This window comes from Entomohabitans teleogrylli, assembly GCF_001484765.1.
In the GTDB taxonomy this organism is placed as follows: Bacteria; Pseudomonadota; Gammaproteobacteria; order Enterobacterales; family Enterobacteriaceae; genus Entomohabitans; species Entomohabitans teleogrylli.
On sequence record NZ_KQ947381.1, the window covers coordinates 47,541 to 105,211 of the forward strand.

General features: G+C 55.9%; 51 protein-coding genes and 7 tRNA genes. 44 read left to right on the forward strand and 14 right to left on the reverse strand.

Going from position 1 to position 57,671, the window contains the following annotated elements; genetic code table 11:
- Nucleotides 1-768: 768 nt before the first annotated feature.
- The 8 genes from asnB to AQ981_RS10430 all read left to right on the forward strand — a co-directional run bounded on the left by asnB (nucleotide 769) and on the right by AQ981_RS10430 (nucleotide 3,503).
- Nucleotides 769-2,436, forward strand: a complete 1,668-nt coding sequence (gene asnB / locus AQ981_RS10395) for an asparagine synthase B (RefSeq protein ID WP_058911690.1) — start codon at nucleotides 769-771, stop codon at nucleotides 2,434-2,436.
- A gap of 239 nt (nucleotides 2,437-2,675) precedes the next feature.
- Nucleotides 2,676-2,752, forward strand: a tRNA-Met gene (locus AQ981_RS10400).
- A 6-nt stretch (nucleotides 2,753-2,758) separates the two neighbouring features.
- Nucleotides 2,759-2,843, forward strand: a tRNA-Leu gene (locus tag AQ981_RS10405).
- Nucleotides 2,844-2,895: 52 nt separating this feature from the next.
- Nucleotides 2,896-2,970: transfer RNA gene (locus AQ981_RS10410), tRNA-Gln, on the forward strand.
- 76 nt (nucleotides 2,971-3,046) lie between these two features.
- Nucleotides 3,047-3,121, forward strand: a tRNA-Gln gene (locus AQ981_RS10415).
- Between the two features lie 29 nt (nucleotides 3,122-3,150).
- Nucleotides 3,151-3,227: transfer RNA gene (locus tag AQ981_RS10420), tRNA-Met, on the forward strand.
- 48 nt (nucleotides 3,228-3,275) lie between these two features.
- Nucleotides 3,276-3,350: transfer RNA gene (locus tag AQ981_RS10425), tRNA-Gln, on the forward strand.
- Between the two features lie 78 nt (nucleotides 3,351-3,428).
- Nucleotides 3,429-3,503 (forward strand) — tRNA-Gln (locus AQ981_RS10430).
- A 99-nt stretch (nucleotides 3,504-3,602) separates the two neighbouring features.
- Here AQ981_RS10430 and ubiF read toward each other — a convergent pair.
- Nucleotides 3,603-4,778: a 3-demethoxyubiquinol 3-hydroxylase gene (gene ubiF / locus AQ981_RS10435; protein ID WP_058911691.1), complete on the reverse strand. Its 1,176-nt coding sequence runs from the start codon at nucleotides 4,776-4,778 to the stop codon at nucleotides 3,603-3,605.
- Nucleotides 4,779-4,924: 146 nt separating this feature from the next.
- Between ubiF and miaB the strand changes: the two genes are divergently transcribed.
- The 5 genes from miaB to lnt all read left to right on the forward strand — a co-directional run bounded on the left by miaB (nucleotide 4,925) and on the right by lnt (nucleotide 10,598).
- Nucleotides 4,925-6,349 carry a tRNA (N6-isopentenyl adenosine(37)-C2)-methylthiotransferase MiaB gene (gene miaB, locus AQ981_RS10440; RefSeq protein WP_058911692.1) on the forward strand — a complete coding sequence of 475 codons (1,425 nt, stop codon included), beginning with the start codon at nucleotides 4,925-4,927 and terminating at the stop codon, nucleotides 6,347-6,349.
- Between the two features lie 193 nt (nucleotides 6,350-6,542).
- Complete coding sequence (locus AQ981_RS10445; protein ID WP_058911693.1) at nucleotides 6,543-7,604, forward strand: PhoH family protein; 1,062 nt, start codon at nucleotides 6,543-6,545, stop codon at nucleotides 7,602-7,604.
- Nucleotides 7,601-8,068, forward strand: coding sequence for an rRNA maturation RNase YbeY (gene ybeY, locus AQ981_RS10450; RefSeq protein WP_058911694.1), 468 nt, complete (start codon nucleotides 7,601-7,603; stop codon nucleotides 8,066-8,068). Before AQ981_RS10445 ends, ybeY begins: the two co-directional genes overlap by 4 nt.
- A 103-nt stretch (nucleotides 8,069-8,171) precedes the next feature.
- A complete protein-coding gene (gene corC, locus AQ981_RS10455) occupies nucleotides 8,172-9,050 on the forward strand; it encodes a CNNM family magnesium/cobalt transport protein CorC (RefSeq protein WP_058911695.1) in 879 nt (292 codons plus the stop codon).
- A 6-nt stretch (nucleotides 9,051-9,056) separates the two neighbouring features.
- Entirely contained in the window at nucleotides 9,057-10,598 is a 1,542-nt protein-coding gene (gene lnt, locus AQ981_RS10460) for an apolipoprotein N-acyltransferase (protein WP_058911696.1), read from the forward strand.
- A gap of 150 nt (nucleotides 10,599-10,748) precedes the next feature.
- Here the strand turns inward: lnt and AQ981_RS10465 are convergent, their stop codons facing one another.
- Together AQ981_RS10465 and AQ981_RS10470 are read right to left on the reverse strand one after the other, a co-directional pair.
- Entirely contained in the window at nucleotides 10,749-11,225 is a 477-nt protein-coding gene (locus tag AQ981_RS10465) for a hypothetical protein (protein WP_058911697.1), read from the reverse strand.
- Nucleotides 11,225-11,944 (reverse strand): winged helix-turn-helix domain-containing protein, encoded by a 720-nt coding sequence (locus AQ981_RS10470; protein WP_058911698.1) that lies wholly within the window; start codon nucleotides 11,942-11,944, stop codon nucleotides 11,225-11,227. Before AQ981_RS10470 ends, AQ981_RS10465 begins: the two co-directional genes overlap by 1 nt.
- A gap of 419 nt (nucleotides 11,945-12,363) precedes the next feature.
- Here AQ981_RS10470 and AQ981_RS10475 point away from each other — a divergent pair, with 419 nt between their 5' ends.
- The 11 genes from AQ981_RS10475 to rihA all read left to right on the forward strand — a co-directional run bounded on the left by AQ981_RS10475 (nucleotide 12,364) and on the right by rihA (nucleotide 25,117).
- Nucleotides 12,364-12,897 (forward strand): helix-turn-helix transcriptional regulator, encoded by a 534-nt coding sequence (locus tag AQ981_RS10475; protein ID WP_058911699.1) that lies wholly within the window; start codon nucleotides 12,364-12,366, stop codon nucleotides 12,895-12,897.
- A 190-nt stretch (nucleotides 12,898-13,087) separates the two neighbouring features.
- Nucleotides 13,088-13,615 carry a fimbrial protein gene (locus AQ981_RS10480; protein ID WP_058911700.1) on the forward strand — a complete coding sequence of 176 codons (528 nt, stop codon included), beginning with the start codon at nucleotides 13,088-13,090 and terminating at the stop codon, nucleotides 13,613-13,615.
- 98 nt (nucleotides 13,616-13,713) lie between these two features.
- Nucleotides 13,714-14,409, forward strand: a complete 696-nt coding sequence (locus AQ981_RS10485) for a fimbrial biogenesis chaperone (RefSeq protein ID WP_058911701.1) — start codon at nucleotides 13,714-13,716, stop codon at nucleotides 14,407-14,409.
- 51 nt (nucleotides 14,410-14,460) lie between these two features.
- Nucleotides 14,461-17,013 (forward strand): fimbria/pilus outer membrane usher protein, encoded by a 2,553-nt coding sequence (locus AQ981_RS10490; RefSeq protein ID WP_058911702.1) that lies wholly within the window; start codon nucleotides 14,461-14,463, stop codon nucleotides 17,011-17,013.
- Entirely contained in the window at nucleotides 17,013-18,386 is a 1,374-nt protein-coding gene (locus tag AQ981_RS10495) for a fimbrial protein (protein ID WP_071608869.1), read from the forward strand. Before AQ981_RS10490 ends, AQ981_RS10495 begins: the two co-directional genes overlap by 1 nt.
- An 11-nt stretch (nucleotides 18,387-18,397) precedes the next feature.
- The gene (locus AQ981_RS10500) at nucleotides 18,398-19,126 is read left to right on the forward strand and encodes a fimbrial biogenesis chaperone (protein WP_082683181.1); all 729 of its coding nucleotides are present in this window, start codon (nucleotides 18,398-18,400) and stop codon (nucleotides 19,124-19,126) included.
- Nucleotides 19,127-20,835: 1,709 nt separating this feature from the next.
- Nucleotides 20,836-21,738 (forward strand): amino acid ABC transporter substrate-binding protein, encoded by a 903-nt coding sequence (locus tag AQ981_RS10505; RefSeq protein WP_058911704.1) that lies wholly within the window; start codon nucleotides 20,836-20,838, stop codon nucleotides 21,736-21,738.
- Between the two features lie 167 nt (nucleotides 21,739-21,905).
- Nucleotides 21,906-22,646: an amino acid ABC transporter permease gene (locus AQ981_RS10510; protein ID WP_058911705.1), complete on the forward strand. Its 741-nt coding sequence runs from the start codon at nucleotides 21,906-21,908 to the stop codon at nucleotides 22,644-22,646.
- Nucleotides 22,647-23,321, forward strand: a complete 675-nt coding sequence (gene gltK / locus AQ981_RS10515; protein WP_058911706.1) for a glutamate/aspartate ABC transporter permease GltK — start codon at nucleotides 22,647-22,649, stop codon at nucleotides 23,319-23,321. It begins immediately after the preceding gene.
- Nucleotides 23,321-24,046, forward strand: coding sequence for an amino acid ABC transporter ATP-binding protein (locus tag AQ981_RS10520; protein WP_058911707.1), 726 nt, complete (start codon nucleotides 23,321-23,323; stop codon nucleotides 24,044-24,046). Before gltK ends, AQ981_RS10520 begins: the two co-directional genes overlap by 1 nt.
- A 129-nt stretch (nucleotides 24,047-24,175) precedes the next feature.
- A complete protein-coding gene (rihA, locus tag AQ981_RS10525) occupies nucleotides 24,176-25,117 on the forward strand; it encodes a pyrimidine-specific ribonucleoside hydrolase RihA (RefSeq protein WP_058911708.1) in 942 nt (313 codons plus the stop codon).
- 39 nt (nucleotides 25,118-25,156) lie between these two features.
- Here rihA and AQ981_RS10530 read toward each other — a convergent pair whose 3' ends face one another.
- Nucleotides 25,157-25,639: a zinc ribbon-containing protein gene (locus tag AQ981_RS10530; protein WP_058911709.1), complete on the reverse strand. Its 483-nt coding sequence runs from the start codon at nucleotides 25,637-25,639 to the stop codon at nucleotides 25,157-25,159.
- 247 nt (nucleotides 25,640-25,886) lie between these two features.
- Here AQ981_RS10530 and leuS point away from each other — a divergent pair, with 247 nt between their 5' ends.
- From leuS to nadD, 4 genes are read left to right on the forward strand one after another with little or no spacing between them, the layout of a single operon-like run.
- Complete coding sequence (gene leuS / locus AQ981_RS10535; RefSeq protein ID WP_058911710.1) at nucleotides 25,887-28,469, forward strand: leucine--tRNA ligase; 2,583 nt, start codon at nucleotides 25,887-25,889, stop codon at nucleotides 28,467-28,469.
- 14 nt (nucleotides 28,470-28,483) lie between these two features.
- A complete protein-coding gene (gene lptE, locus AQ981_RS10540) occupies nucleotides 28,484-29,086 on the forward strand; it encodes an LPS assembly lipoprotein LptE (protein WP_058911711.1) in 603 nt (200 codons plus the stop codon).
- Nucleotides 29,083-30,114: a DNA polymerase III subunit delta gene (gene holA, locus AQ981_RS10545; protein ID WP_058911712.1), complete on the forward strand. Its 1,032-nt coding sequence runs from the start codon at nucleotides 29,083-29,085 to the stop codon at nucleotides 30,112-30,114. Before lptE ends, holA begins: the two co-directional genes overlap by 4 nt.
- Nucleotides 30,107-30,760, forward strand: coding sequence for a nicotinate-nucleotide adenylyltransferase (nadD, locus tag AQ981_RS10550; RefSeq protein ID WP_058911713.1), 654 nt, complete (start codon nucleotides 30,107-30,109; stop codon nucleotides 30,758-30,760). The genes holA and nadD overlap by 8 nt, the downstream gene beginning before the upstream one ends.
- Here nadD and cobD read toward each other — a convergent pair.
- Nucleotides 30,738-31,826 carry a threonine-phosphate decarboxylase CobD gene (gene cobD / locus AQ981_RS10555; RefSeq protein ID WP_058911714.1) on the reverse strand — a complete coding sequence of 363 codons (1,089 nt, stop codon included), beginning with the start codon at nucleotides 31,824-31,826 and terminating at the stop codon, nucleotides 30,738-30,740. The genes nadD and cobD overlap by 23 nt on opposite strands.
- A gap of 93 nt (nucleotides 31,827-31,919) precedes the next feature.
- Here cobD and AQ981_RS10560 point away from each other — a divergent pair, with 93 nt between their 5' ends.
- The 11 genes from AQ981_RS10560 to lipA all read left to right on the forward strand — a co-directional run bounded on the left by AQ981_RS10560 (nucleotide 31,920) and on the right by lipA (nucleotide 42,780).
- Nucleotides 31,920-32,525, forward strand: coding sequence for an adenosylcobalamin/alpha-ribazole phosphatase (locus AQ981_RS10560; RefSeq protein WP_058911715.1), 606 nt, complete (start codon nucleotides 31,920-31,922; stop codon nucleotides 32,523-32,525).
- A 342-nt stretch (nucleotides 32,526-32,867) separates the two neighbouring features.
- Nucleotides 32,868-33,185, forward strand: a complete 318-nt coding sequence (rsfS, locus tag AQ981_RS10565; protein ID WP_058911716.1) for a ribosome silencing factor — start codon at nucleotides 32,868-32,870, stop codon at nucleotides 33,183-33,185.
- A gap of 3 nt (nucleotides 33,186-33,188) precedes the next feature.
- On the forward strand, nucleotides 33,189-33,659 hold the full coding sequence (rlmH, locus tag AQ981_RS10570) for a 23S rRNA (pseudouridine(1915)-N(3))-methyltransferase RlmH (protein WP_058911717.1): 471 nt from the start codon (nucleotides 33,189-33,191) through the stop codon (nucleotides 33,657-33,659).
- A 25-nt stretch (nucleotides 33,660-33,684) separates the two neighbouring features.
- A complete protein-coding gene (mrdA, locus tag AQ981_RS10575) occupies nucleotides 33,685-35,586 on the forward strand; it encodes a peptidoglycan DD-transpeptidase MrdA (RefSeq protein WP_058911718.1) in 1,902 nt (633 codons plus the stop codon).
- 2 nt (nucleotides 35,587-35,588) lie between these two features.
- Nucleotides 35,589-36,701: a peptidoglycan glycosyltransferase MrdB gene (gene mrdB / locus AQ981_RS10580; protein ID WP_058911719.1), complete on the forward strand. Its 1,113-nt coding sequence runs from the start codon at nucleotides 35,589-35,591 to the stop codon at nucleotides 36,699-36,701.
- 10 nt (nucleotides 36,702-36,711) lie between these two features.
- On the forward strand, nucleotides 36,712-37,857 hold the full coding sequence (gene rlpA / locus AQ981_RS10585; protein WP_058911720.1) for an endolytic peptidoglycan transglycosylase RlpA: 1,146 nt from the start codon (nucleotides 36,712-36,714) through the stop codon (nucleotides 37,855-37,857).
- Between the two features lie 138 nt (nucleotides 37,858-37,995).
- Entirely contained in the window at nucleotides 37,996-39,207 is a 1,212-nt protein-coding gene (gene dacA / locus AQ981_RS10590; RefSeq protein WP_058911721.1) for a D-alanyl-D-alanine carboxypeptidase DacA, read from the forward strand.
- Nucleotides 39,208-39,308: 101 nt separating this feature from the next.
- Nucleotides 39,309-39,572 carry a DUF493 family protein YbeD gene (ybeD, locus tag AQ981_RS10595; protein WP_058911722.1) on the forward strand — a complete coding sequence of 88 codons (264 nt, stop codon included), beginning with the start codon at nucleotides 39,309-39,311 and terminating at the stop codon, nucleotides 39,570-39,572.
- Nucleotides 39,573-39,736: 164 nt separating this feature from the next.
- On the forward strand, nucleotides 39,737-40,372 hold the full coding sequence (lipB, locus tag AQ981_RS10600) for a lipoyl(octanoyl) transferase LipB (RefSeq protein ID WP_058911747.1): 636 nt from the start codon (nucleotides 39,737-39,739) through the stop codon (nucleotides 40,370-40,372).
- Between the two features lie 253 nt (nucleotides 40,373-40,625).
- The gene (locus tag AQ981_RS10605; RefSeq protein ID WP_058911723.1) at nucleotides 40,626-41,606 is read left to right on the forward strand and encodes a YbeF family transcriptional regulator; all 981 of its coding nucleotides are present in this window, start codon (nucleotides 40,626-40,628) and stop codon (nucleotides 41,604-41,606) included.
- Nucleotides 41,607-41,814: 208 nt separating this feature from the next.
- Nucleotides 41,815-42,780, forward strand: a complete 966-nt coding sequence (gene lipA, locus AQ981_RS10610; RefSeq protein ID WP_058911724.1) for a lipoyl synthase — start codon at nucleotides 41,815-41,817, stop codon at nucleotides 42,778-42,780.
- Nucleotides 42,781-42,867: 87 nt separating this feature from the next.
- Here lipA and tatE read toward each other — a convergent pair whose 3' ends face one another.
- Both tatE and AQ981_RS10620 read right to left on the reverse strand, forming a co-directional pair.
- Nucleotides 42,868-43,059, reverse strand: coding sequence for a twin-arginine translocase subunit TatE (tatE, locus tag AQ981_RS10615; RefSeq protein WP_058911725.1), 192 nt, complete (start codon nucleotides 43,057-43,059; stop codon nucleotides 42,868-42,870).
- Nucleotides 43,060-43,165: 106 nt separating this feature from the next.
- On the reverse strand, nucleotides 43,166-43,957 hold the full coding sequence (locus tag AQ981_RS10620) for a deaminated glutathione amidase (protein WP_058911726.1): 792 nt from the start codon (nucleotides 43,955-43,957) through the stop codon (nucleotides 43,166-43,168).
- 85 nt (nucleotides 43,958-44,042) lie between these two features.
- Between AQ981_RS10620 and crcB the strand changes: the two genes are divergently transcribed.
- Complete coding sequence (gene crcB, locus AQ981_RS10625; protein ID WP_058911727.1) at nucleotides 44,043-44,426, forward strand: fluoride efflux transporter CrcB; 384 nt, start codon at nucleotides 44,043-44,045, stop codon at nucleotides 44,424-44,426.
- Nucleotides 44,427-44,632: 206 nt separating this feature from the next.
- Here crcB and cspE read toward each other — a convergent pair whose 3' ends face one another.
- From cspE to AQ981_RS10660, 7 genes are all read right to left on the reverse strand, one after another.
- Nucleotides 44,633-44,842 carry a transcription antiterminator/RNA stability regulator CspE gene (gene cspE / locus AQ981_RS10630; RefSeq protein ID WP_058911728.1) on the reverse strand — a complete coding sequence of 70 codons (210 nt, stop codon included), beginning with the start codon at nucleotides 44,840-44,842 and terminating at the stop codon, nucleotides 44,633-44,635.
- Between the two features lie 176 nt (nucleotides 44,843-45,018).
- The gene (gene pagP / locus AQ981_RS10635; protein WP_058911748.1) at nucleotides 45,019-45,552 is read right to left on the reverse strand and encodes a lipid IV(A) palmitoyltransferase PagP; all 534 of its coding nucleotides are present in this window, start codon (nucleotides 45,550-45,552) and stop codon (nucleotides 45,019-45,021) included.
- 227 nt (nucleotides 45,553-45,779) lie between these two features.
- Nucleotides 45,780-48,899 carry an efflux RND transporter permease subunit gene (locus AQ981_RS10640; protein WP_058911729.1) on the reverse strand — a complete coding sequence of 1,040 codons (3,120 nt, stop codon included), beginning with the start codon at nucleotides 48,897-48,899 and terminating at the stop codon, nucleotides 45,780-45,782.
- Nucleotides 48,896-50,356, reverse strand: a complete 1,461-nt coding sequence (locus AQ981_RS10645) for an efflux RND transporter periplasmic adaptor subunit (RefSeq protein WP_058911730.1) — start codon at nucleotides 50,354-50,356, stop codon at nucleotides 48,896-48,898. The genes AQ981_RS10640 and AQ981_RS10645 overlap by 4 nt, the downstream gene beginning before the upstream one ends.
- A complete protein-coding gene (locus tag AQ981_RS10650) occupies nucleotides 50,353-51,612 on the reverse strand; it encodes a TolC family protein (protein ID WP_058911731.1) in 1,260 nt (419 codons plus the stop codon). The genes AQ981_RS10645 and AQ981_RS10650 overlap by 4 nt, the downstream gene beginning before the upstream one ends.
- 10 nt (nucleotides 51,613-51,622) lie before the next feature.
- Nucleotides 51,623-51,991 carry a copper-binding protein gene (locus AQ981_RS10655; RefSeq protein WP_058911732.1) on the reverse strand — a complete coding sequence of 123 codons (369 nt, stop codon included), beginning with the start codon at nucleotides 51,989-51,991 and terminating at the stop codon, nucleotides 51,623-51,625.
- Nucleotides 51,992-52,061: 70 nt separating this feature from the next.
- On the reverse strand, nucleotides 52,062-52,475 hold the full coding sequence (locus AQ981_RS10660) for a hypothetical protein (RefSeq protein ID WP_058911733.1): 414 nt from the start codon (nucleotides 52,473-52,475) through the stop codon (nucleotides 52,062-52,064).
- A gap of 477 nt (nucleotides 52,476-52,952) precedes the next feature.
- On the opposite strand from AQ981_RS10660, the gene dcuC reads away from it, so the two are divergent.
- The 4 genes from dcuC (at nucleotide 52,953) to rnk (ending at nucleotide 57,653) form a co-directional block, all read left to right on the forward strand.
- A complete protein-coding gene (dcuC, locus tag AQ981_RS10665; protein ID WP_058911734.1) occupies nucleotides 52,953-54,329 on the forward strand; it encodes an anaerobic C4-dicarboxylate transporter DcuC in 1,377 nt (458 codons plus the stop codon).
- A 111-nt stretch (nucleotides 54,330-54,440) separates the two neighbouring features.
- Nucleotides 54,441-55,250 carry a ribonuclease I gene (gene rna / locus AQ981_RS10670; RefSeq protein ID WP_058911735.1) on the forward strand — a complete coding sequence of 270 codons (810 nt, stop codon included), beginning with the start codon at nucleotides 54,441-54,443 and terminating at the stop codon, nucleotides 55,248-55,250.
- 454 nt (nucleotides 55,251-55,704) lie between these two features.
- The gene (locus tag AQ981_RS10675) at nucleotides 55,705-57,081 is read left to right on the forward strand and encodes a GntP family permease (RefSeq protein WP_058911736.1); all 1,377 of its coding nucleotides are present in this window, start codon (nucleotides 55,705-55,707) and stop codon (nucleotides 57,079-57,081) included.
- Nucleotides 57,082-57,242: 161 nt separating this feature from the next.
- Nucleotides 57,243-57,653 (forward strand): nucleoside diphosphate kinase regulator, encoded by a 411-nt coding sequence (rnk, locus tag AQ981_RS10680; protein WP_058911737.1) that lies wholly within the window; start codon nucleotides 57,243-57,245, stop codon nucleotides 57,651-57,653.
- Nucleotides 57,654-57,671: the final 18 nt, after the last annotated feature.

The window sequence follows — 57,671 nt, forward strand, 5'->3', positions numbered from 1 at the left end:
ACAGCATCAAAGCAAAAACAAGCACTCATTAACCGGAACCCCCTGTTTCTCAAAAGTTCTGATAACGCCCCCAGCAATCAACATGCCTTTTAAATCCCCGATTTCACCGCGGGGGGGTTGAGTCCGGCTTAAAATCGCCGGCAATTTTTGCGCATGGCCGGGGCAGGCCGGAGGGAACCGGCCTGAGGGTAAGCCGGCACAGGGATGTGCCGTCTTACCCGACCCGAAGCCAGACGCGAAAATTGACGGGTACCGCGCAGCGGCGATTTTACTGCCGGGAGCCCGGAGTGGAGAGGGGGCGGCGGCGAGCCCCCTCTCCCCGTTCACCTGGCGACAAAAACAAAACAAGGTACTGACTTACGGTGAACGGAATTCCTGCCCAGGAAAAAATGACCACGGCAAACGGAATTCATCGCCGCAGGCTAAAAACACCACCCCCTCTCCCCATTCCGCTGAGTACACATAAAGCTCACATCTCATGTGAACGAAACCCATACCACGCCACAGAACAACACCCACCCACCATAACAACCCCCAACCATAACGTCATTCAACAAAACACCCATAAAAATAAACAATCACTAATTATCCAACAAAAAACATAGATAATTTTCATAAATCATCAACTACCATTATTCTTTTTACTTTTCACCAGGCAAAACACTTGCGCTACCCACCCCACTTGCGGCATTTTCTTACCCATAGCGCAGCCAATGCTGCTTCACTACCGCCTTACAACATCACCGCCCAGGTATTACGGAGAAGTTTATGTGTTCAATCTTTGGTGTACTGGATATCAAAACCGACGCAGGGGAATTGCGTAAAAAAGCGCTGGAACTATCGCGCCTGATGCGCCACCGCGGCCCGGACTGGTCAGGCATCTATGCCAGCGATAAAGCCATCCTCGCCCATGAGCGTCTGTCGATCGTCGACGTCAATGCCGGCGCCCAGCCGCTGTATAACGACAAAAAAACCCATGCGCTGGCAGTGAACGGTGAAATCTATAACCACCAGGCGCTGCGCGCCGAATACGGCGACCGCTACCAGTTCCAGACCGGCTCCGACTGCGAAGTCATCCTCGCGCTGTATCAGGAAAAAGGACCAGCCTTCCTTGACGACCTGCAGGGTATGTTCGCCTTTGCCCTCTATGACAGCGAAAAAGACGCTTACCTGATTGGTCGTGACCATATCGGCATTATTCCGCTGTACATGGGCTATGACGAACACGGCAACTTCTATGTCGCTTCCGAAATGAAAGCGCTGGTGCCAGTGTGCCGCACCATCAAAGAATTCCCCCCGGGAAGCTATCTGTGGAGCCAGGATGGCGAAATCCGCCAGTACTATCAGCGCGACTGGTTTGAATACGACGCGGTTAAAGACAATGTCACCGATAAAAACCAGTTGCGCCAGGCGCTGGAAGAGTCCGTAAAATGCCACCTGATGTCCGACGTACCTTATGGGGTATTGCTGTCCGGTGGTCTGGACTCCTCCATTATCTCCGCCATCACCAAAAAATTCGCCGCCCGCCGGGTAGAGGATCAGGAGCGCAGCGAAGCCTGGTGGCCGCAATTACACTCCTTTGCCGTCGGTCTGGAAGGTTCCCCGGATCTGAAAGCCGCCCAGGAAGTGGCCAACCACCTTGGCACCGTACACCATGAAATCCATTTCACGGTCCAGGAAGGGTTGGATGCGATTCGCGATGTGATCTATCACATTGAAACTTATGATGTCACCACCATCCGCGCCTCAACGCCGATGTATCTGATGTCCCGCAAGATCAAAGCGATGGGAATCAAAATGGTGCTGTCCGGGGAAGGCTCCGACGAAGTCTTTGGCGGCTACCTCTATTTCCATAAAGCGCCGGACGCCAAAGAGCTGCATGAAGAGACCGTGCGCAAACTGCAGGCGCTGCATATGTTCGACTGCGCCCGCGCCAACAAAGCGATGTCCGCCTGGGGCGTGGAAGCCCGGGTACCGTTCCTCGATAAAAAATTCCTCGACGTAGCGATGCGTATTAACCCGCAGGATAAAATGTGCGGCAACGGCAAAATGGAAAAACACGTTCTGCGCGAATGTTTCGAATCCTATCTGCCGGCCAGCGTCGCCTGGCGTCAGAAAGAGCAGTTCTCTGACGGGGTTGGCTATAGCTGGATCGATACGCTGAAAGAGGTCGCAGCCCGCCAGGTGACCGACCAGCAACTGGAAACCGCCCACTTCCGCTTCCCGTATAACACCCCGAGCTCCAAAGAAGGCTATCTGTATCGCGAAATCTTTGAAGAGCTATTCCCGGTCCCCAGCGCCGCGGAGTGTGTACCCGGCGGACCGTCGGTCGCCTGCTCTTCCGCGAAAGCTATTGAGTGGGATGAGGCCTTCAAAAGCATGAACGATCCATCAGGTCGCGCCGTCGGCGTTCACCAGTCTGCTTACCAAAAATAAGCCATTTATAACGGGTCCTGCGGGGCCCGTTTTACGCTGTTTTTCCCCGCGTTTTCTGCCCAGGTTTTCACCGCTTAACATTGAGATTTAACCAATAATTGCCGATTATTGAATCAGGCTGTTCGTAAGTCAGTCAAACAGACAATTTCCGCCGCTTTTCGGGAAAAAATGTGTTGACGCTGCCGGGGCGAGTACGCATAATGCGCCCCGCAACGCCGATAAGGTAACGCGAAAAAGATGGCTACGTAGCTCAGCTGGTTAGAGCACATCACTCATAATGATGGGGTCACAGGTTCAAATCCCGTCGTAGCCACCATCTTTTGCGGGAGTGGCGAAATTGGTAGACGCACCAGATTTAGGTTCTGGCGCCGCAAGGTGTGCGAGTTCAAGTCTCGCCTCCCGCACCATTTCCGTTAAGCGTTGTACAGTCTGTACAGTAATGTCTGACTGGTGGCCTGATGGGGTATCGCCAAGCGGTAAGGCAGCGGGTTTTGATCCCGCCATTCCCAGGTTCGAATCCTGGTACCCCAGCCATTTATTTCTTCGACTCACGCCAGTGGCGAAAAGTCGTCGGGGTATCGCAGGTGCGGTGTCCTCAGTAGCAGTTTATTGGGGTATCGCCAAGCGGTAAGGCAGCGGGTTTTGATCCCGCCATCCCCAGGTTCGAATCCTGGTACCCCAGCCAGCTATCATCTGGTTAATGAAATACACTATGGCTACGTAGCTCAGCTGGTTAGAGCACATCACTCATAATGATGGGGTCACAGGTTCAAATCCCGTCGTAGCCACCATATTGCGGTATTGCCATATTACGCTGGCGGTGCCGGGAAAAAATTTGTTGGGGTATCGCCAAGCGGTAAGGCAGTGGATTCTGATTCCACCATTCCGAGGTTCGAATCCTCGTACCCCAGCCAATTTAAAGCATTGACCGTTATCCGGTGAATGTCATGAAGTTTCACCGGGGAAATCGGGTGAAACAGAGAAAAAATTGTTGGGGTATCGCCAAGCGGTAAGGCAGTGGATTCTGATTCCACCATTCCGAGGTTCGAATCCTCGTACCCCAGCCAATATTGAAAAGCCCGCGATGCGGGCTTTTTGCTTTTCTGTTTACCGGAACAGCGGCAACGCTCACCAGACCGCCGCGAAGCGCGGCGGCGGAACGCTCACTACAGCCCCAGCGCATACTTCAGCGCCCGGCGTTTTACCGCCCCGGCGCGCTGCGCCGCCATCAACCCCATATTACGCAGCACCTTAACCGGCCCGAGATCATTGCTGAAACCGGCATAAAACAGATCCATACTGCTCTGCATCAGGAAGTTATCCGCCTGACGACGACGCTGATAGCGCTTCAGCACCGGAGCATCCCACCACGCCTCTTCCTTCTGGCGGGCGCGGCCCAGAACATCCAGCAGCGCATCGACATCCCGATAACCCAGATTCACCCCCTGCCCCGCCAGCGGATGGATGGTATGCGCTGCATCCCCCACCAGCGCCAGTCCCGGCAGGACATATTTCAGCGCATGGCGACGGGTCAGCGGGAAAGCGCCGTGGGCAACCGGAGTGACCGTACCGAGGCGCGACGGGAAGACAGCATGAATTTGCTCACTTAATTGTTCCAGCGACAGCGCCTGCAACTGGCGGATACGCGCCGGCGTGTCATACCAGACCAGAGACGCCCAGTGTTCAAACAGCGGCAAAAACGCGTGCGGACCCGTGGGGGTAAACGCCTGCCAGGTCGCGCTACCCGGTGCTGCGTCACAGCGCACGGTAATCAGCATACAGGCCTGCTGATATTCCCAGGCGTGAATGCCAATGCCGCTCCACTCGCGGATACGCGAATGTGCGCCATCGGCCCCCACCACCAGCGCTGCCCTCAGAGAGCGCCCATCCGCAAAATGCAGTGTACGCCCGCCATCCCCGGCGCTCATCGCCGTCAGCTCCGCCGGACACCACAGCGTCACCTGCGGATGGGCCTCAAGCGCCTGCCACAGGGCACGCTGCAATACCGAATTTTCGACCATAAAACCCAGTTCCGGCAGCGCCAGTTCCCTGGCATCAAACACCACGTGCGCCTGCTGCCACTCCCAGGTTTCCAGCCGCGTATACGGGTGGCAGCGCATCGCCTGCACCTGCGGCCATACGCCAAGCGCCTCAAGCAACCGGACAGAGGCGCAACTGATGGCTGAAATGCGCACATCCGGCTGACTGCCTGGTACAAATGCCGCTGGCGGCGAGTTTTCGATCACTGCGACCTGGAATCCCTGGCGCGCCAGCCCCAGCGCTATTGCCGCTCCCACCATTCCGCCGCCGACAACGGCGACGTCCGTTTGCTGATTTGCCATGACTATTTTCCCTTTAATTCGAATCCGTTAAGTGTACCGGATTTTTAACCCGTTTGATGACTCGCGCTGTCCACTGGTCACGAACCCGCCAAAGCATTACAATACGCGCCCTGCATTCCTGGCTTTAACTGAGCAATGGCAAGTCAATGACGAAAAAACTCCATATCAAAACCTGGGGCTGTCAGATGAACGAATACGATTCATCGAAGATGGCCGATCTGCTGGAAACCACGCACGGCTTCACGCTGACTGACGTGGCGGAAGAAGCAGATGTTCTGCTGCTGAATACCTGTTCGATCCGCGAAAAGGCACAGGAGAAGGTTTTCCATCAGTTAGGTCGCTGGAAAACATTAAAGGATAAAAATCCGGAGCTGATCATCGGCGTCGGCGGCTGCGTAGCGTCTCAGGAAGGAGACCATATCCGCCAGCGCGCCCACTACGTGGATATCATCTTCGGCCCCCAGACCCTGCATCGCCTGCCGGAAATGATCAACCAGGTCAGCGGCGACCGTAGTCCGGTGGTCGATATCAGCTTCCCGGAAATCGAAAAATTCGATCGTCTGCCGGAACCGCGCGCCGAAGGGCCAACGGCATTTGTCTCGATTATGGAAGGCTGTAATAAATACTGCACCTACTGCGTGGTGCCTTATACTCGCGGCGAAGAAGTCAGCCGCCCCGCGGACGATATTATTCTGGAAATCGCCCAACTGGCGGCCCAGGGCGTGCGCGAGGTAAACCTGCTGGGTCAAAACGTTAACGCTTATCGCGGTCCCTCCTGGGATGGCGGCATCTGCAGCTTTGCGGAGTTACTGCGTCTGGTGGCGGCGATTGACGGTATCGACCGCATCCGTTTTACCACCAGCCATCCTATCGAATTTACCGACGACATTATCGAAGTCTATCGCGACACGCCGGAGCTGGTCAGTTTCCTGCATCTGCCGGTACAGAGCGGCGCCGATCGGGTTCTGAATTTGATGGGCCGCACCCACACCGCGCTGGAATATAAAGCGATTATCCGCAAACTGCGCGCCGCGCGCCCGGATATCCAGATTAGCTCCGACTTTATCGTCGGCTTCCCCGGGGAAACCCAGCAGGATTTCGAGCAAACCATGAAGCTTATCGCCGATGTCAATTTCGACATGAGTTTCAGCTTTATCTTCTCCGCCCGTCCGGGTACGCCAGCGGCGGATATGGTCGACGATGTCGCGGAAGAAGAGAAAAAGCAGCGGCTGTATATTTTGCAGGATCGCATTAACCAGCAGGCAATGGCCTGGAGCCGTCGGATGCTAGGCACCGTGCAGCGCATTCTGGTAGAAGGCACATCGCGTAAGAGCATCATGGAGCTTTCCGGACGAACCGAAAATAACCGCGTGGTCAACTTTGAAGGTTCACCGGATATGATTGGCAAATTCGTCGATGTGGAAATTGTCGATGTCTTCGCTAATTCACTGCGCGGTAAAGTGGTTCGCACCGAGGGCGAAATGGGCCTGCGGGTTGTGGAGTCGCCGGCGTCGGTCATTGCCCGTACCCGCAAAGAAGATGAGCTGGGCGTGGGAACATACCAACCCTGATAGCTCCGGCCGGGAGCTGGATCTCAGCCAGACCCGGCCATTTTCACCCGCAGCGCTTGCATTCTGAAGCCATCACCCAAATATCATTCCTGATGCTTGCGCCTTTTTTCCGCGCCGTGAATAATTTTCTCATGGCCCGAATTCAGGCCAGGTTTTCACCGTTACCGGTCCCGAGTGGTGTAAGAGGAACAGTTTGAATATCGAAACCCGTGAATTAACGCTGGAGCCTGCAGACAATGCTCGTCTGCTGAGCCTGTGCGGCCCATTTGATGACAACATCAAACAGCTGGAGCGCCGGTTAGGCATTGAGATTAACCGTCGCGATAACCAATTTAAACTTACCGGCCGCGCCCTGTGCGTTAACGCCGCCGCCGACATTCTGCGCCATCTGTATGTGGATACCGCCCCGCTGCGCGGGCAGATTCAGGATATCGATCCGGAACATATCCACCTGGCGATTAAAGAGTTCCGCGTGCTGGAACAGGCGGCGGACAGCGTGCCGGAATACGGTAAAGCGGTCAATATCAAAACCAAGCGCGGCGTGATTAAGCCGCGCACCCCGAACCAGGCCCAGTATATTGCCAATATTCTGGACCACGATATTACCTTCGGCATTGGTCCGGCGGGGACGGGGAAAACATACCTGGCGGTCGCCGCGGCGGTAGACGCCCTGGAGCGTCAGGACATTCGTCGTATTCTGCTGACCCGTCCGGCGGTTGAGGCAGGCGAAAAGCTCGGCTTCCTGCCCGGCGATCTAAGCCAAAAGGTGGATCCGTACCTGCGCCCGCTGTATGACGCGCTGTTCGAAATGCTCGGCTTTGAGCGGGTGGAAAAACTGATGGAACGCAACGTGATTGAGGTGGCGCCCCTCGCCTATATGCGTGGCCGTACCCTCAACGATGCCTTTATCATTCTGGATGAAAGCCAGAATACCACCATCGAACAGATGAAGATGTTTCTGACCCGTATCGGCTTCAACTCGAAAGCGGTCATTACCGGCGACGTTACCCAGGTTGACCTGCCGCGCAATATGAAATCCGGCCTGCGTCACGCCATTGAAGTGCTGTCTGATGTCGACGAGATCAGCTTCAACTTTTTCCACAGCGAAGACGTGGTGCGCCACCCGGTGGTCGCCCGCATCGTCAATGCCTATGAGGCATGGGAAACCGCCGAGCAAAAGCGTAAAGACGAACTGGCCGCCGAACGTAAACGCGAAGCGCTGGCGCTGTCGGCCAATGGCCAGGAGCCCAAATGAGCCAGGTGATACTTGATTTGCAGATAGCCTGCGAAAACGACCGTGGACTGCCGGAAGAGCGCCAGTTTCAGGCCTGGCTGGACGCCGCGGTGGCGCCGTTTCAGGAGCAAGCCGAGGTAACAGTCCGCCTGGTGGATGAAGCCGAAAGCCACGATTTGAATCTCACTTATCGCGGCAAAGATAAGTCCACCAATGTGCTCTCCTTTCCGTTCGAAGCGCCGCCGGGCATCGAACTGCCGCTGCTTGGCGATCTGGTGATTTGTCGCCAGGTGGTGGAGCGCGAAGCCCTGGAGCAACAAAAGCCTCTGGAGGCGCACTGGGCGCATATGGTGGTGCATGGCAGCCTGCATCTTCTGGGCTATGATCACATTGAAGATGACGAAGCGGAAGAAATGGAGTCACTGGAAACAGAGATAATGCTTGCTCTCGGCTATGACGATCCGTACATTGCCGAGAAAGAGTGATATCCGGGGCAGCCTGCTGCCCGGACATCGAAACGTGCCGCCGTGAAGGGAATGCTATCCGGCGGTGACAGGTAAACTAACATGAGAACCCAATCCAAACGCCATGAGCGACGATAATTCACACAGTAGCGACTCTCTTAACAGTAAGAAGGGCTTTTTCTCCCTGATTCTGAATCAACTGTTCCACGGGGAACCTAAAAACCGCGATGAACTGTTGGCGCTAATTCGTGATTCTGAACAAAACGAGCTTATCGACCAGGACACCCGCGATATGCTCGAAGGGGTAATGGACATCGCCGACCAGCGGGTACGCGATATCATGATCCCCCGCTCCCAGATGATTACCCTGAAACGCAACCAGTCCCTTGATGAATGTCTGGACGTCATTATCGAGTCAGCCCACTCGCGTTTCCCGGTGATCAGCGAAGACAAAGATCATATTGAAGGCATTCTGATGGCCAAAGATCTGCTGCCGTTTATGCGCAGCGATGCCGAGCCATTCAGTATCGACAAGGTACTGCGTACCGCCGTCGTGGTGCCGGAAAGCAAGCGGGTCGACCGCATGCTGAAAGAGTTCCGCTCCCAGCGTTACCACATGGCGATTGTCATCGACGAGTTCGGCGGCGTCTCCGGCCTGGTGACCATTGAAGATATTCTCGAACTGATCGTCGGTGAAATCGAAGACGAATACGACGAAGAAGAGGATATCGACTTCCGCCAGCTCAGCCGCCACACCTGGACTGTACGGGCGCTGGCGCCGATTGAAGATTTCAACGAAGCGTTCGGCACCCATTACAGCGATGAAGAGGTGGACACCATCGGCGGTCTGGTGATGCAGGCCTTCGGGCATCTTCCGGCCCGGGGGGAAACCATCGACATCGATGGTTACCAGTTCAAAGTGGCAATGGCCGACAGCCGACGTATTATTCAGGTTCACGTCAGAATACCGGACGATTCACCGCCGCCTAATCTGGAAGAATAACGCTCTATGGATTTTCCATCCTTGCTTCAACGCCAGCGCGTTCGACTGCTGCTGGCGCTGTTAACCGGTGCCAGCGGAACGCTGGCATTTTCCCCCTATGACTTCTGGCCTGCCGCCCTGCTCTCTCTGGCCGGTTTGCAGGGGCTCACTTTCAACCGCCGCCCGATGCAAAGCGCCTGGATTGGTTTCTTCTGGGGGCTGGGGCTGTTTGGCAGCGGCATTAACTGGGTTTACGTCAGTATCGCAACCTTTGGCGGTATGCCTGGCCCGGTTAACATTTTTCTGGTGGCCCTGCTGGCGGCTTACCTGTCGCTGTATACCGGGCTGTTCGCCGGCCTGCTCTCGCGTCTGGCGCCAGCCCGTACCTGGTGGCGCGTAGCCCTTGCCGCGCCGGCGCTGTGGCAGGTCTGCGAGTTCTTACGCGGCTGGGTGCTTACCGGCTTCCCGTGGCTGCAATTTGGCTATAGCCAGATTGACGGGCCGCTCAAGGGGATGGCACCGGTGATGGGCGTGGAGAGTATTAATTTCCTGCTGATGATCATCAGCGGCCTGCTGGTTCTGGCGCTGGCCGCCCGCCGCTGGCAGCCCGCCGTCATTGCCGTAGCGCTGCTCTGCCTGCCGTGGCCGCTGCGCTATATTCAGTGGTTTCAGCCGCAGAATGATCGCACCATTGATGTGGCTCTGGTACAGGGCAACATCCCCCAGGCGCTGAAGTGGGATGAAAAAGAGCTCCTCAACACTCTGGACATTTATCTGCAAAAAACGCAGCCGGAGCTGGGAAAAGCGCAACTGATCATCTGGCCGGAGTCGGCGATTCCGGATCTTGAGATCAATCAACAGCGTTTCCTTATCAAGCTGGATTCACGACTGCGCTCCCGCAACAGTACGCTGATCACCGGGGTTGTCGATGCGCGGCTGAACCAGAACAATCGCTATAACACTTACAACACCATCATCACCCTCGGAGAGGGATCGCCCTACAGCCATAATTCAACCAACCGCTATAACAAGAATCATCTGGTGCCGTTTGGCGAGTTTGTGCCGCTGGAATCGATTCTCCGGCCGCTGGCGCCGTTTTTTGATCTGCCCATGTCGTCTTTCAGCCGCGGCCCTTATGTACAGCCGCAACTGTCGGCCCACGGGTTTAAGTTAACGGCGGCGATTTGCTACGAGATTATTCTCGGACAGCAGGTACGGGATAACTTCCGCCCGGATACCGACTATCTGCTGACCATCTCGAATGACGCCTGGTTTGGCCACTCCATTGGGCCGTGGCAGCATTTCCAGATGGCGCGGATGCGCGCGCTGGAGCTGGCGCGTCCGCTGCTGCGCAGCACTAACAACGGAGTAACCGCCGTGGTTGACGCCAGCGGTAATGTACAGGCCATGATCCCGCAGTTCACCCGCCAGGTGCTGGAAACCAAAGTGACGCCGACCCGCGGGCTAACGCCCTATGCGCGTTTTGGCGACTGGCCAATATGGGGAATCACCCTGATAGTTGCCGCTGGCGCTGCGGTTGCCGCCTGGCGCCAACGCAAAGCCGCCTGATTGTCGTGCAGGCCAGTCATACGGCTGGCCTTTTTTATCGCCCCCTCCCTCACCACAACCCACCCGCACTTTCCCGGCAAGCATTCTGCCCGGGACAAAGGATATACCGACCAAAGAACAGTTATCCCCTGAGATACCCGCCGGCCATTTTCAATGGAGCCTGGCGCAGACTAAATAGGGGCCGGAGCTAAACGACAACAGCAGATCATCACCGGGCATCGAGTGGAAACTGACAATCCGGTGCGATCCGGCGCTTAGCGCCGAAATATACAGTTTCTCCACCTCCGGCGGCATATCATCGCGCCCGGTCTTCGCCACGCTGGTGACGTGAATGGAATATTCAGCCCCGCCGATCTTCGAATAGGACATGGTCGCTGTCCGGTTAATGACGTAAGTCTTGTTATTGTGATGAAGATCGCCGGAAGCGTTAACAATGCCTTTACCATTGCGGTAAAACGTTATGCGCTGCGACATATTAAGCGCCGTATTATTGGATATATTATCCTCAAAAATCGTCAGCGACGACGAACAGGAAAAACTCAGGTTATAGTGCGTGTAGCGCCATCCCAGCACAGCCAGAGCAGTGATAGCAATCAGGAGGCCGGTATAAATCAGTATTCGTTTCATTAACGGCTCCACTTATAGTAATAAACATTCTGGCAAGTATTACGGCTGTCAGCCCATTCAACGCAGCGGGAAAACAGGACTCTGGCCGGCTTATAAAGATGCAGCGTCTCTTCAACGTAAATATAAAACGAGGTATTTTTAGCACACACTGAATTAGTGGCCGTCATTATTTCCTGAGCCACGGCAAACTCTGAAACATCCGCAATCTCCCCTCTTACTCCTGAAAGGTTATAAACCGGACAGCCCTGTAACTCTCCAATTTTCCGCGGAGCAATATGCACCGGAAGGTTAAAATAATAAAAAAGCCCGCTAACAGCGATCGCTACCGCCACCAGACTGGCGATAACCGGTATGTGGCGGTTTTTGACTTTAACCTTTTTGGCCCAGGTGGTTACTTTTATCTCTTTACTAAAGGTATACCCGGCGCGCGGCACAGTAATAATCACTTCGGTGTCACCAAAATACCGGGCAAACGCTTTACGAAGAAGGCTAATGTATTGGTTAAGCGTATTCGAAGACGATGCAACCCCTTCTTTTTCCCATATTTCATCAAACAAGGTATTACGGGAAACCAGTTCACCATGATGGTTTATAAGATGAAACAGGATTTTATTGGCAATGGTTGTTAGCGTAACGGCATCAGCCTGCCCCTCATTCACCGCGCGTAAGGTCCCATTGAGTGATTCGTAAATCACCTTATCATCTATAAGGAAATTCATACTCCAGCCTTCGTATAGTCACTTTCTTCTACTATAGCATTGCCTGTCCCATGACATCTTACTGGCAGTCAGATACGGACAACGCTCAAATCTAGAATTATAATCTATAAAATAGATTAATTTAAGTTATATAGAATGCAAAATGCGCTGACATCAAATTATAATATTGATGAGAGGGAGGAAAATCTGAAAAATGAGCTCATCCGGGATAAACGGCCTTGAGCCCCCAGTTCAGAAAATGCTTTTTAACACCAGAGAACAATGAGGTATCCCGACAAGAACTGACAACTCAACCAGACAGACCGGAACGGCCTGCCGGTCAGGCATAAATCAACATTCGGATTCAGGGTACGGCAGTTACCGCCAGCCTTGATTCAGAAAATATATGACAGGCGGAACACTTTTATGGCAGTAACTTTATGGATAAAAAATTAACTCTACATTTCAGTAACAAATATATGGACCTGGCTATAAGAGCCCTGCTTGAGTCTGAGTGTTCTTTTTTATACAGAAAACTCCGTAGTCATATCTTCCAGCAGTTTGACATTATTTTATTAACCGACGATATCGTATCGTCCTCGGTGGGAAAGTTAAACGCCAATAAAGTGATGGTGGTGCATTTTGGCAATTACACCAGTGACTGGATAATTTCACTCTTCGGTTATGAGGTTATTACCTGGGAATGGCTACTTAGCGCCTCTGAGCCATGGCAGGATTTTCGCATCAATATTACCACGGCGGCGGGAAAATTAACGCCGAAGGAGGCAGTAGTATTGATCCAGATCTCCTCTGGCATCGATCAGAAAGAGATAGCAAAGCGACTGTCTTTATCATTAAAGAAAATCAGTCAATTAAAACGTGCCGGCATGTTAAAGCTGGGAATCAATAACCACCGGGATTTAATGGACTGGTTTCATTTCTGTTGCTCAAATTTCTCAACGAGGCGCAGATAAATACCCCATCCCGGACAATAGCGGCGAAACGCAAGTTAATAACGCCAGCGGTTGTTCAAATTTTAATTTCGCAACTTATTTTTTAATAACAGAAATAATTACGCCACATTTCCACAGCAACAGAACTCTGCCGCCGTGGAAATATGACCAAACCACACTTAACCCAGCATGAATTAAACAGGAAAATAGTATGAAAAAGATGCTTATCACCGCTCTGGCCTGCCTGCCGCTGAGCGTCATCGCCGCCAGTAACAACACCATCCAGTTTCAGGGTGAAGTCACTGAACAGACCTGTTCGGTCACGGTTAACGGCGCAGAGGCCAACCCCACCGTGTTACTACCGACGGTTACCGCATCGGCGCTGGACCAGGCGGCTAAAGTGGCGGGAATGACCAGATTCACCATTTCCCTGACCGGCTGTAGCGCCCCGACAGGCAGCGATCGGGCCGTTGGCATGGTGTTTGTCGCCAATAATCTGACGGAAAATGGCCGTATCGGTAATACCGGCACGGCCAAAAACGTCACTTTGCAACTTGTTGATCCGGCTTCACCGGGAAGCGCGTTGGATCTCACCGGCACCACTGCGGCGCCGGGTCTGGTGCTCGCTCAGGGGGCCACAACGGCATCCCATGATTTTGCCGTTCAGTACTACGCCGAAGCTGCGGCGCAAGCCGGCAGCGTCCTGGGTAGTGTGCAGTACGCCGTGACCTATCAGTAATCATGTCAGAACTCCTTCCGGAGGCGCTTTCTCCCGGAAGGAGACTATTCAGTCGTTTTTATTTTAAAGATTATTTTTTATTCAAGGTGGTTTTTACCATGAAAAAACGTGTTTTAGTCCTCTCTATTTGTGCATTACCGCTACTGGCAAATGCCAGCGTGGTGCTGGAGAATACCCGTATTATTTATGACGGCGGCAAAGAGGGAAAAACCGTCAAAATAACCAATAACGATGCCACCCCCTATATTGTTCAACTGTGGACCGATAGTGGAAATACTCATTCACGGCCAGGTGAAAGCAATGCGCCATTTATCATTTTGCCGCCCAGTTTCAAAATGACGCCGAATAGCGTACAAACCACCCGGATAATTTATAACGGCAGCCCATTACCCGGGGATCGGGAGTCAATATTTTATTTCAATATGGTGCAGGTACCTCCGGTGCAACAGAATCAGAATGCCATGGCGGTGGTGCTGAAAAACCGGGTGAAAATCTTTTATCGCCCCGCCGGCATCGCAGCGCCCGGCGCGCGCGCCCTGGAGGCCGGGCTGAGTTTCCGCGCCGCTGCCCGCGGGGTCAGCGTCACTAATCAATCGCCTTACTTTGTTTCCGTCGTCAGCGCGCTAATGAACTGCACAGGCAACAAAACAAAACTCAGCGTCGATATGGTAAAGCCGCTGAGTAACGACGCCCACTGGAGCGCCACAACCGCCGGACGCCCGGGCTGCACAATTGATTACACCTATGTCAATGACTTCGGCGGCAAGATAACGGCCCGCGCAAAAATTGAATAACGCGCTACGGACCGATCAATTCTCGTCTGACAAATGAGGTTTTCAGGCATTATGCTGTACAGACTACTGACGCCAAAATATCTTTTTGCGCTGCTGTTACCTGTATTTACTGGTAACGTTAGCGCTGAATCTAATCAGGATGAAAATAGACTAGCGCAGAACAGCGAACTCTATTTCGATCAGAATATGCTGGTCGGTGGCGGCAATGTGGAAAACCTTAATTTACTGAAATCTTCCGTAAGCCTCGCCCCCGGAGAATATCCGGTCGATGTTTATATTAATGATGAGTTTGTTTCACATCGTAGCGTCAGGTTTCACCCTGAAGATGACAACGGGCTCATTCCCTGCCTGGAGAAACAATATCTGATTGATGCCGGCGTCCTCGCCAGTGAAATCAACGACGGCTCCCGCTGCTCGCTGGCGGCCCGGATAGCGGGCGCCTCCGACTCGTTCAATGAAAACGAACTGCGCCTCAACCTGTTTATTCCACAAATAAAAATGCGCAGGGCAGCGCGCGGCGCGGTTCCGGAATCCAGTCTTGATGCCGGCAGCAACATGATGTTTGTTAACTATGACGCTAACTACTATCACAACCGTTCCTCGGGTATGGCGCAGGGCGCCGGCTATCTGGGGTTGAACAGCGGTATCAATATCGGTATATGGCAACTGCGTCAGCAATCCAGTTTTACCAGCACCCGCAGCGACGATCGGCACGACACCCGCTTCACGGCGTTGAATAGCTGGCTGCAACGTCCGCTGCTCGATCTGAAAAGCCAGATCGCTGTGGGGGATATCTATACTTCCGGCAACCAGTTCAGCAGCCTGGGGTTGTTCGGTATCCAGTTGGCCTCTGATGACCGGATGCTGCCGGACTCGCAGCGCGGTTATGCGCCAACTATCCGCGGTATTGCCCATACCAATGCCCGGGTGGTGGTAAAACAGTCCGGCAATGTGATTCACCAGACCAGCGTACCGCCGGGCGAATTCACTATTGATGATTTGTATCCCACCAGCTATCAGGGGGATCTGGATGTTGAGATTCAGGAAGCCGACGGAAGGCTGAGCTCTTTCACCGTACCATTCAGCGCGGTGCCGGAATCCGTCCGTCCGGGCCAGTTCAAATACCATCTGACACTCGGCCAGATACGCAACATCAACAACAGTAACGAGCTGGTGGCCGACATGACCGGGCGCTACGGGGTGGCGAATAACCTGACCTTGTCCGGCGGCCTGCGCGGCGCACAGGGCTATCAGGCCGCGCTGTTGGGCGGCGTTTTTACCCACAGCAGCGGCGCTTACGGGATAAACACGGTGTATTCCAGCGCCCGGGTGCCCGATAAAGGCGCCCAGCAGGGCTGGCGCTTCTCGGTGAACTACAGCAAAACTCTCGCACCGACGAACACCAGTCTCTCACTGGCCGCTTTCCGCCATTCCACGGCGGGGTTCTACGATCTCGGCGATGTTCTTGGAGCGCGCAGCGTTCAGGGACAGGCCAATAGCTGGATATCCAACACCTGGCAGCAGAGAAATCAGTTCACCGCTACGGTCAGCCAGTCGCTCGGTCAGTATGGGCATACCTATCTTTCCGGTTCCACCAGTGATTACCGCGGCGGTCGCAGCAACGATACCCAATTGCAGGCGGGATATAACTTTTCACTGAATAACATGTCATGGGGGCTGTCGTATGCCCGGCAAAAAACCGGCCGCGCCTACTACGGCAGCCAGAGTAGCGACAGCGCGACGCGCTTCAACAACGGCAGTACGGAGAACGTCATGATGCTTTCACTATCAATGCCGTTGGGCGGTTCGACCTCGTGGTCTAACTCATATAGCCGTAATACCGGCAGTGGTCGTGGTTACCAGATGCAGTCCGGACTTAATGGCTCCCTGGGTGAAAATAACCGGCTAAATTATGGTTTGTCAGCCACTTATGACCGCCAGCCGTTCGGCAACAGCGATACCAGCCTCAGCGGTTCGCTGCAAAAACAGTTTGCCAGCGCCACGGTCGGGGCCAGCGCGGCGAAAGGCCGTAACTACACGCAGAGCGGCATCAACGCGCGCGGCGCAGCGGTTGCCCATGCCGGTGGCCTGTCGTTCGGTCCTTATCTTGGCGACTCCTTCGCGCTGATTGAAGCCAAAGGCGCCGAGGGAGCGGCAGTCAAAAATGCCCAGGGGGCGCGGATCAGCGGCCAGGGGTATGCGCTAATGCCTTCTCTGACGCCGTATCGCTTTAACGAAGTGGTGCTCGATTCCCAGGGTATCAGCAATAGCAATGTTGAACTGGACAGCCAGTCCAGCCGCGTGGCGCCCTATGCCGGCGCGATGGTGACGGTAAAAGTGAAAACCAGCACCGGCTATCCGCTGCTGCTAAACTTTGATCCTGATAAATACCCGCTGGCGCTGGGTGAGGATGTCTACGATAACAGCGGTAATGTCGTCGGCATGGTCTCTCAGGGAGGCGTCATTTATGCCCGCGCCGTAAGTCTGTCCGGCGTGTTATATACCCGCGACAACCTGCGCTGCGCGCTGGCTTACAACGTGGCGGATAAAACGCCGGGCCAGCCGCTGTATCGCGCCACGACCACCTGTAAAGGAACCCAATAATGTCAGTGATGAATTCCCGGCGCCTGGCGCGAATTCGGACGCTGGCTCTGCTGGCGCTCAGCATCGCGGTGTATACCAGCGATACCCGGGCGGAGTGCTACCGGGTTAGCTATTCCAGCCTGCCGTCAACCAGCGCCAATAACTATGTCGAGCCTGGCGCCGGCACCTGGGGCGTCTGGAGTGGCGCTACAGATACCGCAGGCTCCAGCGGCGGGTTACCAGCGGTGATCAACATTAACAGTATGGCGTTTCAGCCGCAGGGTACAGTGATTGCCAGCGGTAGCGACGTTTTTTATAACCTGGGCGATGTTAAATACGATCCGGAACAGGTGCTGTTCCGCTGTACGCCGGAGGAAGCGCAAAACGGTGTGTATGAGTATTATGCCACCAACGGAGACTCAACCTATGGCGGCATGTACGATGACGGCGCCGCAGCGGGGTATCCGGAGGCTTACCGGACTTATTATCAGGGGATGGTGATTCGCCTCACCAACACCGTCACCGGCGAATACTATTCGCGCTACTGGAAAGCCCGCCAGTTGACCTCTCTGGATACTGATTCCAGAGGGTGGCTGCTAGTGAAAGCGAAAAACTTCAGCGGTGTGCGTACTGAGATCATCCGCATTAATAACAGCAACGGTAATACCGGGAGCGGCAATTATGGTCACACCCAGCCGGCCGGCTATATCGCCTTCAAAGGCGGCTCGCTCAGTTCCAATCTGAAGCCGGGGGCGGATTCCGCCTCGGTATACGGCGGCTGGCATAATAGCTGGCCTGGCGCTATCAACCTGTATAACCGGGTGACGATTCGCCGCTCGGCGACCTGTATGGTGTCCAACGTCACACCGAACGTAACGTTTCCAATGATTTCGGTGGCCAATCTGAATCAAAATATGACCCGCCAGGCACAGGTGCAGATCCAGTTTTATTGCCAGACTGGCGCGCCGGCCAACAGCGGGATGACGGCCTTTCAGAGCGGTACCGCCACTAACCAGACCGCCATGGGGATACTGGTGCAGCCGGAAAATGCCGCAGCGGCGGTTGCCCAGGGTTTCGGTACCGGCTCAGGCGGCGTGAGTTACCTGCTTTCCGATGGTTATGGCGTCGATCCCAATATCGCCACCGGCGTCGGTATCCGGATCAGCAATAAGAGTGGTCAGCCGCTGACGCTGTTAAGCGCACTGGCCAACTTTGGCGCCGGAGCGCCGGCGGGCTGGTATCCAGTGCTGGATGATGCCGATCGGGCTTCCAGCGCCGACGGACTGACTTATTACAACAAGACCCTGACCGCCACGCTGATGAAATTACCGGGTAAGACTGTCACTACCGGGAAAATTAAGGCCAGCGCCCAGGTGGTGATCCAGATTCAGTGACAGAGGCACATATGACAATAAGCATCTCCCTTGTTCGCCAGATAGTTTTGTGCTGGGTGCTGGTCGTCACTGGCGCGGCTCAGGCCGGGGTCCAGTTCAGCGCCTCGCGGGTTGTCTTTGATGATGCCAGCCGCGAACAAAGTTTTTCATTATCCAACCAGAATGATTACCCGGTGGTGATCCAGACCTGGGTCGATGACGGCGCCCTGAGCAGCAATGCCAGTTTCAGGGGTTCGCCGGTGATCACCTATCCGGGTATTTTTAAACTGGGGCCACGGGAGAGACGCAGTCTGCGTCTGATCAATAGCGCTATCGGGCAAAAAAGCGCCGACCGCGAGCGGTTGTTCTGGCTCAATGTACAGGTGTTATCCCCGAAAACCGCGCAGCAACGCGATACGGATAATCCGCAGTTGGATGTCTCGGTGCTGTTGAAATTTAAGCTTTTTTACCGTCCCCATACCCTGAAGGGACCGGCGTCATCGGCACTGGGGTCAATGCAGTTTCGCCGCGACGGGAATGCGCCGGATCGGCTGCTTATCAGCAATCCCACGCCCTGGTACGTGACGTTTAATCGCCTGAGCACAGGTAATACTCTCCTGCTGCAGGATGTGATGTTGCCGCCGGGAGGCAGTCAGGCGTTTCGTCTGCAGGCGCCCTTGCCTGCGGTTTCCGGGCTGGAATATGCGGTAGTGGATGATAGTGGGTTGGTGGTGGTTGGAAGGGTGAAGGTGGGGAGGTGAGGTTTTTTTGTTTACGCAGTGAGTCAGGAAGGTTGGTGATATACCGTTTTTTCTGGTCACTTTGTGTTTCTTGCTTTTTGTTGACTCCGGTTATCGGTGGGTGGGTGGGTCGGGGAGCATCCCTCTCCCGGTCTTGTCCGGCGGGCCGGTGTGATTCGACGTTCTGGTGTGGTATGCCAGTTGGCATTGGTCTGAGGGTGTGCTGTTTTTTCCACTCACGCGGTAGGTCGGATGTGAGTCTGAAGCTCCGCTTTTTTCCGTTCATGGTGTCAGCCGGGAATCTGTCTGATGCTCCGCTGTTTTTCCGTTCATGGTGTCAGCCGGGAGTGTGTCTGATGCATCGCTGTTTTTCCGTTCACTTTATGTGTCTTGCTCTTTGCTGACTCCGGTCATCAGTGAACGGGTCGGGGAGCGTCCCGCTCGCTCCCCGACACCCCTCGCGGCCCCGCAACGGAAATCGCCCGCTTCGCGGGAACTTCCACTCCCGGCCTTATCCCGCGGACCGGGCATGACTCGACGTCCTGTCTCGGCATGCCCTCCCGGCGCCATCCATGGCGCCAGGTCCTTGTCTCGCGGCCTTCGTTCCAGCGATTTCCAGCGGGGGGGTATGCCCCGCTGCCATTTTATTGTCTGGTTTGCAGCATCATTGTTGCGGTAAGACTGGTTTAATTCTTTGAAAAATAGCTGGAAGTCTGCGGGAAGTCTGCGGGAAGTCTGCGGGAAGTCTGCGGGAAGTCTGCGGGAAGTCTGCGGGAAGTCTGCAAAAAATTTGTAACAGCATCAAAGCAAAAACAAGCGCTCATCAACCGGAAACCTCTGTTTCTCAAAAGTTCTGATAACGCCCCCAGCAATCAACATGCCTTTTAAATCCCCGATTTCACCGCGGGGGGGTTGAGTCCGGCTTAAAATCGCCGGCAATTTTTGCGCATGGCCGGGGCAGGCCGGAGGGAACCGGCCTGAGGGTAAGCCGGCACAGGGATGTGCCGTCTTACCCGACCCGAAGCCAGACGCGAAAATTGACGGGTACCGCGCAGCGGCGATTTTACTGCCGGGAGCCCGGAGTGGAGAGGGGGCGGCGGCGAGCCCCCTCTCCCCGTTCACCTGGCGACAAAAACAAAATAAGGCGCTGACTTACGGTGAACGGAATCTCCTGCCAGGGCAAATAATAACCACAGCGAACGGAATTCATTGCCGCAGACTAAAAGTAAAAAAAACGACACCTGCCACCTCTCCCCGTTCACCTGGCGACAAAAGCAAAATAAGGCGCGGACTCACGGTGAACGGAATTCCTGCCCAGGCAAAAATGACACAGCGAACGAAATCTCCCACCCAGGAAAAATTACCACAGCGAACGGAATCCCTTACCGCAAGCCAAAAGTAAACCAGCGACACCCGCCCCCCTGGCACAAACCTTGCAACCCTATCCCAACACCATGGAACCCAATACACGGTATCTCCATGATTTGTAAACCCTGTGCACCACCCGGGGGCGCATTAAGCACCATAATGGTGCAAAGCAAATTTTTTGCCTCTTAATGGTGCGGCACACCTCGCAAAAATAAACAAAATACGCACAGTGCATTTACAATTAACTAAGTTAAGTGTTAACAAAAAAGCATCAAACTGCCCCATCCTGGCGCAGACACGATAACAACAACACACCACAAGGGTAGCGGCACCGTAACAGGTGCTCAGAAAAAGGAGTCGATATGCAATTACGTAAACTGGCCGCCGCAATGCTGGTCATGGGGATTGGCGCCGGTCTGGCCCACGCTGAAGACGCCCCGTCGTCCCAGACGCTGGACAAAATTAAGGCCAACGGCGTTATTGTGGTTGGTCACCGCGAATCTTCTGTTCCCTTTTCCTATTACGACAACCAGCAAAAAGTCGTGGGGTACTCTCAGGATTACTCCAACGCCATTGTCGAAGCCGTTAAAAAACAGCTCAATAAACCCGACCTGCAGGTCAAGCTGATTCCGATTACCTCACAGAACCGTATTCCACTGCTGCAGAACGGTACGTTCGACTTTGAATGCGGGTCCACCACCAACAACCTTGAACGCCAGAAACAGGCCGCGTTCTCTGACACCATCTTCGTGGTGGGCACCCGTCTGCTGGTGAAAAAAGACGGCCCGGTCAAAGATTTCGACGATCTGAAAGATAAAGCCGTCGTGGTGACCTCCGGTACCACTTCAGAAGTATTGCTGCACAAGCTCAACGATGAGAAAAAAATGAACATGCGCATCATCAGCGCTAAAGATCACGGTGACTCTTTCCGTACCCTGGAAAGCGGTCGCGCCGTCGCCTTTATGATGGATGACGCGCTGCTGGCCGGCGAACGCGCTAAAGCGAAAAAACCAGACCAGTGGGAAATCGTCGGTACTCCGCAGTCCAAAGAAGCCTACGGCTGTATGCTGCGTAAAGACGATCAGGGCTTCAAAAAGCTGATCGACGACACCATTGCCCAGGCCCAGACATCCGGCGAAGCGGAAAAATGGTTCGACAAGTGGTTCAAAAACCCGATTCCGCCCAAAAATCTCAACATGAATTTCGACCTGTCGGACGACATGAAAGCGCTGTTTAAGGAGCCGAACGATAAAGCACTGAACTGATCTTATTACAACCTATAAGGGGCGGGTCTCCCTGCCCTCCTGATTGACGACCAGAAGCCTGGACAGACTATGCGTCAGATGGCCGTTCCCCATCGGGCGTGAAAAGAAGATGCTTCTCATCAATCTTCGGGGGTAGCTCTGCTACCCTCTTTTTTTCGGAGTACATTATGTCTATAGACTGGAACTGGGGTATCTTTTTACAGCCCGCCCCGTTCGGCAACACCACTTATCTGGGCTGGCTATGGAGTGGATTTCAGGTCACTGTTTCCCTGTCCATCGCCGCATGGATTATCGCTTTTCTGGTAGGATCGGTGTTCGGGATCCTGCGCACTGTGCCTAATCGCTTTCTTTCCGGGATCGGTACCTGTTATGTGGAACTATTCCGCAACGTTCCGCTGATTGTTCAATTCTTTACCTGGTATCTGGTGATGCCGGAACTACTGCCGGAAGACCTCGGCATGTGGTTCAAATCGGAACTCGACCCTAACGTACAGTTCTTCGTTTCTTCTATGCTGTGTCTTGGGCTGTTTACCGCCGCCCGCGTCTGCGAACAGGTGCGCGCCGCGATCCAGTCTCTACCGCGCGGCCAGAAGAACGCCGGGCTGGCCATGGGCCTGACGCTGCCGCAGACCTATCGTTATGTGCTGCTGCCCAACGCCTACCGGGTGATTGTCCCCCCTATGACCTCGGAGATGATGAACCTGGTTAAAAACTCGGCCATCGCTTCAACCATCGGTCTGGTGGATATGGCGGCCCAGGCCGGGAAACTGCTTGACTATTCCGCCCACGCCTGGGAATCCTTTACCGCGATTACCCTCGCCTACGTAGCGATTAACGCCTTCATTATGCTGGTGATGAATCTGGTGGAACGCAAAGTTCGCCTTCCGGGCAATATGGGGGGCAAATAAATGTACGAATTCGACTGGAGTTCTATTGTACCCTCCCTGCCGTTCCTGATTCAGGGCATGGTGGTGACTCTGAAAATCACCCTGATCGCGATTGTGGTCGGGATTATCTGGGGTACCGTTCTGGCCGTGATGCGCCTCTCCAGCTTTAAGCCGGTAAGCTGGTTCGCCACCGCCTATGTTAACGTCTTCCGCTCAATTCCACTGGTCATGGTATTGCTGTGGTTTTACCTGATCGTTCCCGGTCTGCTGCAAAAAGTGCTCGGGCTGTCGCCAAAGACCGATATCCGCCTGATCTCGGCGATAGTCGCCTTCTCGCTGTTTGAAGCCGCCTACTATTCGGAAATTATTCGCGCCGGGATCCAGAGTATCTCACGCGGTCAGTCCTCGGCCGCGCTGGCGCTCGGGATGACCCACTGGCAGTCGATGAAACTGATCATCCTGCCTCAGGCGTTCCGCGCCATGGTACCGCTGTTGCTCACTCAGGGGATTGTCCTGTTTCAGGATACCTCGCTGGTGTACGTACTCAGCCTGGCGGACTTTTTCCGCACCGCCTCGACGATCGGCGAACGCGATGGGACGCAGGTCGAAATGATCCTGTTCGCCGGCGGCGTCTATTTTATTATCAGTCTGTGTGCCTCGCTGTTGGTCAGCTGGCTGAAGAAAAGGACAGTGTAATGATTTCCCTGAAAAATGTTTCTAAATGGTATGGTCACTTTCAGGTGCTGACCGATTGCTCCACGGAAGTGAAAAAAGGCGAAGTGGTGGTGGTATGCGGGCCCTCCGGCTCGGGTAAATCCACGCTGATTAAGACTGTCAACGGCCTGGAGCCGATTCAGCAGGGGGAGATTATCGTTAACGGTACCAAAGTGAACGACAGGAAAACTAACCTTGCCGAACTGCGCTCCCACGTCGGCATGGTGTTCCAACACTTTGAACTCTTCCCACACCTGTCGATTATCGAAAACCTGACGCTGGCGCAGGTCAAAGTACTGAAACGCGGTAAAGAAGCGTCGCGTGAAAAAGGGCTGAAACTGCTGGAGCGGGTCGGATTATCCGCCCACGCCAACAAATTCCCGGCCCAGCTTTCCGGCGGCCAGCAGCAGCGCGTGGCGATTGCCCGGGCGCTGTGTATGGACCCGGTCGCCATGCTGTTTGACGAGCCGACCTCAGCCCTCGACCCGGAAATGATCAATGAAGTGCTGGATGTCATGGTCGAACTGGCCCAGGAGGGGATGACCATGATGGTGGTCACCCATGAAATGGGCTTCGCCCGTAAGGTCGCCAGCCGGGTGATCTTTATGGATGAAGGCAGGATTGTCGAAGACTCTGAGAAAGAGGCTTTCTTCGCCAATCCGCAGTCCGAACGCGCCAAAGACTTCCTGGCGAAAATCCTTCACTAACCGCTACCCAGGGCGCATTCCGCCAGGAATTGCGCCCTGCCTCACGCTTTATTGCGCAACTCCTCGTTTCCATGTCTTTCTGGCGTTAACGTAATCACAGGAATGTGCTGATTAACCATGGAGAGAGATATGTCACTGCCTGTAGTACTGGATTGCGATCCGGGACACGACGACGCTATCGCCCTGATTCTGGCGCTGGCTTCCCCGGAAATTACCCTGAAAGCGGTCACCACATCGGCGGGCAACCAGACGCCGGAAAAAACCCTGCGCAACGCGCTGCGTATCCTGACGCTACTCGGGCGCCACGATATTCCGGTGGCGGGCGGCGCGCCGAAGCCATTGATGCGTCAGTTGATTATTGCCGATAACGTCCACGGGGAGAGCGGTCTTGACGGCCCGCAGTTGCCGGAACCCGGTTTCGCCCCGCAGCCCTGTACCGGCGTCGAACTGCTGGCCCGGGTGCTCAAAGAGAGCGATCGGCCGGTGACCGTCGTCGCTACCGGTCCGCTGACCAATATCGCTCTGCTGTTAACCAGCCATCCGCAGTTGCATCAAAAAATCGCCCAAATTGTCATCATGGGCGGCGCGGTCATGCTCGGCAACTGGACGCCGGCGGCGGAGTTTAATATTTATGTCGATCCCGAAGCGGCAGAGATTGTGTTCCAGTCTGGTCTGCCGCTGGTAATGGCCGGTCTGGACGTCACCCATAAAGCGCAGATTCTGGCGGCGGATATTGAGCGCTTACGGGCGATTGGCAACCCTGTAGCCGTTGCCGTCGCAGAACTGCTCGATTTCTTTATTGAATACCATAAGCAGGAGAAATGGGGATTTCAGGGCGCGCCGCTGCACGATCCCTGCACCATCGCCTGGCTGCTGAAACCAGAGATGTTCACCACCCTTCAGCGTTGGGTTGGGGTAGAAACCCAGGGGAAATACACTCAGGGCATGACGGTGGTCGACTACTATTCACTGACCGGCAAGCCGGCTAACGCCACAGTGATGATGGATATTGACCGCCAGGCTTTTGTCGATCTGCTGGCGGAACGCCTGCGTTTCTACGACGCCCGGTAGCGCATCAGCCGCCCGCGGCTCGCGGGCGGCAGTTCCGGATTATGGCTCAAACGGCCGACGATGAAACTGGTTATGGCCGCATTTCGGGCATACCGGCAGAATATCGGGGGTATAAATCGCCAGGTGGTAGTGGCAGTTTTCACACACCAGATTGCCCAGCCCCACAACCTCCCCGCTGTGATAGACGCCGTGGTGATTGAGATCCTGAAACACCTCGCGCCATTCGAGCTGCGTTTTATCGGTAATGTCCGCCAGCTCCTGCCACAGACTCTCTTTGATGACCCGCATAAAAACGCTGTCGCTGAACTCTTCCTGGCTCTCTTTATAGCTCAGGGCGAACTCTTCCAGATCGCGACGCACCGCGCGGGTCACCTCCTCGATTTCCGTCTGGGTGAACTCACCGGCCCGGGTCATCTGCTGGCGCGCGCTGTCCACCAGTTCATCAATATCGCGCTCCCCGTTGCGTAAACGTTCGCTCAGGGAACTCACCAGTTCACGGTATAGCTGAGCAACCTTGTTCATCGTTTTTCTCCTCGCCGGCCAGGTAACTAACTTCTTATAATCATAGACGTTAATCCCAAAATACGATGTTACCTGCGACACAGGGCGGGTAAAAAACCGTAAAAACGCTGAATGCGCCAATCTCCCGCTGTCGGCAATGGAAGTGCTGTTTTCCGCGCATGAATCGGCTATGCTATGCCGATCGAAAATCAACACCCTAACCGCTACACCTGTTGTAGCGATATTTATCACAGGACTACTGGCTGCCATGCAAGAGCAATATCGCCCGGAAGAGATAGAATCCCACGTACAGCATCACTGGGAAGAGAAGCGCACGTTTGAAGTAAAAGAAGACGCGAGCAAAGAGAAATACTACTGCCTGTCAATGCTTCCCTATCCGTCCGGCCGACTACATATGGGCCACGTCCGCAATTACACCATTGGCGACGTCATCGCCCGTTACCAGCGTCTGCTGGGGAAAAACGTGCTGCAGCCTATCGGCTGGGACGCCTTTGGTCTGCCCGCGGAAGGGGCGGCGGTGAAAAATAACACTGCGCCGGCGCCGTGGACCTACGACAACATCAATTACATGAAGAACCAGCTCAAAACGCTGGGCTTTGGCTATGACTGGAGCCGCGAGCTGGCGACCTGTAAGCCGGAATACTACCGCTGGGAGCAAAAATTCTTTACCGAGCTCTACAAAAAAGGGCTGGTGTATAAGAAGACATCGGCGGTGAACTGGTGCCCTAACGATCAGACGGTACTGGCCAATGAGCAGGTTATTGACGGCTGCTGCTGGCGCTGCGACACCAAAGTCGAGCGTAAAGAGATTCCGCAGTGGTTCATTAAAATCACCGCTTATGCCGAAGAGTTGCTCAACGATCTGGATAATATGGATCAGTGGCCGGATACCGTGAAGACCATGCAGCGTAACTGGATTGGCCGTTCCGAAGGGGTGGAAATCACCTTTGACGTGACAGGCTACGACAGTCCGCTGACCGTCTACACCACCCGCCCGGACACGTTTATGGGCGCCACTTACCTGGCGGTCGCCGCCGGCCACCCGCTGGCACAGCAAGCCGCGGCCAGCAACCCTGAACTGGCGGCCTTTATTGACGAATGCCGCAATACCAAGGTCGCGGAAGCAGATATGGCGACCATGGAGAAGAAAGGCATCGCTACCGGCTTTAAAGCCATCCATCCGTTGACCGGCGAAGCGATCCCAGTATGGGCGGCAAACTTCGTGCTGATGGAATACGGCACCGGCGCCGTAATGGCGGTTCCCGGCCACGACCAGCGCGACTGGGAGTTCGCCAGCAAATATAATCTGCCGATTAAACCAGTGATCCTCGCCGCCGATGGCAGCGCGCCGGACCTCTCCGCTCAGGCCTATACCGAAAAAGGCGTGCTGTTTAACTCCGGCGAATTTGATGGTCTGGACTTTGAAGCCGGCTTTAACGCCATCGCCGATAAACTGGCTTCGAAAGGGGTGGGCGAGCGTAAAGTCAACTACCGCCTGCGCGACTGGGGGGTTTCCCGCCAGCGTTACTGGGGAGCGCCGATTCCCATGGTCACGCTGGAAGACGGCACCGTGATGCCGACGCCGGAAGATCAACTGCCGGTGATCCTGCCGGAAGACGTGGTCATGGACGGTATCACCAGCCCGATTAAAGCCGATCCCGAGTGGGCGAAAACCACGGTAAACGGCCAGCCGGCGCTGCGTGAAACCGACACTTTCGATACCTTCATGGAGTCCTCCTGGTACTACGCGCGCTACACCTGCCCGCAGTACGATAAAGGCATGCTGGATTCCGACGCCGCTAACTACTGGCTGCCGGTGGATATCTACATCGGCGGTATTGAGCATGCGATCATGCACCTGCTCTACTTCCGCTTCTTCCACAAACTGATGCGCGATGCCGGGATGGTCAACTCTGACGAGCCGGCGAAACAGTTGCTGTGTCAGGGGATGGTGCTGGCGGACGCCTTCTGGTACACCGGCGCCAACGGCGAGCGCAACTGGGTCTCTCCGGTGGACGCCATCGTCGAACGCGACGAGAAAGGCCGAATTGTTAAAGCGATGGACGCGCAAGGCCATGAACTGGTCTATGCTGGCATGAGCAAAATGTCGAAATCGAAAAACAACGGTATCGACCCGCAGGTGATGGTGGAGCGCTACGGCGCCGACACGGTGCGTCTGTTCATGATGTTCGCCTCGCCGGCGGATATGACCCTCGAATGGCAGGAGTCCGGCGTCGAAGGGGCCAACCGTTTCCTGAAACGCGTCTGGAAACTGGTCTATGAACACATCGCCAGCGGCGATGCGCCGCAGCTCGATGTCAGCGCGCTCAGCGAAGATCAGAAAGCGCTGCGTCGCGACGTTCACAAAACGATCGCCAAAGTCACCGATGATATCGGCCGTCGTCAGACCTTCAATACCGCCATCGCGGCGATCATGGAGCTGATGAATAAGCTGGCCAGAGCGCCGCAGGATGGCGAGCAGGATCGGGCGTTAATGCGTGAAGCCCTGCTGGCGGTAGTACGCATGCTGTATCCGTTTACGCCGCACGTCTGCTTTACTTTGTGGCAATCTCTGAACGGCGCCGGCGACATCGACAACGCCCGCTGGCCGCAGGCTGATGACAGCGCCATGGTGGAAGATACCCGCCTGGTCGTGGTACAGGTGAACGGTAAAGTACGCGGAAAAATCACTGTAGCGGCAGATGCCACCGAAGAACAGGTGCGCGAGCGCGCCGGCCAGGAGCACCTGGTGGCGAAATATCTTGAGGGGGTCACGGTGCGCAAAGTGATTTACGTACCGGGTAAACTGCTCAATCTGGTAGTGGGTTAAGCACGGGAGGCAGAGTGCGACATCTGTTGGCATTATTTGTAGGTCTGGCGGTGCTGGTCACCGCCGGGTGCGGTTTTCACCTGCGCGGCAGCGCGCAGGTACCGACTGAAATGAAGACCATGATCCTGGATTCCGGCGATCCCAACGGGCCGCTGACCCGGGCGATACGTAATCAGTTGCGCCTCAACGGCGTGGAGATCGTCGAAAAAGCCTCAGCGCGTCAGGATATTCCGTCCCTGCGAGTCGGCAATATGAGCCTCGCGAAGGATACCGCCTCCATTTTCCAGGACGGCCGGACGGCGGAATACCAGATGATCATGACCGTTGACGCTCAGGTATTGATCCCGGGGCACGATATCTATCCGATTCAGAGCAAAGTTTACCGCTCCTTCTTTGATAACCCGCTGATGGCGCTGGCAAAAGATGCCGAACAGGATATGATTATCACCGAAATGTACGATAAAGCCGCGGAACAACTGATTCGCAAGCTACTGGCCGTACACGCAGCGGATATGAAAGAAACTCAGCAGTTACAAACCCAGGCGCAGGAAACCAGTACTCCTGCCGCCCCGGGCCGCGTTTCCACGACGCTCCCCGCGGCTACCGTTAGCCCATGATCAAGTTGTACCCCGAGCAACTCCACGCGCAGCTCCATGAGGGGCTGCGCGCGGCTTATCTGCTGCTGGGAAACGATCCGTTACTGCTACAGGAAAGCCAGGACACAATCCGCCAGCAGGCCGCCGAACAGGGTTTTACCGAACACCATAGCGTACAGATCGACGCCAGCACCGACTGGGACGCGCTGTTTTCCATCAGCCAGTCGCTGAGTCTGTTCGCCAGCCGCCAGACTCTCGCCCTGCAACTGCCGGAAAACGGCCCCAATGCGGCGATCAACGGCCAACTGGCGACCCTCGTCAGCCTGCTGCATGACGATCTGCTGCTGATAATCCGCGGCGGTAAACTGACCAAAAGCCAGGAAAACGCCGGCTGGTTTACCTCGCTGAGCGATCGGGCGGCGCAGGTTTCCTGCTTCACCCCGGAACAGGCGCAGCTACCGCGCTGGGTGCAGGCCCGGGCGACGCGGATGAATCTCACCCTTGACGATGCCGCCACTCAACTGCTGTGTTACTGCTACGAAGGCAATCTGCTGGCGCTGGCCCAGGCGCTGGAACGGCTTTCCCTGCTGTGGCCGGACGGTAAATTGACCCTGCCGCGCGTCGAGCAGGCGGTAAACAACGCTGCCCATTTCTCGGCCTTTCACTGGGTGGACGCGCTGCTGGCGGGGAAAAGTAAACGGGCGCTGCATATTCTGCAACAGTTGCGGCTGGAGGCGGCAGAGCCGGTGATACTGATGCGCTCCCTGCAAAGAGAGCTGCTGGCGCTGGTCAGCCTGAAGCGCAAATCGGCCCACACCCCGCTGCGCGCCCTGTTCGATCAACAGCGGGTCTGGCAAAACCGCCGTCCGCTGATCACCGAAGCCCTGAACCGGCTTTCCGAAGATCAGCTTTACCAGGCGGTGCGCCTGCTCAGTCGCACTGAGCTGACCGTTAAACAGGATTTCGGACAAAACGTCTGGGCCGAGCTGGAAGCGCTTTCCTTATTAATGTGCCACAAAGCGCCGCCGGAAATTTTTATCCATGGCTAATGCGCCACGTTCGCTGCAGGCCTTCTACGGCGGCACCTTCGATCCGATTCACTATGGCCACCTGAAACCAGTGGAAGCACTGGCGCAGGTGGTCGGACTGAGCCAGGTCACCATCCTGCCGAATAACGTACCTCCCCATCGCCCACAGCCGCAGGCCTCCAGCGAGCAGCGCAAAACGATGGTGGAACTGGCGATTGCCGGTAATCCGCTGTTCCGGATCGACTGCCGCGAACTGGAGCGCCAGACCCCTTCCTGGACGGTGGATACCTTCGAGGCGCTGCGCCGGGAGGCAGGGCCGCAGCAGCCGCTGGCATTTATTATTGGTCTGGATTCGCTGCTGTCGCTCCCCACCTGGCAGCGCTACACCAGGTTAATCGAGCTGTGCCATCTGCTGGTCAGCCGCCGCCCGGGTTACCCGGTGACAATGCGTGAAGCGCAGCATCAGACCTGGCTGGAAGCGCACCTCACCACAGATGTCGCCGCCTTGCGCCAGCTACCGGCGGGGAAGATATTCCTTGCCGACACCCCGCAGTACGACATCTCCGCTACCGACATTCGCGAACGGCTGGCGCAGCATCAGCCCTGCGACGACCTGTTACCCGGTCCGGTGTTGCAGTACATCCTCAGTCAGAAACTGTATCGCTGAATATTGCCTGTAGCGCCTTCACCAGGCGCTGATTAGCCGCCTCAGATTTCACTGCCACCCGGTAATAGCGTTTATCAAGGCCCGGATAGTTGGCGCAGTGACGAATCAGAATCCCCCGGCGCATCAGGGCATCCTGCAAATCCACTCCTGGCCGCTCGCAGCGCAGAAACAGGTAATTGGCGCTGGAAGGCCAGACGGTGAGCGCCGTAATAGCCTGTAGCGCCGCCGTCAGCCACGATCGGGCATCGGCCAGCCAGCGGTGCGTGGCGGCGATATATTCCCGCTCGCTGAGTACCCTCTCCCCGGCCAGCGCCGCGAATGCGTTGATGGTCCACGGCGGCTGGCGCAGGCGTATCGTCGCCACACCGGGGTTCGCGCTCACCATATAGCCGAGCCGCAGACCCGGTATGGCGAAAAATTTGGTCAACGAGCGTAACACCCAGACATGGGGCATGCACGCCAGCGCGGGAATCATTCCCGTGGTTTGCGGGATAAAATCGACAAACGCTTCATCGACGATCAGCGCGATATCCAGTTCCGCACAGCGCCGGGCAATAGCCAGCAGCAAGGGCGCGGGCGGCATTACGCCGGTCGGGTTATTCGGAGTACAGAGAAACAGGCAGTCCAGCCCCGGATGTAGCGCTGCAATAAACGCTTCATCAAGCTGCCAGTCGCTATCAGCCTCCAGAACAAACTCTTCAATCGCACAGCCAACGCGGATCAGCGCGCGTCGGTATTCGGCAAAGCCGGGCACCACCAGCAGCGCCCGGCGTGGCGCCAGATGTTCCACCAGCGCAAAGATGAGCTCCGTCTCGCCATTACCGGCCAACAACCAGGACACCGGTACCTGAAGATGCCTGGCGATCGCCTGGTGTAGCGCCTGATATTCGACATCCGGATAACGCTCCGCCAGTTGCATCTGCTCAACTATCGCCTGGCGCACCGCCGGCGGCATACCGAGCGGATTAATATTGGCGCTGAAATCCAGCAACTGCTCTGGTTTCATGCCGTAACGCGCCGCGGCTTCGCGAATATTACCGCCGTGCTGACTGACAAAAGCCGACATCGCCTTACTCCCTGAAAGAAAGACTCCGGTCATACCCGGAAGGATAAGCAGGATGTTAACATCACTTCTGTGAACAATAACCGGAATAGCATCATGAAACTCTGGCTGGTGCGCCATGGACAAACCCAGGCCAATATCGACGGGCTGTACTGCGGCCAGACCGATCTCGCGCTGACACCCGCGGGTGAACAGCAGGCGCGCGATGTCGCCGCACTGCTGCAGGGAGTTAGCTTCGACAGTATCATCAGCAGTGAACTGCGCCGGGCAAGAGATAGCGCGCGTCTTATCGCCGGTGATGCTCATCACAGCCCGCAGATCGATGCGCGCCTGAACGAAATCCACTTCGGCGCCTGGGAAATGCGCCACCACCGCGATATCGCCCGTGAAGATGCGCAGCGTTACCAGGCCTGGTGTCGGGACTGGCAACATGTCGCCCCGCCGCAAGGAGAAGGATTTGCCGATTTTTCCCGGCGCGTCGCGGCGCTGGCAGAAGAATTAAAGGCGGAGAGCGGCGCGCAAAACCGCTTACTGGTCAGCCACCAGGGCGTTATCAGCCTGCTGATCGCCTGCCTGCTCGACATGCCCTGCGCTGGGCTATGGCATTTCGCCATTGATCAGGGCGCCTGGGGTCTGGTCGAGATCGATGGCGGTTTCAGCGTATTGCGCACCCTGAATAGCCGAGCGCCAGCCAGCGTGTGAAGCCGCTCGCCGGCCTGGATAGCACACGGCTCCACTCCTGTCGCACCCATATCGCGGTAAAACCGGCAGGCGAATCAGGCTCTCCGGCCGGTAAACAGGCCGTCTGGCGGGCGAAGTGTGTATTGACACGCCCCGGTATGCTGTTATCCTCCGCTGCCATATCTGGCGCGGAATGCAGCTCTTTGCAATAGTTTTACAAAAAAATGGCATGCATTCCCCCGCCAGCAATGGGATGATATCCCGCTTTATTATTTTCCAGGGCAGGCCATGTGCCGCGTAAACCGCAACATCCATCCGGTCGCTGCCTGCCACAACGCCTTTTTAACCCACAGGGGGAACAACTTGCAGGGTAAAGCACTCCAGGATTTTGTCATCGACAAAATAGACGATCTGAAAGGCCAGGACATCATCACCTTAGATGTGAAGGGAAAGTCCAGCATCACTGACTGTATGATTATCTGTACCGGTACCTCCAGCCGCCACGTGATGTCGATAGCCGACCATGTGGTACAGGAGTCCCGCGCCGCCGGCCTGCTGCCGCTGGGTGTGGAAGGCGAGAAAGCCGCCGACTGGATTGTTGTCGATCTCGGGGATGTGATTGTCCATGTCATGCAGGAAGAGAGTCGTCACCTGTATGAACTGGAAAAACTCTGGGGTTAAGGCGTGAAACTGCAGTTAGTCGCCGTCGGCACCAAAATGCCGGACTGGGTACAAACCGGGTTTATGGACTACCTGCGGCGTTTTCCCAAAGATATGCCGCTGGAGCTACTGGAAGTCCCGGCCGGGAAACGCGGCAAGAATGCCGATATCAAACGCATTCTGGACAAAGAGGGCGAGCAGATGCTTGCCGTAGTCGGGAAAGGGAACCGTATCGTGACGCTGGATATTCCGGGGAAACCCTGGGATACCCCGCAACTGGCTTTACAGCTTGAACGCTGGAAACAGGATGGCCGCGACGTCAGTCTGTTAATCGGCGGGCCCGAAGGGCTGTCCCCGGCGTGCAAGGCCGCGGCGGAACAAAGCTGGTCGCTGTCCACCCTCACCCTGCCCCACCCGCTGGTCAGGGTACTGGTGGCGGAGAGCCTGTACCGGGCGTGGAGCATTACCACCAACCACCCTTATCACCGTGAGTAACGAAACCAGGTAGACTAAGCAGCGGATGAAATTACAGAATTCTTTTCGCGATTATACGGCTGAGTCCGCGCTTTTCGTGCGCCGGGCGCTGATCGCCTTCGCCGGTATCTTGCTGCTTACCGGCATACTGATCGCCAACCTTTACAATCTACAGATTGTCCGCTTCAACGATTACCAGACCCGCTCTAACGAAAACCGCATCAAGCTGGTGCCAATCCCGCCGAGCCGCGGCATTATCTACGACCGCAACGGGATCCCGCTGGCCCTGAACCGCACTATCTACCAGATAGAGATGATGCCGGAAAAAGTCGATAACGTGCAGGATACGCTGGATGCGCTAAGGCCGATCGTCGATTTAACCGACGACGACATCGCCAATTTTAAGAAAGAGCGCTCTCGTTCGCACCGCTTCACCTCAATTGCGGTCAAAACCAACCTCAACGATGTTCAGGTCGCCCGCTTTGCCGTTAACCAGTACCGCTTTCCCGGCGTGGAAGTGAAAGGCTATAAGCAACGCTACTACCCGTATGGTTCAGCCCTCACCCACGTGATCGGCTATGTCTCAAAAATCAATGACCGCGACGTCGAGCGGCTGGATAAAGAGGGTAAGCTGGCCAACTATGCCGCCACCCACGACATCGGCAAACTGGGGATTGAGCGCTATTACGAAGATGTGTTGCACGGCCAGACCGGCTATGAAGAGGTCGAAGTCAACAACCGTGGCCGGGTCATCCGCCAGTTAAAAGAAGTTCCGCCCCAGGCGGGCCATGATATCTACCTGTCGGTGGATCTGAAGCTGCAAACCTACATCGAAACCCTGCTGCAGGGCAGCCGGGCAGCGGTGGTGGTCACCGACCCGCGCACTGGCGCGGTGCTGGCGCTGGTCTCCACCCCCAGCTACGATCCCAACCCGTTCGTTAACGGGATTTCCAGTAAGGCGTATAACGCGCTGCTCAGCGATGCCAACACGCCGCTGGTCAACCGCGCGACGCAGGGCGTCTATCCGCCGGCTTCAACGGTTAAACCCTATGTGGCGGTTTCCGCCCTCAGCGCCGGGGTGATCACCCGTAACACGACGCTGTTCGACCCCGGCTGGTGGCAGTTGCCGGGCACCGAAAAGCGCTATCGCGACTGGAAAAAATGGGGCCACGGGCGGCTTAACATCACTAAATCGCTGGAAGAGTCGGCGGATACCTTCTTCTATCAGGTGGCCTACGATATGGGCATCGACCGCCTCTCCGAATGGATGAGCAAGTTTGGCTACGGTCACGGTACCGGTATCGACCTCGCCGAGGAGCGTTCCGGTAACATGCCGACCCGGGAGTGGAAGCTTAAGCGCTTCAAAAAACCCTGGTACCAGGGTGACACTATTCCGGTCGGGATTGGCCAGGGCTACTGGACGGCGACGCCGATTCAGATGAACAAAGCGCTGATGATTCTGATTAACGATGGCGTGGTTAAAGTCCCGCACCTGCTGATGAGCACCGTTGTCGACGGTAAAAAGGTGCCGTGGGTCCAGCCGGAGCAGCCGCCGGTGGGGGATATCCATTCCGGTTACTGGGAACTGGCGAAAGACGGTATGTACGGCGTCGCTAACCGCGCCAACGGTACCGCGCATAAATACTTTGCCAGCGCGCCCTACAAAATCGCCGCCAAGTCGGGCACCGCGCAGGTGTTTGGCCTGAAGGCGAACGAAACCTACAACGCCCATAAAATCGCCGAACGCCTGCGCGACCATAAACTGATGACCGCTTTCGCGCCTTACGACAATCCCCAGGTCGCGGTGGCGATCATTCTGGAAAACGGCGGCGCGGGCCCGGCGGTAGGGACTATCATGCGACAAATTCTCGACCACATCATGCTGGGCGATAACAACACCGAACTGCCGACCGAGAATCCCGCTCAGGCGGCCGGGGAGGATCAATAAACATGACCGATAATCCCAACAAAAAGTCGTTCTGGGACAAAATTCACCTCGATCCCATGTTCCTCGGATTGATTCTGGCTCTGTTGCTGTTCAGCGCAATGGTTATCTGGAGCGCCAGCGGCCAGGACCCGGATATGATGGAACGTAAAATCGGCCAGATCCTGATGGGGCTGGTGATTATGGTGGTGCTGGCCCAGGTGCCGCCCCGCGTCTATGAAGGCTGGGCGCCGTGGCTGTATATCTTCTGTATTATTTTACTGGTGGCGGTAGACGCCTTCGGCGCCATCTCCAAGGGCGCCCAGCGCTGGCTGGATCTCGGTATCGTGCGCTTCCAGCCCTCAGAAATCGCTAAAATCGCCGTACCGCTGATGGTGGCGCGTTTTATCAACCGCGATGTCTGCCCGCCGACCCTGAAGAATACCGGTATCGCGCTGGTGCTGATTTTCATGCCTACGCTGCTGGTCGCCGCGCAGCCGGATCTCGGTACCTCGATCCTCGTGGCCGCCTCCGGTCTGTTTGTGCTGTTCCTCTCCGGAATGAGCTGGCGGTTGATCGGTATCGCGGTGCTGCTGCTTGCCGCCTTTATCCCGGTACTGTGGTTCTTCCTGATGCATGACTATCAGCGCGCGCGGGTCATGATGCTGCTGAACCCGGAAAGCGATCCGCTGGGAGCCGGCTACCATATTATTCAGTCGAAAATCGCCATCGGTTCCGGCGGACTGCGGGGCAAAGGCTGGCTGCATGGCACCCAGTCGCAACTGGAGTTTTTACCGGAGCGTCATACCGACTTTATCTTCGCGGTGCTGGCGGAAGAGCTGGGGCTGGTTGGCGTGCTGGTGTTGCTGGCACTCTATCTGCTGCTGATTATGCGCGGCCTGTGGATCGCCGCCCGCGCTCAGACCACCTTTGGCCGGGTCATGGCCGGCGGGTTAATGTTAATATTATTTGTCTATGTCTTTGTGAACATTGGCATGGTGAGTGGTATCTTACCGGTAGTGGGGGTACCGTTGCCGCTGGTGAGTTATGGCGGTTCAGCCCTTATCGTTCTTATGGCCGGGTTTGGTATTGTGATGTCGATACATACCCACAGGAAAATGTTGTCGAAAAGCGTATAAGAGGTGCGCAATGCGTAAGCAATGGACGGGAATCTGCATCGCTGCGGCTTTACTGGCAGGATGTACTTCAGATGACGGCGGGCAGCAGAATGTCAGCCTGCCGCAACCGGCGGTCTGTAACGGACCCGTTGTCGAAATCAGCGGCGTCGAGCCGCGCTACGAACCTCTGAATCCTTCGGTAAATCAGGACTACAAGCGGGACGGTACCGGCTACCGGATTGTTCAGGATCCGGCGAACTTTACCCAGAGCGGTCTGGCGGCGATTTACGACGCCGAGCCCGGCAGCAACTTAACCGCTTCCGGCGAAGCTTTTGATCCGCTACAGCTCACCGCGGCCCACCCCACTCTGCCGATCCCGAGTTATGCGCGCATCACCAACCTGGCGAACGGACGTATGCTGGTCGTGCGCATCAATGACCGTGGCCCGTACGGTAATGGCCGGGTAATTTCGCTGTCGCGCGCGGCGGCCGATCGCCTCAACACCTCGAACAATACCCGGGTACGTATCGATCCGATTATTGTTGCGCCGGATGGTTCTCTGTCCGGTCCGGGCATGGCCTGTACCACTATCGCCAGACAAACGTACGTCTTGCCTTCAAGACCGGATCTGAGCGGCGGGTTGGGCAGCGCCTCTTCCGCTCCCCAGCCGGTGACCTCGCAGGGTGATGTACGGGCAATCAGTAATACCAGCCTGAAGAGCGAAGACACTATCGGCGCGCCGGTTAACAGTAGCGGCTTCCTCGGGGCGCCCACCACTCTGCCTGCCGGCGTGATTGAGAACGACGCCCAACCGGCAACCGATGTACAGCCGGCCACAGCCGCCAGTACGCCTGCCGCCCCACAAGCCCCGGTTACCGTAAGCGGCACCGAGGGGGCGCCGGTCACTGCGCCAAATTCTATCCAGGGCAGTGTCAACCCGGGTTACAGCCAACTGGTGGTACAGGTGGGCGCCGTCAGTGATAGCGGTCGGGCCAGCCAGTTGCAGCAGTCGCTCAGCCAGCGCCTCGGCGTTCCCGGGCTGGTTTCCCACAATGGTACCGTCTACCGGATTCAACTGGGGCCATTCGCCTCAAAAGCACAGGCGATTACGGTGCAACAGCGTCTGCTGAATGAAGTGCAGATGCAATCGTTCATTACTACTGCGCCCGTGCAGTAATGTAGTCCCGACTTTGCGTCAAGATATGTAAATTTCATTCACAAACTCATGCGCAAAGTCGGGTGCCACCAGATATAGCGTTTGCTATAGTAAAGCACTTTTTATTTTAACCCCATCACGGATGCCGTCGTTCTGACCATGAATACAGTTCTTTCTGCTCGTTTTATTAAGCGCTTAACGCTCACTGCGGCGATCGCTCTCGCGGCAGCCTCTGCCGCCCACGCTGACGATCTCAATATAAAAACCATGATCCCCGGCGCCCCGCAGATTGATGCCGAATCCTGGATACTGATCGATTACAACTCCGGTAAAGTGCTTGCGGAACAAAACGCCGATGCGCGCCGCGATCCGGCCAGCCTTACCAAGATGATGACCAGTTATGTGATAGGCCAGGCAATGAAAGCCGGGAAATTTAAGGAAACCGATCTGGTCACTGTGGGCAACGATGCCTGGGCAACCGGCAACCCGGTGTTTAAAGGCTCTTCGCTGATGTTCCTGAAACCGGGTATGGAAGTACCTGTTTCACAACTGATTCGCGGTATTAATCTGCAGTCCGGCAACGACGCCTGCGTGGCGATGGCGGATTTCGTGGCCGGCAGCCAGGACGCTTTCGTCGGGCTGATGAACAACTACGTTAATGTGCTGGGCCTGAAAAACTCTCACTTCCAGACTGTTCACGGACTGGATGCCGAAGGTCAGTATAGTTCGGCGCGGGATATGGCGCTGATCGGCCAGGCGCTGATCCGCGACGTGCCGAACGAGTACGCTATTTACCGCGAAAAAGAGTTCACCTTTAACGGAATTCGCCAGCTCAACCGCAACGGTCTGCTGTGGGATAAAAGCCTCAATGTCGACGGGATTAAAACCGGTCATACCAACAAGGCCGGCTATAACCTGGTGGCTTCCGCTACCGAAGGGCAAATGCGCCTGATCTCCGCCGTGATGGGCGGCCGTACCTATAAAGGCCGCGAAACAGAGAGCAAAAAGCTGCTGACCTGGGGTTTCCGCTTTTTTGAAACCGTTAACCCGCTGAAAGCCGGCAAAGAGTTCGCGTCTGAGCCAGCATGGTTTGGCGACAGCGATCGCGCCTCGCTGGGGGTGGATAAAGACGTCTACCTCACCATTCCGCGCGGTCGGATGAAAGATTTGAAGGCCAGCTACGTGCTTAACAGCGGCGAACTGAATGCGCCGCTGCAGCAAAACCAGGTGGTCGGCACAATCAACTTTCAGTTGGACGGAAAAACCATCGATCAGCGCCCGCTGGTGGTGTTACAGAAAATCGAAGAAGGCAATTTCTTCAGCCGGATCATTGACTACATCAAACTGATGTTCCATCGCTGGTTCGGTTAATCCTTGCGCACTTGAAAGTGCCGGATTCGCCCCCATATACTATGCATCAAAGCAACTCCCGCTGCGGCGGGAGTTATTCGTTATATAACGCTGGAGCTACCATGAAAACCAACCTGAAAGAACTGCTTGAATTCCCCTGCCCCTTTACTTACAAAGTGATGGGTCTGGCGAAACCTGAGCTGGTCGATTTGGTCGTTGAGGTGGTGCAGCGCCACGCCCCTGGTGACTACACCCCGCAGGTGAAGCCGAGCAGTAAAGGGAACTATCATTCGGTCTCAATCACAATTAACGCTACCCATATTGAGCAGGTCGAAACCCTTTACGAAGAACTGGGCGATATCGAAATCGTACGCATGGTGCTGTAACCCGGCCTCGTGACAAACAGACCGCGATAGCCTTGCGCAACTTAACCTGACAGACGGGGGAGTCCGTATAGCGATTCCCCCGTTGCTTTTTAGTTACCGGCACAGACGCCGGAGCAGGCGGCTATGATATACTTTTGCCACCTTTGATTACCGGAGACGATGTGTTGTCTCAGAATGAAATCCTGATACGCCAGCTTGGCCTTCAGCCCTATGAGCCGGTTTCTCTGGCCATGCACCAGTTCACCGATACCCGCACTGACGAAACGCCGGATGAGATCTGGCTGGTGGAACATCCGCCGGTATTTACTCAGGGCCAGGCGGGAAAAGAAGAACATATTCTGGCTGCCAGCGACATACCGGTGGTACAGAGCGACCGCGGCGGGCAGGTGACTTACCACGGACCGGGCCAGCAAGTCATGTACGTACTGCTGAATCTTAAACGCCGCCACCTCGGAGTGCGGGAACTGGTCACCGCCCTGGAACAAACCGTAGTGCAAACCCTGGGCGAATGGCGCATTGACGCCTGCGCTCGCCCCGATGCGCCAGGTGTCTATGTCGCCGGCCGGAAAATTTGCTCGCTGGGTCTGCGCATCCGTAAAGGCTGTTCCTTTCACGGTCTGGCGCTGAATATAGATATGGATTTATCCCCGTTCCGACGCATTAATCCCTGCGGATACCCGGGAATGGAAATGATCCAGGCCAGCCAGTTAATTCCTGGTATTACGCTGGCAGATATTCAGCCGCGTCTGATTGACAATTTTTTGCAGCAAATGAATTCCCCGCCGTATCGTTATCTTTAATCTTTTTCAACACTGCCAGCCTGGGGAATTTGATTCCAGGCACATTTCCCGGAAACGGATTTCCTTTACTTTACCCTCGGTTTTAATTATTTTTTCCATTCTGATATTTATTTCGAAAATGAAGGAAGCCGTCTTTCCGGCTGATTATATTCATATCATGAATATATAGATCATTTATTTTCTCAATATTTATCTTTTAAACATAATTCACTCAAATATCATATATTATTGATATATAAAAAGGATTCTTATTGTGTCAGATAATGAAGATAAAACCCCGCCAGCTGCGGATGATGAGGTGAATAATTTCCCGACATTCAAAATGCTGCGTAATATCGATCTCAATTTACTGACCATTTTCGAAGCCGTCTATGTCCATAAAGGGATTGTTAACGCCGCCAGGGTCCTGAACCTGACCCCTTCCGCGATCAGTCAGTCAATGCAAAAGCTGCGCGCCATCTTTCCCGACCCGCTTTTTATCCGCCACGGCCAGGGAGTGAAACCGACAGCTTATGCCACCCAGTTGCACGAACATATCAGTCGCGGATTTGAGTCGATTCTTAATGCCCTCGATTTTTACAATGCCAATCAAAAACATCGTACTATCACTATCGCCACCAGCCCCACTGTCGGCGCTATGCTGATCCCGCGAATTTTCCAGGCGATGAAGAAAATTAATCGCCACCTCTCAATACGCCATATTCCGATTACCGATGCGGAAACTCAGCTCACCCAGTTTCAGACCGATCTGCTTATCGATCATAACCACCATTACAGTCGCTCGATCGGTACTCATTTCTTATTTGAAGACCGTCCGGTCGCGGTATGCCGCGTTGACCATCCGCTCAGCGATGCGCCCCCGGTCTCTGGTCAGTTCAGCCAGTATGAACAGGCAGTATTTACCGTCCAGGCCGACTTTATGCGGGAAATTCGCCGGGAAATTGAAATTCATGCGCCGGGCAGAATCATTGCACTGTCGAGCTACAATGTCATGACAATCGCCGCAGTACTTAGCATAACGGACATAATTGGCTTTATGACCGAAGGTTTTTACCATATGTACCGGGATCTGTATGGCCTGCGCATCCTGAATTGCGGTCTGTTCCGCGATACCCGCATCCAGACTAATTTGCATTTCAACAAACTCAGCCAGCGCGATCCCTTGCTGCAACAAGTCATCGACGCCATTCATCGTGAATTCACGGCGCCGGCGAGTCGCGTTGCCCGGGAATAGTCGAGCCCCCAGACTGGCAACGCGGCTAAACGCACAAAATAACAACTGATTTACAATTTTTTCTCTTTTTACCGGGTCGTCAGGCTGCTATCCGCAGGGCTTAGATGATATACTGCGGCGCGTTAATTCAAAAATAATTGATAATTGCAACATTTGCTTGAATTAACACGTTTTCCCCCTCACGCTTAGCCACTGGAACACGCACGATATGAGTAAACCCATTCTGATGGAACGCGGCGTTAAATACCGCGACGCCGATAAAATGGCGCTTATCCCGGTAAAAACCGTCGCTACTGAACGCCAGGAGCTGTTAAGAAAGCCAGAGTGGATGAAAATCAAGCTGCCCGCTGATTCGACCCGGATTCAGGGAATCAAAGCGGCCATGCGCAAAAATGGCCTGCATTCAGTGTGTGAAGAGGCTTCCTGCCCGAACCTGGCCGAATGCTTTAACCACGGTACCGCGACCTTTATGATTCTGGGCGCCATCTGTACCCGCCGCTGCCCTTTCTGCGATGTGGCCCACGGCCGCCCTGTCGCGCCGGATGCCGGTGAGCCGCAGAAACTGGCTCAGACTATCGCGGATATGGCATTACGCTATGTGGTTATCACCTCCGTTGACCGCGACGATCTGCGCGACGGCGGCGCACAGCATTTTGCCGACTGTATCAGCGCCATTCGCGAAAAAAGCCCAAATATTAAAATTGAAACGCTGGTGCCCGACTTCCGCGGGCGTATGGATCGGGCGCTGGATATCCTCACCGCCACGCCGCCGGATGTGTTTAACCATAATCTGGAAAACGTTCCCCGCCTGTATCGTCAGGTTCGCCCCGGCGCCGACTATGCCTGGTCGCTGAAACTGCTGGAACGCTTTAAAGAGGCGCACCCGGAGATCCCCACCAAATCCGGGCTGATGGTCGGCCTTGGGGAAACCAATGCTGAAATCATTGATGTGATGCGCGATCTGCGCCGCCATGGCGTCACCATGCTCACTCTGGGCCAGTATCTGCAGCCCAGCCGCCATCACCTGGCGGTACAGCGCTACGTCAGACCCGAAGAGTTTGAAGAGATGAAAGCTGAAGCGCTGGCGATGGGCTTTACCCACGCCGCCTGTGGGCCATTCGTACGCTCCTCCTACCATGCCGATCTGCAGGCGAAGGGGCTTGAAGTTAAATAAGCCTGACACAGCCTGTTACAAAACACAGACTGTAGAGATAAAAAAACCGGCGCGCTTGCCGGTTTTTTTTAATCAATAACGCCGCGGTTACTCTTTATGCGACAGACGTTCGCTGTCCGCCGTCGCTTTTGCCGCCGCATCATCGTCATTCATGGCCTTTTTAAAGCCTTTAATAGCGGCGCCCAGATCGCCCCCTAACGTGCGTAACTTCTTAGTACCAAACAATAAGACAATCAACGCGCCAACCACCAGAAGCTTGGTAATACTGATCTCACCCATATTTACCTTCTTATCAAAACACGCAGTACAAAGACCTGAAACTATTAACGGTCATTCCAGGCCGCGCCACAACAGCAATCTGTAACAAGGTTAATCAGAGCCCAGGTTATGGGCCTAATTGTGGAATGGCAAAACGCCGGTTCGCCAGCACCGGAAGCTGCTCCCGTACCTCAGCCACCCGTTGGGCGCTAACCTCACAGTAAAACAGCGCCGGCTGGTTGACAGCGGCGGCCAGAGTGACGCCCAGCGGATCCACTACCCGACTCTGACCAATATTTTTATTACCGCACTCCCCGGCAGCCACCACATAGCAGGTGGTATCCAGCGCCCGGGCGCCAAGCAGAGTCTCCCAGTGCTGCTCTTTAAATGGGCCTTTGACCCATGCAGCCGGCAGCACCAACACCTCGGCGCCGGACAGCGCCAGACTTAACGCCAGCTCAGGAAAACGCAGATCGTAGCAGGTCATTAAACCAATACGCATTCCCGCCACGTTGATCAGCGCCGGGATCTGCTTCCCGGCATCCACCAGACGCGACTCACGCGCTGTAAACGCATCATAGAGATGCAGTTTCTGGTAGCTGGCCGCAATAGCGCCGCTGCGGATAGCAAACAACGTATTCGCTGCTCGCCCCGGCGTGGTGACTATCGGTAGCGTCAGCACCGTCGTCATGGCGCTGGCGCGGCTAAAGTCGAGAAGCTGGCTGAGGAATTCACCATCCTCCGTCTGGGCGGATTTTACCGACAGGTCGGGATCGTTATCGTCCCTGGCGAGCACCGCTTCCGGCAGCACCAGAAGATCGGCGCCATGGGCGCTGGCTTCACCGATAAGCCTCCGGCAGGTGTCGAGATTCTCACGCCAGCGGGGACTGACGGCAAACTGACCAACCGCAACTTTCATGCTCCGTCCTCATGCGTATAGCCCTTGATAAACCTCTTATCAGCGTTACACTTCTCCCAGGTTTAATCAATATGAGACTATTCATGTGTTGCAAATGATGATGGCGGTTTTTATCGGCGGTGGCGCCGGCAGCCTGTTGCGCTGGGGGCTGAGCCTGAGGCTCAATCCGCTCCACCACGCGCTGCCGGTGGGAACGTTAACCGCGAACCTGGTCGGCGCCTTTATTATTGGCGCGGGTCTGGCGTGGTTTAATCGCATGACGCAAATCGATCCACTATGGAAATTGTTGATTACCACCGGCTTTTGCGGCGGTCTGACGACATTTTCAACCTTTTCCGCCGAAGTGGTTTTTCTGCTGCAGGACGGAAAACTGGGCTGGGCATTGCTTAACGTACTGGTAAATCTTCTCGGTTCTTTCGCCATGACAGCGCTGGCGTTTTACCTGTTTTCGAGTTTCAGCAGCCACTAATCCCGGTGTTAAGGTTCGCTTAATTTTCATCTGCCACACTCTACCTGTTAACATCCTGGAGGCGGAGATGAAAGAGCAAATCATGAGCTGGGGCGCAGTACTTTTTAGCGTTGCTGTGGTCGCTAGTTTTCTAAAAATCTTTCTTTTTTATTGATTTCCGGACATAAAAAAACCCGCTGTGAGCGGGTTTTTAGTTTCTGGCTAACTTACAGAGCGATTACGTTAGCAGCAGAAGGGCCTTTGGCACCGTTAGTGATTTCAAATTCAACCTGCTGACCTTCGGCCAGAGTTTTGAAACCATTGCTCTGGATTGCAGAGAAGTGTACGAACACATCTTTGCTGCCATCTTCCGGAGTAATGAAACCGAATCCTTTGGACTCATTAAACCACTTAACGTTACCTTTAATCTTAGACATCAAAATTACCTTTACATGAAAAAACGACACAATTGCCGTGTCGGGTATCAGTACATCAATTGTGGCGTCTTTTGTCCAGTTGTTATTTACTAAAAAGTGATAAAAGCCCGCTCTTTTTTCCGCTACCGTACTTTACCCGTTGTTTTCAGATGTAAAAATCCGTAGCGCGAAAATGCTTAAAATTGCAGGCGCAACCACGCAAAGTAAACGTTACCGTTGTTATACGTCCCCGGGATGTAGGTCATCTGGAACGTCGCCGGTCCATACCCCACCGAGGCCAGCGGCAGCACCAGCGGAATGGGAATGTAATTCCAGTTATCGCGCGCCGTGAAGCCCGCCGTGTACCCCAGCCCAAGGTGGAAGTTCTGATCGGCCAGCGGCCGCCAGGTGGCTTCCCAGCCATATCCGGCAATCGGCTCCCATTTGTTGTAGGAGTCTTTAAACGCCATCACATACAGGCCATGCCAGTTGCCCTTTTCATCCCAGCGCGACTGACCAAAACCAGCGCCCCATGGACGTTCGTTGTATTTATCGGTTTTTTCTTTGTCGTAAGCAAAACGGGCATGCCAGGTAATTGCCGGCACGTACAGATCATAATGCTGCGGATTGTTCCACGTCTCACCGACATTATCAGTGAAGGTCGACCATCCCTGCTTTACTGTCGCGCCAAAGGAAGCGGCCTGCGCCGCCGGAAGCGTCGAAAAAACCATTAACCCCAGTAAAAACAAAATATTGCGAATTAAAAACACGGTTATAGTACCTGATAACGAACATGGCTCTATTTTAGATGATTTTTTTCAAATCCAGCATAAACGAACGGATAAGGATCCGCCGTTTCAACAGCAATGAAAGTTAATTCAGACTCTTCTTAAGGGTGTTATTACGCCAGCCTTTCCGCGAAATGCGCCGCATTCGCACAACGCGGCGCATTCAGGAATTACCGGTTACGTTTAATCAGCAGATATAGCGCCGGCAATACCAGCATAGACAGTAGCGGCGCGCTAATCATCCCGCCAATCATTGGCGCGGCGATACGCCGCATCACCTCAGAACCAGCGCCATCTCCCCACATGATAGGCAACAGACCGGCCATAATCGTCGCCACGGTCATCGCTTTTGGCCTGACACGCAATACCGCACCTTCATGGATCGCCTGCTTAAGCAACGCCTCATCGCTGCTATTTCCCTGAAGGCGGTATTTCTCCAGCGCGTGGTTGAGATACAGCATCATGATGACGCCAAACTCGGCCGCCACCCCGGCGAGGGCGATAAATCCCACGGCCCCCGCCACTGACAGGTTATATCCCAGCAGCCACAGCAGCCAGATCCCGCCAACCAGGGCAAACGGCAGCGTTCCCATGATCAGCAGCGCATCGGAAATACGCCGGAAGGTCAGATAAAGCAGGACAAAAATGATCATCAGGGTGAATGGTAAGACAATCTGCAGTTTTGCCGCCGCCCGCTCCAGATATTCGAATTGCCCTGACCAGGAGAGCGTCACTCCTTCCGGCAATACCACCTGTTGCGCCACCCGCTGCTGCATCGCATCCACCGCTGAACGCAGATCCCTGCCGCGAATATCCACATACACCCAACTGGATAACCGGGCATTTTCGCTTTTCAGCATTGGCGGCCCGTCGCTTATCGTCACGCTCGCCAGCTCAGAGAGCGCCACCTGGTTACCGCTGGCGGTCAGCACCGGCAGATCCTGTAACTTACGGACATTATCGCGAATCTCCCGCGGATAGCGCATATTGATCGGGTAACGCGCCCGGCCTTCAATCGTTTCGCCGATGTTCTGGCCGCCCACCACGGTGCTTATCAGCGATTGCAGCTCCTGCACCGACACGCCGTAACGGGCAGCTTTCAGGCGGTCAATATCAATATCGATATAGCGCCCGCCCGACAACCGTTCCGCCAGCGCCGAGGTCACCCCGGGAATATCCTGTACGGCGACTTCAATCTGGCGCGCAATCGATTCGATTTGCGCAATATCATCGCCGTTGACCTTGATCCCCACCGGACTTTTGATGCCGGTCGCCAGCATATCCAGCCGGTTGCGGATTGGCGGTACCCAGACATTGGCGATACCCGGCACATTCACCACCCGGTCCAGCTCCTCCACCAGCTTATCCATCGTCATCTCTGGCCGCCACTGATCGCGGGGTTTAAAGCGAATGGTGGTTTCCAGCATGGTGAGCGGCGCAGGATCGGTCGCTGTCTCCGCCCGCCCCGCCTTACCAAACACGGTATCAACCTCCGGTACGGTCTTAATCAGCCGGTCGGTCAACTGCAGCAGGCGCCCGGCTTCCCGCGCCGAAACCCCCGGCAGCGTCGAAGGCATATACAGCAGATCGCCCTCATCCAGCGCCGGCAGGAATTCGCTGCCAAGACGGCTGAGCGGCCAGAGCGTGGCGACAAACAGCAGCGCCGCCAGCGCCAGCGTGGTTTTCGGCCAGGCCAGCACCTTATCAATCAGCGGCTCATAGGCGGCAATCAACCAGCGATTGAGCGGATTCGCCTGCTCATCGGGAATATTGCCGCGAATAAACCAGCCCATCAGGACCGGCACCAGGGTAATCCCCAGCCCCGCCGCTACGGCCATCGCCCAGGTTTTCGTGAACGCCAGCGGCGCGAACAGGCGTCCTTCCTGAGCCTCAAGAGAAAATACCGGCACAAAAGAGAGCGTAATGATCAGCAGACTACAGAACAGCGCCGGCCCGACTTCCACCGCCGCCCGCTCAGAGATAGCCCAGTAGTCCGCCGCCGCGGGTTTCTGCCCGGGGTGTTCATGCCGCCACTGCTCCAGCACTTTATGCATATTCTCAATCATCACTATTGCCGCATCCACCATCGCGCCGATGGCGATGGCGATACCTCCCAACGACATGATGTTGGCATTCACCCCCTGATAATGCATCACGGTAAAGGCGCCGAGGATACCCAACGGCAGGCTGACGATCGCCACCAGCGCCGAACGGAAGTGAAACAAGAACAGCGTACAAATCACCGCCACCACGATAAACTCTTCCAGCAGCTTGTAAGAAAGAGTACTGATGGCGTTGTTGATCAGTTGCGAGCGGTCGTATACTGGTACAATCTCCACCCCGGGAGGCAGGCTCTTCTGGATTTGCGCCAGCTTCGTTTTCACCGCATCGATAGTCTGCAGGGCATTTTTGCCATAGCGCATAATGATAATGCCGCCGGTCACTTCTCCTTGCCCATTGAGTTCCGCCACGCCGCGGCGCATTTCTGGTCCCATGCGCATCGTCGCGACATCAGACAGCAGCACCGGCACGCCATCCCTGACCGTGAGGACAATCTGGCGAAAATCATCCAGCGATCGCAGGTAGCCGCTGGTACGCACCATGTATTCCGCCTCGCCCAGTTCCAGTACCGAACCGCCTCCCTCCTGGTTGGCGCTCTGCACAGCGGCGGCGATCTGCTGGTGAGTGATATTCAGGGCAAGCATGCGCTGTGGATCGAGCACAATCTGGTACTGGCGCACCATGCCGCCGACGCTGGCGACCTCCGCCACATCCGGCACGGTTTTCAGCTCAAACTTCAGCGTCCAGTCCTGCAACGCGCGCAGATCCGCCAGACTATGGGTGCCGCTGCGGTCCACCAGCGCATACTCATATACCCAGCCCACGCCGGTGGCATCCGGCCCCAGCGACGCTTTCGCTTCCGGCGGTAGCTGAGACTGTACCTGGCTTAAATATTCCAGTACCCGCGATCGCGCCCAGTATGGGTCGGTACCATCCTCGAACAGCACATAGACATAAGCATCCCCGAACATGGAGAAACCGCGCACCGTACTGGCGCCCGGCACCGACAGCATTGTGGTGGTTAGCGGATAGGTGACCTGATTTTCCACCACCTGCGGCGCCTTGCCCGGGTAGCTGACCCGTACGATCACCTGGACATCCGACAGATCCGGCAGGGCATCCAGCGGCGCACGCTGCATCGACCACAGCCCCCATGCCGCCATAAACAGCGCCGCCAGAATCACCAGCAACCGGTTATGTAACGCGCTACGAATCACCGCGGCAATCATGGCTGTTCCTCCGCCAGCGGCATCAGATGGGTAATCACAATGCCCTGTTCATCCATGGTGAAGCGAAACATCACGCGGCTGCCGGGGGCGATGTCCTGCAGATCAAGCTGCGCGCCCGGTGTGAAATCCATCGTCATGACGCCCCATTTCAGCTCCGGCACCGGCTGATGCGTAATAGTGATCGCCTGCGGGCTGATGGTTTTAACAATGCCGGTCGTCTGGTACTCGGTCAGCGCCGGAGCAGCCGGCGTCTCGCCATTAAGGGCGCTGCGTAAACTGGCCTCGGAATCAATCAGGAACTGCCCGGAAGCCACTACCCGCTGACCGGGCTTCAGCCCCGATATGATCTCCACCCAGCTGTCGGCCATCGCGCCGGTCACTACCTCCTGCGGTGCGAAATGCCCTTCACTGTCCGCCAGCAGTACCCGGTTATGGCTGCCGGTAGCAATCAGCGCCTCTTCGGGGATCGCCAGTACCGCGGGCCCGTTCTCCGCCGCCGCACGGGTTATGTTCAGATACATACCGGGTCGCAGCTTATTGCCGGGATTATTGATTTCAACACGGGCTTTTAAGGTGCGGGTCGCGCTGTCCATGACCGGCAGTATCTCGCTGATCTGACCGCTGAAGCGCTCCCCCGGCCAGCTTTCTGTGGTGGCGAGCACCTTATTGCCCGGTTGCAGAGCCGATGCCTGGCTCTGCGGATAATCCACCACTATCCACAGCGGATCGAGACTCGCCAGCTCAAACAGCGGCGCGCCGGCCGTTACCTGAGCGCCCGCGCGAATATCCAGTTGACTGATATACCCGGACTGCGGCGCCCGGAGAGTAATGCGGGTTTGTGGTTTGCCGCTGCGCTCCACTTCACTAATTACCGCCGCAGGCATAAATAACAGCTCCAGACGGGCGCGGGCCGCCGCGCTCAACTGGCTGTCCCCCAGGCGACGCACCGCCAGATATTCCTGCTGGGCGGCGGTCCATTCCGGGATCCACAGTAGCGCCAGCGGTTCGCCAGCCCTGACCTGCTGCTGCGGCGCATTCACATACAGTTTTTCGACAATCCCGCTCGCGGTAGCCGATATGCGCTGTACCCGGCGTTCATCCGGCGTAACGGTGGCGACCGCCCGAAAAGATGCGCTCAGGACACGGCGCTCCACCGCCGCGGTACGGATCCCCAGATTTTGTTGCTGGCGCGGACTGATCGTCACCACGCCGTCAGCGCTCTGCTCATCGGCATAGCGCGGCACCAGTTCCATATCCATAAACGGTGATTTTCCCGGTTTATCAAAACGCTGGCCGGGAACCATCGGATCGTACCAGTAGAGCACCGCGCGGGCTTCCCGGGGCGCGGGCCCGCTGTCGGCATGCTTCCCGCCAGTGGCGGCGCCAAGAAAATATCCGCCGGATGTGGAAATCACGGCGATCGCCACGGCGGCCAACGCCAGAGAACTGTTTTTCATTGCGTCAACTCCTCAGGCACCAGGTAACGAATCGCGGCCCAGTTAAGGGCCAGCTCTTTTTCCGCGCTGATGGCGGCGACTTCGCTGTCCAGTACCGCGCGGCGCGCCTCCAGTAGCGCCGCCACATCGCTCTGGCCGCTACGATATCGGGCCTCCAGCAGAGCCAGACGCTGACGAGTCAGGGGCACAACGTCCTGTTGCTGACGCTGCCAGATAGCCAGCGCCGCCTGGTAACGGGCGATCAGGCTTTTTAACTGCGCCAGACGCTCGCGCTCAACCAGCGCCAGCCGATCGTTAGCCTCCAGAGTGCGGGAAACATCGGCGGCGTAATCTTTGTCCTGGCGCTGGGATTTAAACAGCGGCAAATCAACAGAGAACATGATCCCCGCCATATCGTCATAACCGTCGGCGCGATGGGCGTAATACACTTCCACGCCAACATCGGGCTTCGCCGCCACAGCGGACTGCGCGGACCGCGCCCGGGAGACATCCGCTTCCCGGGCGGCGGCAATCACCTGCGGATGCCGGCTTACTGCCTGCTCCAGCAGAGCCTCGTCGGCGGGAAGGCGCTGGTAGCGCGGCATGTCGCCGTCAGTCTGCACGATATTCTGGCCGGTCAACGCCAGCAGCCGGGTTTGCGCCAGCTCCACATCGCGCTGCGCGAGCGTCACCCGATCGCGTATGGCGTTCAGCGCAATACGCAGATCCAGTACGCTGCTGGCCGGACTGGCGCCGCTGGCCACCCCGGACAGTTGAGCACCGGTCTGCTTTTCGGTTTCCCGCGCCAGGCGCTGCGCGGCGCGCAGCATTTTCTGCGACAGGGCCAGCTCCAGCCAGGCGCTGGCGGTATCGCGCTGCAGGGCCGCGCGAATCACGTCAGACTGGGCCTGAGTACTGGAGGACTGAGCCAGTAATGTCTCAGCCTTACGTTCACGCTTATCTGCGCTGACGTAATTCTGCATGATGCCAATGCGCTGCATGGTCATCCCGTCGCGGGTCAAACGGCGGGCATTACTACCTCCCAGCGGCACGTTCTCAACGCCGAACTTCAGGCTGGGGTCGGGCAGTTCACGGGCGGACTGCGCCATGCTGTTCAGGGCGTTAGCCTGGTTGCGGTTAGCCGACAGCTCGGCGGAATAGCGCTCCGCCGCCAGCAGGGTCTGAGGCAGGCTCCACGCCGCCGCCGGAGCGGCAGCGTGTAAGCACGCCAGAAACACCCCGCCAACCCACAACAGGTTCAGGGAATGTCTTTTCATGGCGTCCTCGTTATGGCTTGCGGGTAACCTGGGTCAGCAGCCAGTCATCCTGATGGGCGGTAAAACTGAAATGGATATGCTCATCCGGCTGTAACCGCCATTGCTCCGCCCCGGCGGGCAGCGCGAATGTCATGGTCATCGCCGGCCAGTTAAGAGACGGTATCGGCGGGTGGGCAATGGTGACGGTATTGGCGTCGAGACGCTTGACCACGCCTTCGCTGTGCCAGACATTGTCCGCGGCGGCGGGCTGAGGGTGTTGATGCTGCTGGCCGGAAGAGCCGTGATGGTGGGCAGACATGGCGGCATTCTGCGCCAGAACCGATGTGGACGACAACAGCGCCGCGGCAATCAGTGCCGCAGTGGCTTTAAAAGAAAACATAGATAAGCTCCGCAATAAATATCAGATAACCGGGCCGGCGGCCCGCTAACAGGGTGATATCTGGCGAAAGCTATTCTCTGAACCGGCAGAATCGAATGGCTGCCGGCGGCCCTACGGCGGGCGGCGTTAACGACCACTGTGCAACTGGCTCCCGGGTATCTACCGCCTGCGCCAGTACAATGGCCGAGGAAGCGGGAAGCACAGCGGGATCGCTATGACCGTTATCTTTTTGCATCACATCCGGAATGCAGTGCTTTTCGCACAGCGCCCCGCGCATCTGGTGACCACTGTCCTCCTCCGCCATCGCATGATTCATGTGCTGAATCATCACGGTGTCGGCCTGAATATCTATCGGGCAGTCATGGGAAGCGACAGCAAGCTGGCTGTGAATAAATAACCAACCGAACGCCATCATCAGGATCAGCAAATGCTGTCTGATAAAGCGCAGGCGAGTTATTGACCACAGACCAGAGCGTAACGTCATGTAAATAAGCGGTAAAAAAATGAATGGCTAAAAGTATAGGCGCAGTGTCCAACCGGGGAGAAGCGCATTTAAATGAATTTACATAATAAACAGTGGGTTATTTTTCACCCAGGAAAACATTAAATTAACAAAATAAAATCATTTATTTATCAAATGTCGCCAGAGAAATCGACAAATCCGAATATAAAACAAAAAATCATTTTTATGATGAATAACAAAATAACCATTCAGGGCAAAATCCGCGCCTGATTAAGAAAAATTTAGCGCTTTACCACCGGCCAGTGCCATAATTGTCAGGCCTGTTGCAAAAACTGACGGTTTCCCGGGCTATCGCATAAAAGGTTGATATTTATCAGCCATAGCAGAGAATCGTTAAGGCACTTTAACCACCGCTTTTATTTAAGGCGGTGTTTTTGTTTATTTATCACACAGTTTTGTCGTCAGAATTTCGCTGAATGCCGCGAAACAGAGGATATCATGCTTACGATTGTTGAATTACTGATAGGGGTTGTCGTCATTGTCGGCGTGGCGCGCTACATCATTAAAGGCTATTCCGCTACCGGCGTCCTGTTTGTCGGCGGTCTGCTGTTACTGATCGTCAGCGCCCTGATGGGCCATAAGGTCCTGCCCGGCAGTGCCGAAAGTACCGGCTATCAGGCGACCGATATTATTGAATATATAAAAATCCTGCTGATGAGCCGCGGCGGCGATCTCGGGATGATGATCATGATGCTGTGCGGGTTTGCCGCCTACATGACCCATATCGGCGCCAATGATGTGGTAGTCAAACTGGCCTCCCGTCCACTGCAATATATCAACTCCCCCTACATACTGATGGTGGCGGCTTACTTCCTCGCCTGCCTGATGTCGCTGGCGGTCTCTTCCGCGACCGGTCTGGGCGTACTGCTGATGGCGACACTGTTTCCGGTGATGGTCAACGTTGGCATCAGTCGCGGCGCGGCGGCGGCGATTTGCGCTTCGCCGGCGGCGATTATCCTTTCCCCGACGTCCGGTGACGTGGTGCTGGCCGCGAAGGCGGCAGAGATGCCGCTGGTGGACTTTGCTTTTAAAACCACCCTGCCGATTTCCATCGCCGCAATTGTCGCCATGGCCATCGCGCACTTCTTCTGGCAGCGCTATCTGGATAATAAAGAAAACGTCGCGCATGAAATGCTCGATGTTAATGAAATCACCACCAAAGCCCCGGCGTATTACGCGATTCTGCCGTTTACGCCGATCGTTGGGGTGCTGATTTTTGACGGCAAATGGGGTCCGCAGTTACATATCATCACCATTCTGGTGCTGTGTATGCTAATCGCCGCGCTGATTGAATTTGTCCGCAGCTTCAATACCCGCCAGGTGTTCGACGGTCTGGAAGTCGCTTATCGCGGTATGGCGGACGCCTTTGTGACCGTGGTGATGCTGCTGGTGGCCGCCGGGGTCTTCGCCCAGGGGCTGAGCACCATCGGCTTTATCCAGAGTTTAATCTCCATCGCCACTTCGTTTGGCTCGGCCAGTATCATCCTGATGCTGGTACTGGTGATCCTCACCATGCTGGCGGCAATGACCACCGGCTCCGGCAACGCGCCGTTTTACGCCTTCGTTGAGCTGATCCCCAAACTGGCCCATCAGTCCGGCATCAACCCGGGCTATCTGGTCATTCCGATGCTGCAGGCGTCTAACCTTGGCCGCACCATTTCTCCGGTCTCCGGCGTGGTGGTCGCGGTTGCCGGTATGGCGAAAATCTCCCCCTTCGAGGTGGTGAAACGGACCTCGGTACCGGTAATCGTCGGGCTGATTGTGGTGATTGTCGCCACAGAAATTCTGCTGCCCTCCAGCGCGGTACTTCACTAATCCGCTGTCGTTACGCTTTCCCCTGCGCCACAACGGCGCGGGGGATACGCCCCGGCATCCGGTTTATGGTTAAATATCGTTACGCACACTCATTGATTCGTGAAAAACCCTATGACCACCACTCGTCTGTCCGGCCTGCTTCTGGCCGCCGCCTTCTCCGGCGTGGCTCCTTCTGCTCTGTCAGCGACACTGGAACCCCAGCGCTACGGGGACTTTGATCGCTATGTTCTGGCGCTTTCCTGGCAAACCGGTTTTTGCCAGAGTATGTACGAACGCCAACGCAATCAGCCGGCAGAATGCCGCACCCAGCAGGAAAACGCCGACAAAAGCACATTCCTCACCGTTCACGGCTTATGGCCCGGGTTGCCGGATTCTATCTCAGCCCGCGGCGTCGATGAAAAACGCTGGATGCGCTACGGCTGCGCCACGCGGCCGATCCCCAACATGGCGCAGGTAGCGGCCAGTAAAAAATGCGCTGCGCCCGCTACCGGGTTGTCCGCGGATATAGCGGCCAGACTTGCCGGCGTTATGCCGGGCGCCGGGGGCAACTCTTGCCTGGAGCGCTATGAATACGCCAAACACGGCGCCTGTTTTGGCTTCGATCCCGACGCCTACTTTGGCACGATGATCAGGATGAATCAGGAAGTACGCCGCAGCCCGCTGGGCCAGTTTCTGGCGGAAAATTACGGCCGTACCGTTAGCCGCGGCGATATCAATGCCGCCATCGCCCGCGCGTGGGGTAAAGAGAGCGTCAAAGCGGTAAAACTCACCTGCCACAGTAATCCGGCGTATCTGACGGAAATTCAGCTATCGCTCAATGCCGCCGCCATCAACCAGCCGCTGGCGGCGGATTCATTCGCCCCTCAGCCCCATCCGGGCAATTGCGGCAAGCGCTTCAGGATAGATGCCGTCGGCTACTGACGGCCAGAACGGGTGTGCGGGATAACGCCCCGCATTCGCCGATCGTTACGTCATGCGACCGACGATCGGCGCCTGATTTTCTCATCAGAGCTTGCTCTATGTCTCATTCTTTCCCTTTGCCCCTGCTGGTACGGTGATTTCTATTAAGATTAGTCGAAGCCCCACACAGTGTGGTCCCTCATTTCCCGATGGACTCACGCGCCGACGCAGGGGCCTGGCTGTTCTCAGTTCACCGCCCGCTACGCCGCTGCACGGCGACGGACGTTTTTATCTTCCGGACTCAGCAGGAGGTTTATTTGCAATATTTGATGTCGCTCGCAAAATGTTAATAAATGTTACTTAGGGTGTTTAAACCTCATCAATGTTACCAGTATCATGTTACCGGTATCAGTAAGAAAGAACAGGGATTGCCCGCTTCTTCTTCCTGGCATTCTTGTTGTTAAGGAGCAAGACGATGACAGAAATTACATATGCGTATGGCGCTGGAACATTGCTGGGAATTGCCGCGGCGGCAGTTGCTTTGCTACTGGTGCTCATCATGCGCTTTAAAGTCCACGCCTTCCTGGCGCTGACCCTGGTCAGCATCGTGGTGGCGTTGGTCACCAAAGTGCCCTTTGATAAAATTGTTCCCACCCTGCTCGGCGGATTTGGCAGTACCCTGGCGGGTGTCGCATTGCTGGTTGGTCTCGGCGCCATGATTGGTCGCCTGCTGGAGGTTTCGGGAGGCGCGAAAGTGCTGGCCGATACGCTGATTGGCACCTTCGGCGCGCAGCGTGCGCCGTTTGCCCTCGGGGTTGCCTCTTTGCTGTTCGGCTTCCCTATCTTCTTTGACGCCGGTCTGGTGGTCATGTTGCCGATCATTTTCAGCGTCGCGAAGCAGTTTGGCGGTTCGACGCTGAAATACGCGCTGCCGGCTGCGGGCGCTTTTGCGGTCATGCATGCGCTGGTGCCGCCGCATCCGGGTCCGGTTGCCGCCAGTGAACTGCTGGGCGCCAACATCGGTCTGCTGGTGATCACCGGTCTGATTATCGCTATCCCGACCTGGTATATCGGCGGTTATCTGTTCGGTCTGTATGCCGGTAAAAAATTCGACGTCAAACTGCCCTCCTCTTTCCTGGGCGAAGTGGAAGTCGATGCCAATCACAAGCCGCCTTCATTCGGCCTGGTTTTGTCCATCCTGCTGATGCCGCTGGTACTGATCTTCCTTGATACCGGTCTGAATACCGCCATTGTGCTGGGATGGGTCAGCGCGGATAACGATCTGGTGAACTTCCTGCGTATGCTGGGTAAAACGCCGGTCGCCCTGTTGATTACCGTCTTCTTCTCGCTGATGGTCTTCAGTCGCCAGAACAGCCTTAAGCATCTGGAAAAAATCTGCGACGGCGCGCTGGGCCCTATTTGCGGCATCATTCTCGTTACCGGTGCCGGCGGCATGTTTGGCGGCGTACTGCGCGCCAGCGGTATTGGCGATGCGCTGGCCGGTGTACTGACTGAGACCGGTCTGCCGGTGATCGTCGCGGCATTCGTTATCTCCACCGCGCTGCGTGTTGCCCAGGGTTCCGCAACCGTGGCCCTGACCACCACCGCGGCGCTGGTCGCTCCGATGGTGCAGGCGGCACCTGGCCTGAGCCAGTTTGACCTGTGCTTTATCGTTATCGCTATCGCCGGCGGCGCAACGGTACTGTCCCACGTCAACGACTCCGGTTTCTGGCTGGTTGGCCGCTTCCTGGAAATGGACGAAAAAACCACGCTGAAGACCTGGACGGTGATGGAAACCCTGCTGGGTACTATCGCCTTCCTGCTGGCGGCGCTGGGCAGCCTGATCCTGTAAGGAAATAACGCCGGATATGTGATTAATATCACTTCCAGTGGCGCGCTGTACCAGGTATCATCACCTTTAGTGAACCCTCATCGTTTTGGCGGTGGGGGTTTTCTTTTGGAATTGTTGTATTGCGGTCGTTCGCCGCCCGCACATCAGACACGGAGTAATGCATGTCCAGACCTGCAATCATCATTAACGAACTTGACGCCGAACGCATTGACCAGCTACTGGAGCAACCGGCGTTTGCCAGCCTGCCCGTGGCCAGTGCCCTGAACGCAGAGCTGGATCGCGCTGAAATGCGCACCCCGGATACCATGCCCCATGATGTCGTGACCATGAACAGCCGGGTGCGGTTTCACGATCTGAGCACCGGTGAAGAGCATATCCGCACGCTGGTATATCCGGCCAACCTGTCAGACAGCGCGACCCAGCTTTCGGTGATTGCGCCGGTAGGCGCCGCGCTGCTGGGATTGCGTACCGGCGATACCATCCGCTGGCAGCTCCCCAACGGCAGCCAGACGCATCTTGAAGTCCTGGAACTGCTCTATCAGCCGGAAGCCGCCGGCGAATATCACCGCTAAGCGTTAATCCCGATTCAG

Excerpts from the sequence above, each read along its gene's own strand:
- mrdB (WP_058911719.1), top strand. The coding sequence starts at position 35,589 with ATGACCGATAATCCCAACAAAAAGTCGTTCTGGGACAAAATTCACCTC.
- corC (WP_058911695.1), top strand. The coding sequence starts at position 8,172 with ATGAGCGACGATAATTCACACAGTAGCGACTCTCTTAACAGTAAGAAG.
- ubiF (WP_058911691.1), bottom strand. The coding sequence starts at position 4,778 with ATGGCAAATCAGCAAACGGACGTCGCCGTTGTCGGCGGCGGAATGGTG.
- lipA (WP_058911724.1), top strand. The coding sequence starts at position 41,815 with ATGAGTAAACCCATTCTGATGGAACGCGGCGTTAAATACCGCGACGCC.
- rna (WP_058911735.1), top strand. The coding sequence starts at position 54,441 with ATGACCACCACTCGTCTGTCCGGCCTGCTTCTGGCCGCCGCCTTCTCC.
- AQ981_RS10480 (WP_058911700.1), top strand. The coding sequence starts at position 13,088 with ATGAAAAAGATGCTTATCACCGCTCTGGCCTGCCTGCCGCTGAGCGTC.
- AQ981_RS10645 (WP_058911730.1), bottom strand. The coding sequence starts at position 50,356 with ATGAAAAACAGTTCTCTGGCGTTGGCCGCCGTGGCGATCGCCGTGATT.
- dacA (WP_058911721.1), top strand. The coding sequence starts at position 37,996 with ATGAATACAGTTCTTTCTGCTCGTTTTATTAAGCGCTTAACGCTCACT.
- AQ981_RS10510 (WP_058911705.1), top strand. The coding sequence starts at position 21,906 with ATGTCTATAGACTGGAACTGGGGTATCTTTTTACAGCCCGCCCCGTTC.
- nadD (WP_058911713.1), top strand. The coding sequence starts at position 30,107 with ATGGCTAATGCGCCACGTTCGCTGCAGGCCTTCTACGGCGGCACCTTC.
- AQ981_RS10500 (WP_082683181.1), top strand. The coding sequence starts at position 18,398 with ATGACAATAAGCATCTCCCTTGTTCGCCAGATAGTTTTGTGCTGGGTG.
- gltK (WP_058911706.1), top strand. The coding sequence starts at position 22,647 with ATGTACGAATTCGACTGGAGTTCTATTGTACCCTCCCTGCCGTTCCTG.
- AQ981_RS10620 (WP_058911726.1), bottom strand. The coding sequence starts at position 43,957 with ATGAAAGTTGCGGTTGGTCAGTTTGCCGTCAGTCCCCGCTGGCGTGAG.
- AQ981_RS10560 (WP_058911715.1), top strand. The coding sequence starts at position 31,920 with ATGAAACTCTGGCTGGTGCGCCATGGACAAACCCAGGCCAATATCGAC.
- miaB (WP_058911692.1), top strand. The coding sequence starts at position 4,925 with ATGACGAAAAAACTCCATATCAAAACCTGGGGCTGTCAGATGAACGAA.
- AQ981_RS10485 (WP_058911701.1), top strand. The coding sequence starts at position 13,714 with ATGAAAAAACGTGTTTTAGTCCTCTCTATTTGTGCATTACCGCTACTG.
- AQ981_RS10490 (WP_058911702.1), top strand. The coding sequence starts at position 14,461 with ATGCTGTACAGACTACTGACGCCAAAATATCTTTTTGCGCTGCTGTTA.
- lnt (WP_058911696.1), top strand. The coding sequence starts at position 9,057 with ATGGATTTTCCATCCTTGCTTCAACGCCAGCGCGTTCGACTGCTGCTG.
- asnB (WP_058911690.1), top strand. The coding sequence starts at position 769 with ATGTGTTCAATCTTTGGTGTACTGGATATCAAAACCGACGCAGGGGAA.
- rihA (WP_058911708.1), top strand. The coding sequence starts at position 24,176 with ATGTCACTGCCTGTAGTACTGGATTGCGATCCGGGACACGACGACGCT.
- AQ981_RS10655 (WP_058911732.1), bottom strand. The coding sequence starts at position 51,991 with ATGTTTTCTTTTAAAGCCACTGCGGCACTGATTGCCGCGGCGCTGTTG.
- AQ981_RS10495 (WP_071608869.1), top strand. The coding sequence starts at position 17,013 with ATGTCAGTGATGAATTCCCGGCGCCTGGCGCGAATTCGGACGCTGGCT.
- AQ981_RS10470 (WP_058911698.1), bottom strand. The coding sequence starts at position 11,944 with ATGAATTTCCTTATAGATGATAAGGTGATTTACGAATCACTCAATGGG.
- mrdA (WP_058911718.1), top strand. The coding sequence starts at position 33,685 with ATGAAATTACAGAATTCTTTTCGCGATTATACGGCTGAGTCCGCGCTT.
- holA (WP_058911712.1), top strand. The coding sequence starts at position 29,083 with ATGATCAAGTTGTACCCCGAGCAACTCCACGCGCAGCTCCATGAGGGG.
- ybeY (WP_058911694.1), top strand. The coding sequence starts at position 7,601 with ATGAGCCAGGTGATACTTGATTTGCAGATAGCCTGCGAAAACGACCGT.
- AQ981_RS10640 (WP_058911729.1), bottom strand. The coding sequence starts at position 48,899 with ATGATTGCCGCGGTGATTCGTAGCGCGTTACATAACCGGTTGCTGGTG.
- cobD (WP_058911714.1), bottom strand. The coding sequence starts at position 31,826 with ATGTCGGCTTTTGTCAGTCAGCACGGCGGTAATATTCGCGAAGCCGCG.
- AQ981_RS10465 (WP_058911697.1), bottom strand. The coding sequence starts at position 11,225 with ATGAAACGAATACTGATTTATACCGGCCTCCTGATTGCTATCACTGCT.
- AQ981_RS10530 (WP_058911709.1), bottom strand. The coding sequence starts at position 25,639 with ATGAACAAGGTTGCTCAGCTATACCGTGAACTGGTGAGTTCCCTGAGC.
- ybeD (WP_058911722.1), top strand. The coding sequence starts at position 39,309 with ATGAAAACCAACCTGAAAGAACTGCTTGAATTCCCCTGCCCCTTTACT.
- rnk (WP_058911737.1), top strand. The coding sequence starts at position 57,243 with ATGTCCAGACCTGCAATCATCATTAACGAACTTGACGCCGAACGCATT.
- AQ981_RS10675 (WP_058911736.1), top strand. The coding sequence starts at position 55,705 with ATGACAGAAATTACATATGCGTATGGCGCTGGAACATTGCTGGGAATT.
- AQ981_RS10475 (WP_058911699.1), top strand. The coding sequence starts at position 12,364 with ATGGATAAAAAATTAACTCTACATTTCAGTAACAAATATATGGACCTG.
- leuS (WP_058911710.1), top strand. The coding sequence starts at position 25,887 with ATGCAAGAGCAATATCGCCCGGAAGAGATAGAATCCCACGTACAGCAT.
- pagP (WP_058911748.1), bottom strand. The coding sequence starts at position 45,552 with ATGGTTTTTTCGACGCTTCCGGCGGCGCAGGCCGCTTCCTTTGGCGCG.
- rlpA (WP_058911720.1), top strand. The coding sequence starts at position 36,712 with ATGCGTAAGCAATGGACGGGAATCTGCATCGCTGCGGCTTTACTGGCA.
- tatE (WP_058911725.1), bottom strand. The coding sequence starts at position 43,059 with ATGGGTGAGATCAGTATTACCAAGCTTCTGGTGGTTGGCGCGTTGATT.
- cspE (WP_058911728.1), bottom strand. The coding sequence starts at position 44,842 with ATGTCTAAGATTAAAGGTAACGTTAAGTGGTTTAATGAGTCCAAAGGA.
- AQ981_RS10660 (WP_058911733.1), bottom strand. The coding sequence starts at position 52,475 with ATGACGTTACGCTCTGGTCTGTGGTCAATAACTCGCCTGCGCTTTATC.
- AQ981_RS10505 (WP_058911704.1), top strand. The coding sequence starts at position 20,836 with ATGCAATTACGTAAACTGGCCGCCGCAATGCTGGTCATGGGGATTGGC.
- AQ981_RS10650 (WP_058911731.1), bottom strand. The coding sequence starts at position 51,612 with ATGAAAAGACATTCCCTGAACCTGTTGTGGGTTGGCGGGGTGTTTCTG.
- dcuC (WP_058911734.1), top strand. The coding sequence starts at position 52,953 with ATGCTTACGATTGTTGAATTACTGATAGGGGTTGTCGTCATTGTCGGC.
- AQ981_RS10520 (WP_058911707.1), top strand. The coding sequence starts at position 23,321 with ATGATTTCCCTGAAAAATGTTTCTAAATGGTATGGTCACTTTCAGGTG.